At 71.5% G+C, this 56,925-nt stretch carries 53 protein-coding genes, 3 tRNA genes and 1 pseudogene (2 of these 57 only partly in view); 30 read left to right on the forward strand and 27 right to left on the reverse strand.

Features of this window, described 5'->3' with window-relative positions; genetic code table 11:
* From AB0J33_RS01655 to AB0J33_RS01685, 7 genes are all read right to left on the reverse strand, one after another.
* A protein-coding gene (locus AB0J33_RS01655) for a DedA family protein (RefSeq protein WP_363608765.1) crosses the window boundary here: on the reverse strand, positions 1-145 show its start. 476 nt of this gene lie to the left of the window's left edge; 145 of the gene's 621 nt are visible here — the first part of the coding sequence; it begins with the start codon at positions 143-145; the stop codon falls past the left edge of the window.
* A gap of 73 nt (positions 146-218) precedes the next feature.
* The gene (locus AB0J33_RS01660; protein ID WP_363608767.1) at positions 219-1,481 is read right to left on the reverse strand and encodes an adenylosuccinate synthetase; all 1,263 of its coding nucleotides are present in this window, start codon (positions 1,479-1,481) and stop codon (positions 219-221) included.
* Complete coding sequence (locus AB0J33_RS01665; RefSeq protein ID WP_363608769.1) at positions 1,478-2,437, reverse strand: hypothetical protein; 960 nt, start codon at positions 2,435-2,437, stop codon at positions 1,478-1,480. Before AB0J33_RS01665 ends, AB0J33_RS01660 begins: the two co-directional genes overlap by 4 nt.
* Positions 2,438-2,446: 9 nt before the next feature.
* Positions 2,447-3,418, reverse strand: a complete 972-nt coding sequence (locus AB0J33_RS01670) for a serine/threonine protein kinase (protein WP_363608771.1) — start codon at positions 3,416-3,418, stop codon at positions 2,447-2,449.
* Positions 3,415-4,167: an NUDIX domain-containing protein gene (locus AB0J33_RS01675; protein ID WP_363608773.1), complete on the reverse strand. Its 753-nt coding sequence runs from the start codon at positions 4,165-4,167 to the stop codon at positions 3,415-3,417. The genes AB0J33_RS01670 and AB0J33_RS01675 overlap by 4 nt, the downstream gene beginning before the upstream one ends.
* An 81-nt stretch (positions 4,168-4,248) precedes the next feature.
* Positions 4,249-5,064: a MaoC/PaaZ C-terminal domain-containing protein gene (locus AB0J33_RS01680; RefSeq protein WP_363610162.1), complete on the reverse strand. Its 816-nt coding sequence runs from the start codon at positions 5,062-5,064 to the stop codon at positions 4,249-4,251.
* 140 nt (positions 5,065-5,204) lie between these two features.
* Entirely contained in the window at positions 5,205-6,596 is a 1,392-nt protein-coding gene (locus tag AB0J33_RS01685) for a 3-oxoacyl-ACP reductase (RefSeq protein WP_363608775.1), read from the reverse strand.
* Positions 6,597-6,651: 55 nt separating this feature from the next.
* On the opposite strand from AB0J33_RS01685, the gene AB0J33_RS01690 reads away from it, so the two are divergent.
* From AB0J33_RS01690 to purB, 3 genes and pseudogenes are all read left to right on the forward strand, one after another.
* Positions 6,652-7,944, forward strand: a complete 1,293-nt coding sequence (locus tag AB0J33_RS01690) for an acetyl-CoA C-acetyltransferase (protein WP_363608777.1) — start codon at positions 6,652-6,654, stop codon at positions 7,942-7,944.
* Between the two features lie 392 nt (positions 7,945-8,336).
* A pseudogene (locus AB0J33_RS01695) lies at positions 8,337-8,471 on the forward strand (GntR family transcriptional regulator); the annotation flags it as partial.
* Between the two features lie 74 nt (positions 8,472-8,545).
* A complete protein-coding gene (purB, locus tag AB0J33_RS01700; protein ID WP_363608779.1) occupies positions 8,546-9,970 on the forward strand; it encodes an adenylosuccinate lyase in 1,425 nt (474 codons plus the stop codon).
* A 127-nt stretch (positions 9,971-10,097) separates the two neighbouring features.
* Here the strand turns inward: purB and AB0J33_RS01705 are convergent, their stop codons facing one another.
* Together AB0J33_RS01705 and AB0J33_RS01710 are read right to left on the reverse strand one after the other, a co-directional pair.
* Positions 10,098-10,661 (reverse strand): YbjQ family protein, encoded by a 564-nt coding sequence (locus AB0J33_RS01705; protein WP_363608781.1) that lies wholly within the window; start codon positions 10,659-10,661, stop codon positions 10,098-10,100.
* A 24-nt stretch (positions 10,662-10,685) separates the two neighbouring features.
* Positions 10,686-11,369: a DUF1986 domain-containing protein gene (locus tag AB0J33_RS01710; RefSeq protein ID WP_363608783.1), complete on the reverse strand. Its 684-nt coding sequence runs from the start codon at positions 11,367-11,369 to the stop codon at positions 10,686-10,688.
* Between the two features lie 356 nt (positions 11,370-11,725).
* Here AB0J33_RS01710 and purS point away from each other — a divergent pair, with 356 nt between their 5' ends.
* The 4 genes from purS to AB0J33_RS01730 all read left to right on the forward strand — a co-directional run bounded on the left by purS (position 11,726) and on the right by AB0J33_RS01730 (position 16,160).
* Entirely contained in the window at positions 11,726-11,989 is a 264-nt protein-coding gene (gene purS, locus AB0J33_RS01715; RefSeq protein WP_363608785.1) for a phosphoribosylformylglycinamidine synthase subunit PurS, read from the forward strand.
* Positions 11,986-12,669 carry a phosphoribosylformylglycinamidine synthase subunit PurQ gene (gene purQ, locus AB0J33_RS01720; protein WP_091396055.1) on the forward strand — a complete coding sequence of 228 codons (684 nt, stop codon included), beginning with the start codon at positions 11,986-11,988 and terminating at the stop codon, positions 12,667-12,669. Before purS ends, purQ begins: the two co-directional genes overlap by 4 nt.
* A 67-nt stretch (positions 12,670-12,736) precedes the next feature.
* Positions 12,737-15,400 carry a phosphoribosylformylglycinamidine synthase subunit PurL gene (gene purL / locus AB0J33_RS01725; RefSeq protein ID WP_363608788.1) on the forward strand — a complete coding sequence of 888 codons (2,664 nt, stop codon included), beginning with the start codon at positions 12,737-12,739 and terminating at the stop codon, positions 15,398-15,400.
* 4 nt (positions 15,401-15,404) lie between these two features.
* A complete protein-coding gene (locus AB0J33_RS01730; RefSeq protein WP_363610164.1) occupies positions 15,405-16,160 on the forward strand; it encodes a 2-phosphosulfolactate phosphatase in 756 nt (251 codons plus the stop codon).
* A 210-nt stretch (positions 16,161-16,370) separates the two neighbouring features.
* Here the strand turns inward: AB0J33_RS01730 and AB0J33_RS01735 are convergent, their stop codons facing one another.
* Positions 16,371-18,392: a carboxypeptidase-like regulatory domain-containing protein gene (locus AB0J33_RS01735; protein WP_363608790.1), complete on the reverse strand. Its 2,022-nt coding sequence runs from the start codon at positions 18,390-18,392 to the stop codon at positions 16,371-16,373.
* Between the two features lie 161 nt (positions 18,393-18,553).
* Here AB0J33_RS01735 and AB0J33_RS01740 point away from each other — a divergent pair, with 161 nt between their 5' ends.
* The 5 genes from AB0J33_RS01740 to amcA all read left to right on the forward strand — a co-directional run bounded on the left by AB0J33_RS01740 (position 18,554) and on the right by amcA (position 23,256).
* Positions 18,554-18,907 (forward strand): sterol carrier family protein, encoded by a 354-nt coding sequence (locus AB0J33_RS01740; RefSeq protein WP_363608792.1) that lies wholly within the window; start codon positions 18,554-18,556, stop codon positions 18,905-18,907.
* A gap of 168 nt (positions 18,908-19,075) precedes the next feature.
* Complete coding sequence (gene purF / locus AB0J33_RS01745; RefSeq protein WP_363608794.1) at positions 19,076-20,614, forward strand: amidophosphoribosyltransferase; 1,539 nt, start codon at positions 19,076-19,078, stop codon at positions 20,612-20,614.
* A gap of 57 nt (positions 20,615-20,671) precedes the next feature.
* The gene (gene purM, locus AB0J33_RS01750) at positions 20,672-21,826 is read left to right on the forward strand and encodes a phosphoribosylformylglycinamidine cyclo-ligase (RefSeq protein ID WP_130406149.1); all 1,155 of its coding nucleotides are present in this window, start codon (positions 20,672-20,674) and stop codon (positions 21,824-21,826) included.
* A gap of 130 nt (positions 21,827-21,956) precedes the next feature.
* Positions 21,957-23,060 carry a cyclophane-forming radical SAM peptide maturase AmcB gene (gene amcB / locus AB0J33_RS01755; protein WP_363610166.1) on the forward strand — a complete coding sequence of 368 codons (1,104 nt, stop codon included), beginning with the start codon at positions 21,957-21,959 and terminating at the stop codon, positions 23,058-23,060.
* Positions 23,029-23,256 carry a multiple cyclophane-containing RiPP AmcA gene (gene amcA, locus AB0J33_RS01760; protein ID WP_363608796.1) on the forward strand — a complete coding sequence of 76 codons (228 nt, stop codon included), beginning with the start codon at positions 23,029-23,031 and terminating at the stop codon, positions 23,254-23,256. Before amcB ends, amcA begins: the two co-directional genes overlap by 32 nt.
* Before the next feature lie 136 nt (positions 23,257-23,392).
* Here amcA and AB0J33_RS01765 read toward each other — a convergent pair whose 3' ends face one another.
* On the reverse strand, positions 23,393-23,608 hold the full coding sequence (locus tag AB0J33_RS01765; RefSeq protein WP_030332207.1) for a DUF3073 domain-containing protein: 216 nt from the start codon (positions 23,606-23,608) through the stop codon (positions 23,393-23,395).
* Positions 23,609-23,910: 302 nt separating this feature from the next.
* Entirely contained in the window at positions 23,911-24,993 is a 1,083-nt protein-coding gene (locus AB0J33_RS01770) for a Glu/Leu/Phe/Val dehydrogenase (RefSeq protein WP_363608798.1), read from the reverse strand.
* 192 nt (positions 24,994-25,185) lie between these two features.
* Here AB0J33_RS01770 and AB0J33_RS01775 point away from each other — a divergent pair, with 192 nt between their 5' ends.
* Together AB0J33_RS01775 and AB0J33_RS01780 are read left to right on the forward strand one after the other, a co-directional pair.
* A complete protein-coding gene (locus AB0J33_RS01775) occupies positions 25,186-26,025 on the forward strand; it encodes a hypothetical protein (protein ID WP_357712188.1) in 840 nt (279 codons plus the stop codon).
* 250 nt (positions 26,026-26,275) lie between these two features.
* The gene (locus tag AB0J33_RS01780; protein WP_007073996.1) at positions 26,276-26,485 is read left to right on the forward strand and encodes a BldC family transcriptional regulator; all 210 of its coding nucleotides are present in this window, start codon (positions 26,276-26,278) and stop codon (positions 26,483-26,485) included.
* A gap of 94 nt (positions 26,486-26,579) precedes the next feature.
* Here the strand turns inward: AB0J33_RS01780 and AB0J33_RS01785 are convergent, their stop codons facing one another.
* Entirely contained in the window at positions 26,580-26,969 is a 390-nt protein-coding gene (locus AB0J33_RS01785) for a PPOX class F420-dependent oxidoreductase (protein WP_363608800.1), read from the reverse strand.
* A 54-nt stretch (positions 26,970-27,023) separates the two neighbouring features.
* Here AB0J33_RS01785 and AB0J33_RS01790 point away from each other — a divergent pair, with 54 nt between their 5' ends.
* Complete coding sequence (locus tag AB0J33_RS01790) at positions 27,024-27,803, forward strand: class I SAM-dependent methyltransferase (protein WP_363608802.1); 780 nt, start codon at positions 27,024-27,026, stop codon at positions 27,801-27,803.
* Positions 27,804-27,852: 49 nt separating this feature from the next.
* On the opposite strand, the gene AB0J33_RS01795 is transcribed toward AB0J33_RS01790, so the two are convergent.
* Positions 27,853-28,140, reverse strand: a complete 288-nt coding sequence (locus tag AB0J33_RS01795) for a hypothetical protein (RefSeq protein WP_363608804.1) — start codon at positions 28,138-28,140, stop codon at positions 27,853-27,855.
* A gap of 177 nt (positions 28,141-28,317) precedes the next feature.
* Between AB0J33_RS01795 and AB0J33_RS01800 the strand changes: the two genes are divergently transcribed.
* Complete coding sequence (locus AB0J33_RS01800; RefSeq protein ID WP_363608806.1) at positions 28,318-29,175, forward strand: 3-hydroxyacyl-CoA dehydrogenase family protein; 858 nt, start codon at positions 28,318-28,320, stop codon at positions 29,173-29,175.
* Positions 29,172-29,915 (forward strand): enoyl-CoA hydratase/isomerase family protein, encoded by a 744-nt coding sequence (locus AB0J33_RS01805; protein WP_363608808.1) that lies wholly within the window; start codon positions 29,172-29,174, stop codon positions 29,913-29,915. Before AB0J33_RS01800 ends, AB0J33_RS01805 begins: the two co-directional genes overlap by 4 nt.
* 67 nt (positions 29,916-29,982) lie before the next feature.
* Here the strand turns inward: AB0J33_RS01805 and AB0J33_RS01810 are convergent, their stop codons facing one another.
* On the reverse strand, positions 29,983-31,326 hold the full coding sequence (locus AB0J33_RS01810; protein ID WP_363608810.1) for an ABC transporter substrate-binding protein: 1,344 nt from the start codon (positions 31,324-31,326) through the stop codon (positions 29,983-29,985).
* Between the two features lie 157 nt (positions 31,327-31,483).
* Between AB0J33_RS01810 and AB0J33_RS01815 the strand changes: the two genes are divergently transcribed.
* Complete coding sequence (locus AB0J33_RS01815) at positions 31,484-31,873, forward strand: hypothetical protein (protein ID WP_363608812.1); 390 nt, start codon at positions 31,484-31,486, stop codon at positions 31,871-31,873.
* Between the two features lie 93 nt (positions 31,874-31,966).
* On the opposite strand, the gene AB0J33_RS01820 is transcribed toward AB0J33_RS01815, so the two are convergent.
* Positions 31,967-32,407 (reverse strand): hypothetical protein, encoded by a 441-nt coding sequence (locus tag AB0J33_RS01820; protein ID WP_363608814.1) that lies wholly within the window; start codon positions 32,405-32,407, stop codon positions 31,967-31,969.
* A 131-nt stretch (positions 32,408-32,538) separates the two neighbouring features.
* Here AB0J33_RS01820 and AB0J33_RS01825 point away from each other — a divergent pair, with 131 nt between their 5' ends.
* On the forward strand, positions 32,539-33,243 hold the full coding sequence (locus AB0J33_RS01825; RefSeq protein ID WP_363608816.1) for a DUF2786 domain-containing protein: 705 nt from the start codon (positions 32,539-32,541) through the stop codon (positions 33,241-33,243).
* Between the two features lie 12 nt (positions 33,244-33,255).
* On the opposite strand, the gene AB0J33_RS01830 is transcribed toward AB0J33_RS01825, so the two are convergent.
* Positions 33,256-33,783 (reverse strand): SRPBCC family protein, encoded by a 528-nt coding sequence (locus AB0J33_RS01830; RefSeq protein WP_363608818.1) that lies wholly within the window; start codon positions 33,781-33,783, stop codon positions 33,256-33,258.
* A 166-nt stretch (positions 33,784-33,949) separates the two neighbouring features.
* Here AB0J33_RS01830 and AB0J33_RS01835 point away from each other — a divergent pair, with 166 nt between their 5' ends.
* Positions 33,950-35,053, forward strand: a complete 1,104-nt coding sequence (locus AB0J33_RS01835; RefSeq protein WP_363608820.1) for a hypothetical protein — start codon at positions 33,950-33,952, stop codon at positions 35,051-35,053.
* 172 nt (positions 35,054-35,225) lie between these two features.
* Here the strand turns inward: AB0J33_RS01835 and AB0J33_RS01840 are convergent, their stop codons facing one another.
* The 9 genes from AB0J33_RS01840 to AB0J33_RS01880 all read right to left on the reverse strand — a co-directional run bounded on the left by AB0J33_RS01840 (position 35,226) and on the right by AB0J33_RS01880 (position 41,432).
* Positions 35,226-35,564: a hypothetical protein gene (locus AB0J33_RS01840; protein ID WP_363608822.1), complete on the reverse strand. Its 339-nt coding sequence runs from the start codon at positions 35,562-35,564 to the stop codon at positions 35,226-35,228.
* A 286-nt stretch (positions 35,565-35,850) separates the two neighbouring features.
* Positions 35,851-35,924, reverse strand: a tRNA-Phe gene (locus AB0J33_RS01845).
* A gap of 99 nt (positions 35,925-36,023) precedes the next feature.
* A tRNA-Asp gene (locus AB0J33_RS01850) sits at positions 36,024-36,097 on the reverse strand.
* A gap of 31 nt (positions 36,098-36,128) precedes the next feature.
* Positions 36,129-36,201, reverse strand: a tRNA-Glu gene (locus AB0J33_RS01855).
* Between the two features lie 154 nt (positions 36,202-36,355).
* Positions 36,356-37,144, reverse strand: coding sequence for a polysaccharide deacetylase family protein (locus tag AB0J33_RS01860; protein ID WP_363608824.1), 789 nt, complete (start codon positions 37,142-37,144; stop codon positions 36,356-36,358).
* Between the two features lie 75 nt (positions 37,145-37,219).
* Entirely contained in the window at positions 37,220-38,170 is a 951-nt protein-coding gene (locus AB0J33_RS01865) for a MerR family transcriptional regulator (RefSeq protein ID WP_363610168.1), read from the reverse strand.
* On the reverse strand, positions 38,160-38,783 hold the full coding sequence (idi, locus tag AB0J33_RS01870; protein ID WP_363608826.1) for an isopentenyl-diphosphate Delta-isomerase: 624 nt from the start codon (positions 38,781-38,783) through the stop codon (positions 38,160-38,162). The genes AB0J33_RS01865 and idi overlap by 11 nt, the downstream gene beginning before the upstream one ends.
* Positions 38,780-40,261: a phytoene desaturase family protein gene (crtI, locus tag AB0J33_RS01875; RefSeq protein ID WP_363608828.1), complete on the reverse strand. Its 1,482-nt coding sequence runs from the start codon at positions 40,259-40,261 to the stop codon at positions 38,780-38,782. Before crtI ends, idi begins: the two co-directional genes overlap by 4 nt.
* 28 nt (positions 40,262-40,289) lie before the next feature.
* Positions 40,290-41,432 carry a polyprenyl synthetase family protein gene (locus AB0J33_RS01880; protein WP_363608830.1) on the reverse strand — a complete coding sequence of 381 codons (1,143 nt, stop codon included), beginning with the start codon at positions 41,430-41,432 and terminating at the stop codon, positions 40,290-40,292.
* Positions 41,433-41,497: 65 nt separating this feature from the next.
* Here AB0J33_RS01880 and AB0J33_RS01885 point away from each other — a divergent pair, with 65 nt between their 5' ends.
* Both AB0J33_RS01885 and AB0J33_RS01890 read left to right on the forward strand, forming a co-directional pair.
* The gene (locus tag AB0J33_RS01885) at positions 41,498-42,421 is read left to right on the forward strand and encodes a phytoene/squalene synthase family protein (protein ID WP_363608832.1); all 924 of its coding nucleotides are present in this window, start codon (positions 41,498-41,500) and stop codon (positions 42,419-42,421) included.
* Entirely contained in the window at positions 42,418-43,743 is a 1,326-nt protein-coding gene (locus tag AB0J33_RS01890; protein WP_363608834.1) for a deoxyribodipyrimidine photo-lyase, read from the forward strand. Before AB0J33_RS01885 ends, AB0J33_RS01890 begins: the two co-directional genes overlap by 4 nt.
* Positions 43,744-43,781: 38 nt before the next feature.
* Here AB0J33_RS01890 and AB0J33_RS01895 read toward each other — a convergent pair whose 3' ends face one another.
* Entirely contained in the window at positions 43,782-44,858 is a 1,077-nt protein-coding gene (locus AB0J33_RS01895; RefSeq protein ID WP_363608836.1) for a serine hydrolase domain-containing protein, read from the reverse strand.
* 91 nt (positions 44,859-44,949) lie between these two features.
* Between AB0J33_RS01895 and AB0J33_RS01900 the strand changes: the two genes are divergently transcribed.
* From AB0J33_RS01900 to AB0J33_RS01935, 8 genes are all read left to right on the forward strand, one after another.
* Positions 44,950-46,422 (forward strand): NAD(P)/FAD-dependent oxidoreductase, encoded by a 1,473-nt coding sequence (locus tag AB0J33_RS01900; RefSeq protein ID WP_363608838.1) that lies wholly within the window; start codon positions 44,950-44,952, stop codon positions 46,420-46,422.
* A 93-nt stretch (positions 46,423-46,515) separates the two neighbouring features.
* Positions 46,516-47,520 (forward strand): LacI family DNA-binding transcriptional regulator, encoded by a 1,005-nt coding sequence (locus AB0J33_RS01905; protein WP_363608840.1) that lies wholly within the window; start codon positions 46,516-46,518, stop codon positions 47,518-47,520.
* 332 nt (positions 47,521-47,852) lie between these two features.
* The gene (locus tag AB0J33_RS01910) at positions 47,853-49,232 is read left to right on the forward strand and encodes an extracellular solute-binding protein (RefSeq protein WP_363608842.1); all 1,380 of its coding nucleotides are present in this window, start codon (positions 47,853-47,855) and stop codon (positions 49,230-49,232) included.
* Between the two features lie 87 nt (positions 49,233-49,319).
* Positions 49,320-50,276, forward strand: coding sequence for a sugar ABC transporter permease (locus AB0J33_RS01915; RefSeq protein WP_363608844.1), 957 nt, complete (start codon positions 49,320-49,322; stop codon positions 50,274-50,276).
* Positions 50,277-50,287: 11 nt separating this feature from the next.
* Positions 50,288-51,175 (forward strand): carbohydrate ABC transporter permease, encoded by an 888-nt coding sequence (locus AB0J33_RS01920; protein ID WP_363608846.1) that lies wholly within the window; start codon positions 50,288-50,290, stop codon positions 51,173-51,175.
* A gap of 138 nt (positions 51,176-51,313) precedes the next feature.
* Complete coding sequence (locus AB0J33_RS01925; protein WP_363608848.1) at positions 51,314-52,939, forward strand: glycoside hydrolase family 13 protein; 1,626 nt, start codon at positions 51,314-51,316, stop codon at positions 52,937-52,939.
* Positions 52,940-53,084: 145 nt separating this feature from the next.
* Positions 53,085-55,952 carry a discoidin domain-containing protein gene (locus AB0J33_RS01930; protein WP_363608850.1) on the forward strand — a complete coding sequence of 956 codons (2,868 nt, stop codon included), beginning with the start codon at positions 53,085-53,087 and terminating at the stop codon, positions 55,950-55,952.
* 91 nt (positions 55,953-56,043) lie between these two features.
* Positions 56,044-56,925, forward strand: the 5' end (the start) of a protein-coding gene (locus AB0J33_RS01935) for a discoidin domain-containing protein (protein ID WP_363608852.1). Its footprint extends 2,817 nt past the window's final position; the window shows 882 of its 3,699 coding nt (coding positions 1-882); it begins with the start codon at positions 56,044-56,046; its stop codon lies beyond the right edge, outside the window.

Below are 56,925 nucleotides of genomic sequence, written 5' to 3' on the forward strand. Positions count from 1 at the left end.
TCGCCGCGAGCACCCCCGCGGTGATCACCGCCGCCTCGCCCGGCACCACGGGGAAGAACCCGTCGATCGCGGTGAGCCCGAAAATCACCAGGTACACCCACGGCGACGTGACCGTCCCACGGAGGAGGTCGAGGAGGGCTTCCATGCCCCCATGCTTGCCGGGTGCGACCGGCCCGGTGGGCGAGTCGCCGGATCACGGGCCTTCGGCCGTCCAGTCGTCAGCCGGCGTGCACCAGGGCCGGTGGGGCGAGCAGCGGGCCGTGCGGGGTCTTGTCGTCGGCGGTGGGGCCGTGCGAGGTCAGCACCACGGGTGCGTCCAGCTCCGCGCGTACCGCCTCGGCCCAGTCTGGTGGCTGGTCGTCGTACACCGGACGGGAGCGCAGCAGGCGGGCGGTGAGCGCGGCCTGCCGGTCCAGGTCGCCGGGCGGGCCCGGGGTGAGCCGGTCGGTGGTGTCGTAGCGACGGCAGATCCGCAGGGCGGGGTCGGCGAGGTCGAGGTGGGTCAGCGCCAGGCCGTCGACGCCGCCGGCCGCGGCGAGGGCGTACCGGTGGGCGACCGCGTCGAAGTGGCCGAACCGGAACCGGCCCTGCCACGGGTTCGTCGGGTTGCGCGGGTCGGTGAACGGCAACGCCGGGTCCTCGGTCACCAGCGGGCCCGGCCCGTGCCGGGTGGTGACCAGCCGGAGCACCCCGATCCGGGTCACCTCGCCGGATCTACCCGCCTCGGCGAGCAGGCTGTCGACGTTGGCGAAGGTGGTCGTGCTCCAGGTGGTGTACGGGTGGAAGCCGTGCCACTCGTCGAGCAGCACACCCTGCGCGCCCTCGAAGACGCAGGTCCCGGTGCGCAGCGCCGCGGCGAGCCAGTTGCCGTCGACGATGGCAACCCGCTCGGCGAACCCGCTGAACGCGGGTAGGCAGTCCGCAACCGGTGGCGCGTCCAGCGGGCCCAGCTCGGCGGTCAGCCGATCCCGCAGGATGCCCAGCCTCCGGCGCAGCAGCGCCGGGTGGTCGCAGTCGGCGACCCGGGGCGCGTCGTCCGGGTGGGCGAGACCGTACGCGACGGCCTCGCCCACCCCCAGCCCGCAGGAGCCGTGCCGGTCGGCTCCCCGGGCGATCTCCCGGGCCTGGTTGGCGGCCCGGTGGTACGGGGTGGCGAGCAGCGCCTCCCCGTCGACGGTGAGTCGGTCGAGCGCGTCGGGCACCCCGACCGTGGCGAGGTGGTCGGCCTCGGCGGCCAGTGCCAACGGGTCCACCACCACGTGCCGGGACAGGTGCGTGCCGACGCCGGGATGGAACGTGCCGGCACCGAACTGCGCGAACGTGTGGTGCCGCCCGTCGCGCAGCACGACGTTGTGTGCCGCCTGCGCGCCCCCGTTGAAGCGGACCACCGTGTGCACCCGACGGGTGGCGCAGAGCCAGTCCACCACCGTGCCCTTGCCCGCGTCGCCGTAGCCCAGGTCGACCACCGCCAGGTGCCTCACAGCCGGGTCACCCCACCGGTGGTGTCGGTGAAGGCGGGCAGCGTCGACACCTCGGCCCGGCGTCCCCGGCCGAGGCGGGCCAGCGCCTTCGACACGGTGCCGGTGGCGGTGGAACCGGCGTGGTCCAGGTGGCGAAGGCCCTCGTCCAGGTCGATGGCCTGCTCGCCGAGGCCGATGGTGAGCGCGATGGTCTCGCAGACCGCGTCCAGGTCGTCGAGCACGACGGCGTTCTGCCCGAGCAGGTCCCGCCAGAAGTCGAGCACGGTGGCGTTGCCGGCGTAGTGGCTGCCGGCGGGGAGGAGGTAGTAGGTGTCCCAGCGGCGGGTCACCTCGTCGACGACCTGCCGCAGCGGCACGTCCTGCGCCAGGTCGTCGCCGATCAGACCGGCGACCTCCCGGGCCTTCACCCGTGGGTACGCCAGCTCGTCGCCGATGATGAACAGGTATCCGCGCCGACCGCGCTTCTCCCAGTTGTCGGTGGCGGTGTGTCGGGCCATGAAGTACATGGCCAGCTCGTACGACTCGGTCATCTGCCCGCCGCCACCGCCTTCGAGGACGATGCGGCCGAGGTCGTCGTCCATCCGGTTGTCCGACTCGAACTGGCCCACCTGCAACGGCACCCGGTCGCAGGTGGCGTCGCCGATCGCGCCGAACATGATCTGCGGGTCGCTGGCGTAGCCCTGCCGTTGCAGCAGCCCGAGCAGCTGCGGCAGCTTGGTCTGTAGGACGCGCGGCACCGTGCGCATCGAGCCGGTCACGTCGAAGAGCACCGCGACGGGCGTCGACCGGGGGTGTTCGTCGGAGTCGCGGCTCTCGCGGGTCGCGTCCCGGGGGTCGAGCGCGGGGTGCACGGTGCGTGCCCCGCTGTCGCTGTAGGAGAAGGCGCTCTTGCCGGTGGACCGGCGGTAGCGGTCGGCGGCGTCGTACACGTCGGTGGACCAGATTCCACTGCCCATGACAGCTCCTTACGGGGTGAGGGTGAAGGGTCGGAAGGTGCGTGGCCCGTAGAGCCGGTCCAGCACCTGGTCGAGTTCGCGCAGCAGGCGCCAGGCGTCGTCGGGCCGGTCCTTGAGCAGGCGCTGCCGGCAGCCCTGGGCGAAGGTGAGCAACTCGCGCGGCGCGTGGCGGTCCAGCAGCGAGGTCATGCAGCGGGTGGCCATCCAGATGTCGGTGCCCGGCCCGCACTGCCGCTTCTGGAGGATCTCCGGTGGATACCACTCCTGGTGGCCGGGCACCAGCGCCGGGATCGTGCCGCCGACGGGGGCGGAGAAGCACCAGTCGACGAGCACCACCCCGTGTGCGTCCGGCTCGATCAGCACGTGTCGCGGCAGGACCGCGCCGTGCACCAGGCCCGCCCGGTGGGCCAGGCCGAGCACCACCAGCAGCCGCCGCCACATCCAGGCCACGTCCCGGGCGTCCAGCCCGTCGGGGTACGCGCGCCGCACCTCATGCAGGTCGTGCAGGCCGGGTGCGGTGGCGAGCACGTTGATCCGCCGTTCCGCGCCGGTCGCGGTGTCGCAATGCCGGAACTCGTCGACGAGTCGGGGCACGTACGGCAGGTAGCGCGGGTCGCCACGCTCGGCGATGGTGCGTAGGGCGGCTGCCTCGCGGGCCATCAGGTCGTTGTCGGTGGGCCGGCGGGGGAGCTTGAGCAGCCGGTCGTCGCCGACGTCGTAGAGATCGGCCAGGTCGCCCGAGTGGGCCGGCGACCCGAGCCGGTAGTCGCCGAGGACGGTGACCTGCCGGGCCCGCCACCGGGTGGTGACGTGGACGAACGCGTCGAGGGCGTCGGCGCGTACCGCCGGGTCGGTGGGTAGCCGGTCGGGGTGCAGGGCCGCGACCAGCTCGCGGTAGCGGCGGGCCGGCTGGTCGGCGCCGAACAGGTCGGCGTCGGTGCGGGCGGTCGCGACCAGGCGGATGGCTTCGGTGGCCCTCACCGGACCGTCTCCTCGCGGGCGGGGCGCAGCAGCGCCGGATGCAGCAGCCGGGCGTCGCCGGCCCGGTAGAGCCGGGCGCGGGGGCCGCCCCGGGCGCCACCGCGCTCGGTGCTGGCGCCCGTGCTCTCCACGAAGCCCGGCACGGAGAGCACCTTGCGGTGGAAGTTGCCGGCGTGCAGCGGGTGCCCCCAGACCGTCTCGTAGACGGCGCGCAGCTCGCTGATGGTGAACTCGGCGGCGAGGAAGCGGGTGGCCAGCGGGGTGTACTCCAGCTTGGACCGGGCCCGTTCCAGCGCGTCGTCGATGATCCGGCCGTGGTCGAAGGCGAGCTGTCGGCTGGTCAACGCGGTCACCGGCAGCCAGATCGCCTCGTCGGCGTCGGTGCCGGCGGCCGGGTCGGGCAGGTCGGGGGCGAACGCGAGGTGGGCGATCGAGACGACGCGCATGCGCGGGTCGCGGTCGGGGGCGCCGTAGCTGCCCAACTGCTCCAGGTGTACGCGGCGCAGCGCCTCGCCGCCGAGCCCGGTCTCCTCGGCCAACTCCCGCCGGGCGCCGGCGGTCAGGTCCTCGTCGGGGCGGACGAAGCCGCCGGGCAGTGCCCAGTGCCCGGCGAAGGGTGCCTCGCCGCGCCGGATCAGCAGCAGGTGCAGCGCGGCGTCGCGGATGGTCAGCGCCACCACGTCGACGGTCACCGCGACCGACGGATAGGCCCGGGGGTCGTACGCGGCCAGGAACTCCTGCTCGTTCATCACGTCTCTCTCAGTCTGAGAACATCTCGCTCTGAGAACAACCTAGCGCACGCGGACATCCCTGCCAAGGGGTGACTTGACTCAGCGCACGAGACCGGCCAGGTGCGGTCGGCCACCCGAGTCGTGCAGGGCGAACCCGCCGTCCGGCAGAAGCGCGAAGTTCACAGTGCTCGGCAGCGGCACGGGCAGCTTGAAGGCGACCTCGACGGTGTACGCGTCCGGCAGCCGGGCCTCCAGCGCGGCCAGGCAGCGCGCCTTGCTCCACATGCCGTGCGCGATCGGCCGGCGGAAGCCGAACAGCCGTGCGCCCAGTCGGGAGGTGTGGATCGGGTTGTGATCGCCGGAGACGCGCGCATACTCCGTGCCGACGCGCGTTTCCACCCGCCAGCGGGCGGTGGCCACCGGCGGCGCGGGACGTTCGCCTCGATCGCGCCCGCCCGGCTCGCCCTCCCGACCGAGGTACGTCGAGACACCGCGCCAGACCTCCTCCCCGGCCACCGAGCCGACCAGCACCACGTCCACCTGCCGCCCCCGGTCGTGTGGGCGCAGGTTCTCCGCGTACGTGCTGAAGTCGAGGGTCTCGTCGGCGCTGATCGGGCGGTGCGTGGTGATCCGGTTGCCGACGTGCACCAGCCCGATGAGCGGCATCGGGAAGTCCGGCGCGGTCATCAGCCGCAGCGTCAACGGAAAGCCCATGACGTGTGGGAACGTCGCGGGCAGCCGATCGGTGAGCCGGAACCCGCAGACCCGGTCGTAGTCGGCCAGGTGCCCCCGGTCGACTGTCACCCCGCCCACTGTCAACTCGACCGCGGGCAGCTCGGGCCCGCGCCGCCCACCGCCGAGGCCCGGTAGCGCCCCGAGCAGCGCCCGTCGGTGCAGCGCCCCGGCCGCCGGCATCCGGGCCAGGTCGACCCGGTTACGGCTGCCCGACGACGGCCCGAGCGCCGCCGCCACGGTCTCCGCCGTCAACGCCTCGGTCGGCCCGTCGATCAGCTCGTGCAGCGACAGGTCGTCGTCCGGCCCGCTCGTTTCCCGCATCACGCCCCCAGCAGGCTCTGGCCGCAGACCCGGACCACGTTTCCGGTGACCGCGCCGCTGGCCGGCCAGGCCAGCCAGCCGATCGTCTCCGCCACGTCGACCGGCAACCCGCCCTGGGCCAGGCTGTTCATCCGTCGGCCCGCCTCGCGGACCACCAGCGGGATGCGCGCGGTCAGCCGGGTCTCGATGAAACCGGGGGCCACCGCGTTGACGCTGATCCCCCGCTCCCGCAGGGTCGGCGCGAGCGATTCGACCAACCCGATCACCCCGGCCTTGCTGGTGGCGTAGTTGGTCTGCCCCCGGTTGCCGGCGATCCCGGCGATCGAGGAGACCGCGATGATCCGCCCGCCGGTCGGGATCAGCTCCCGCTCCAGCAGCACGTCGTTGATCCGTTCCTGGCTGGAGAGGTTGACGTCGATGACCTGGTCCCACCGGTCGGCGTCCATCCGGCCGAGCGTCTTGTCCCGGGTGATGCCGGCGTTGTGCACCACCACGTCGACCCGGCCGTGCCGGGTGGCCAGGTGCTCGGCGAGCCGGCTGGGCGCGTCCGGTGCGGTCAGGTCGAGCTGGAGGGCGGTGCCGCCGACCTCGTTGGCCACCGCGGCGAGCGCGTCGCCGGCGGCCGGGATGTCCAGGGCCACCACCCTGGCGCCGTCGCGGGCGAGCACCTTCGCCAGTGCCGCGCCGATGCCGCGCGCCGCGCCGGTGACCAGCACGACCTGCCCGTCCAGCGGGCGGTTCCAGTCGGCCGGGATACTCGCCGTGCCGCCGGCGACCCGGATGACCTGCCCCGAGACGTACGCGGAGCGGCCCGACAGCAGGAACCGGAGGGTCGATTCGAGGCCGATGCTGGGGTCGCCCTGGGCATGGGCCACCTGGACGAGTTGCGCGGTGATGCCCCGGCCGAACTCCTTGCCGATGCTGCGGACCAGCCCTTCCAGGGCGCGCTGTGCGGTCGCCTCGCGGGGGGTCGCGCACTCCCGCGCCGACTTGCCCAGCACGATCACCCGGCCGCTGGGCAGCACGGACCGGGCCTGCGGGTGGAAGAAGTCGTAGAGCTGGCGCAGGTCGGTCGAGTCGGTGATCCCGGTGGCGTCGAACAGCAAAGCGCCGTACCGCCGCGGGTTGTCGCCGTGCGGAGCAGCCGGCGCCTCAGCGCCCCCGGTCCATTCGGCGGCCGGGTCGGCCAGCTCGACCCCGGCGGCGGTCAGTCTCGCGGCCACCGGAGCGGCGTACCGGCTGCCGGTGGCCGCGCCGAGCAGGGCCGGCCCGGGCAGCAGCGGGTCGCCGGGGGTGTGCCGGCGCAGTGTCGGCGGGTTGGGCAGCCCGAGGCGCTTGACCAGCGCGCGGCCGGCGGCCGATTGGACGAAGCTCGCGTACCTGTCGGTCATGGGCGTAGCCTACTGGCGAGTAGGGTTCGAGCAACACATATCGAGGAGGCGGATCGTGCAGAGCATCCGGCGGGTCGCGGTCATCGGGGGCAACCGCATCCCCTTCGCCCGTTCCAACTCCCGCTACGCGGACGCGTCCAACGCCGACCTGCTCGGCGCGGCGCTCGACGGCCTGATCGCCCGCTACGGGCTGGCCGGGCAGCGCATCGGCGAGGTGGTCACCGGCGCGGTGCTCAAGCACTCCCGCGACTTCAACCTCACCCGCGAGGTGGTGCTCGGCTCCCGCCTCGACCCGCACACCCCGGCGTACGACATCCAGCAGGCGTGCGGCACCGGCCTGGAGGCGGCGATCCTGGTCGCCAACAAGATCGCCCTCGGGCAGCTCGACGTGGGCATCGCCGGCGGTGTGGACACCACCTCCGACGCCCCGCTGGCGGTCAACGAGGAGATGCGCCGCACCCTGCTCAAGCTCAACTCGGCCCGTACGCTCGGCGAACGCCTCAAGATAGCGGCGAAGCTGCGCCCACTCCAGCCGTTCAAGCCGGAGATCCCACGCAACGCCGAACCACGTACCGGCCTGTCCATGGGCGAGCACGCCGCCCAGACCGCGCTGCGCTGGCAGATCGACAGGCGATCCCAGGACGAGCTGGCCCTGCGCTCACACCAGCGGCTCGCCGCCGCGTACGACCGGGGCTTCTTCGACGACCTGATGACGCCGTACCTGGGGCTCACCCGCGACCAGAACCTCCGCCCGGACAGCACTCTGGACAAGCTCGGTTCGCTGAAGCCGCTCTTCGGCACCCGGGGCCCGGACGCCGAGCACGCCACCATGACCGCCGCCAACTCGTCGCCGCTCACCGACGGAGCGTCCACCGTGCTGCTCGCCAGCGAGGAGTGGGCGGCGGCGCACCACCTGCCCGTGCTGGCCTGGTTCAGCTGGTCGGAGACGGCAGCGGTGGACTTCGTGCACGGCGACGAGGGGTTGCTGATGGCACCCGCGTACGCGGTGCCCCGGATGCTGGCCCGCGCCGGGCTGACCTTGCAGGACTTCGACTACTACGAGATCCACGAGGCGTTCGCGTCGCAGGTGCTGGCCACCCTCGCCGCCTGGGAGTCGCCGGAGTTCTGCAAGGACCGGCTCGGCCTGGACGCGCCGCTGGGCGCGATCGACACCGACCGGCTCAACGTCAACGGCTCCTCACTGGCCGCCGGGCATCCGTTCGCCGCCACCGGCGGACGGATCGTGGCGACCCTGGCCAAGATGCTGGCCGAGCGGGGCAGCGGGCGAGGGCTGATCTCCATCTGCGCGGCCGGTGGTCAGGGCGTGACCGCCATCCTGGAGCGCTGAGCCTGCCCCGCTGCCAATGTCCCAATGTCTCTTTCACGGAGACATTGGGACATCACATCCCGATCAAGCGATCACGCACGGCGGGGTGGGATCCAGCCGAGGAACCGGGTGTGCAGCCTGTCGGCGGCGAGGTTCGGCAGATCAGCCGCCGCGTCCGCCAAATGAAGACCCAGGTGGAACGTCAGCGACAGTCGGTCGTGCGCGTACTCGATGAGAAGTCGCCGCCGACGATCCGAGCACGGCCACTCCTGTCCGCAGGCTGCACAGGCTAGGTCGGCCGCACGGGCACGTGCGGCGTCGGGATCTCGCGTCCCACCGGTCGTGCGGCGGGTAGCACCCGCAGGGCAGCCAGGCGGACAAGTACCTGGCGCCTACGCGGGCCGTCCGGCCCCACCGAGGAGTTGGAGATTCTCGCCCTGCCACCCCAGGTGCCGGTGATCCGCCAGTTCCGGGTCGTTCGCTCGGTGCAGGGGCAACCGGTCGAGGTGTCCGTCCTGATCAAGGGTCAGCAGCAAATCCGGCCCTAGCCGAGCTGCCCGGACGACCTCGACAGTCCGGCCCGGTCCGGGGGTGGGCCGACGCGTGCGGGACAATGAGGTACGTGACGACGATCCCCAACGTGCTGGCCAACCGGTACGCCTCGCCCGAACTGGTCGCCCTCTGGTCTCCGGAGGAGAAGGTCCGGATGGAGCGGCGGCTCTGGCTCGCCGTGCTCCGTGCCCAGCGCGACCTGGGCGTGTCGGTGCCGGACGGCGTGGTCGAGGCGTACGAGCGGGTGCTCGACCAGGTCGACCTCGCCTCGATCGCCGAGCGGGAGCGGGTCACCCGGCACGACGTGAAGGCCCGGATCGAGGAGTTCAGCGCGCTCGCCGGGCACGAGCACGTGCACAAGGGGATGACCTCGCGGGACCTCACCGAGAACGTCGAACAGCTCCAGGTGCGTGCCTCGCTGGAGCTGATCCGTGACCGGGTGGTGGCCACCCTGGCCCGGCTCGCCTTCCTGGCGTACGAGCACTCCGAGCTGGTCATGACCGGTCGTTCGCACAACGTGGCGGCGCAGGCCACCACGCTGGGCAAGCGCTTCGCGTCGGCGGCGGAGGAGTTGCTGATCGCGTACGAGCGGCTGGAGGAGCTGATCGCCCGCTACCCGCTGCGGGGGATCAAGGGGCCGGTCGGCACGGCCGCCGACCAGCTCGACCTCTTCGACGGCGACGCCGACAAGGTGGCCGAGTTGGAGCGCCGCGTCGCCGAGCACCTGGGCTTCTCCCGGGTGCTGGACAGCGTCGGGCAGGTCTACCCGCGCTCGCTCGACTTCGACGTGCTGGCCGCGCTGGCCCAGACCGCCGCCGCGCCGTCGTCGCTGGCCACCACGATCCGGTTGATGGTCGGTCAGGAGTTGGCGACCGAGGGCTTCAAGCCCGGCCAGGTCGGCTCCAGCGCGATGCCGCACAAGATGAACACCCGCTCGTCGGAGCGGGTGAACGGCTTCGCTGTGATCATTCGGGGTTACCTGTCGATGGTCGGCGAGTTGGCCGGTGACCAGTGGAACGAGGGGGACGTGTCCTGCTCGGTGGTCCGCCGGGTGGCCCTGCCGGACGCGTTCTTCGCCGCCGACGGGCTGTTCCAGACGTTCCTCACCGTGCTCGACGAGTTCGGCGCGTACCCCGCGGTGATCAACCGGGAGCTGGAACGCTTCCTGCCGTTCCTGGCCACCACGAAGATCCTGGTCGCGGCGGTCCGCCGGGGTGTCGGCCGGGAGGTCGCCCACGAGGTGATCAAGGAACACGCGGTCGCGGTGGCCCTGGCCATGCGCGAGAAGGGCTCGCCGGAGAACGACCTCTTCGACCGGCTGGCGGCGGACGGTCGACTCAACCTGTCCCGGGCCGACATCGACACCCTGGTCGCCGACCGGAGCGCCTTCGTGGGCGCGGCCCAAGCCCAGGTGGCAGCGGTAACGAAGCGGATCGCCGCAGTGGTGACAGCCCACCCGGAGGCGGCCACCTACAGCCCGCCCCCGATCCTCTAACCCACCCACCCCCAACCCCACCCACCCCAGGGCCGGGCCACAGCCTGCGTTGATCATGAGGTTGTTGCCCTGCGCATCGGCGTGTCGCGGCAATAACTTCATGATCACCGGGAGTGGTGGCGGGTGGTTACTCGCCGGTTGGGATTTCTGCGGCTGATCTGAGGTTGGGGGCGCTCGCCGGTTCGGCGATGCCGCCGAGGGACTCGGCGAAGGCCGGGTCGGTGGCGGTCGCCGCGGCGACCGCCGGCTGGTCGGCGGGCATGACCTCGGGCATCTTGGGTACGGCGATCACGGCCGTCCCGTACGCGCAGATCTCCATCCACATCTCGCCGCAGTCCCGGCTGTCGAACCGCATGCCGATCACCGCGTTCGCGCCGAGCCGCAGGGCCTCCTCGCCGAGGCGGGTCACCGAGTCGGTGCGCCACCGGGTCAGGTTGTCCGGGGCCATCGGGTCGTACGCGCCACCGCGCAGGTTCTTGACACCCTCGCGGTACGGGTTGCGCGTCCTGGCCATCGATGACACCACCTCACCGAGAATCTGGCGGATCTCGTAGCCGGGCAGTTGCTCCGTCGTCACGACCAGCACGTTTCCGATGCTGTCAGTCGTGGCGCGACCCGATCGGGTGCATTGTTCACCTGATCGGATGCTGCAAAACGGCGCGGCGCGGACGGTCGGCACGTGGCCGACCATCCGCGCCGCGGCGGGCGCTAACCGTCAGACACCGGCCACCGAGGTGATCCAGGCCCGGTTGTACGCAACGCTGCCGTAGTTCTGGATGCTCGACCCGTCGGCGGTGGAGGCGACGCCGACCTGCTGCCCGTTGTAGAACTGCGGGCCACCGGAGTCACCGCGCCAGGCGTTGCCGTTGATCCGGGTGCTGCGGATCGCCTGCCCGCCGTACGCGTCGGTGGCGCTGTTGCTGGTCACCCGGACGGTGGCGGTCTTGAGCTGGCTGGACGCGTCGCACCCGCTGTAGCAGGTCATGCCCCACCCGTAGATCGAGTTCGTCGAGTTGATCGGGGGGTTGCTGCTCGCCAGGCTCACCGCGGAGGTGCTGACGGTGCTGGAGAGCCGCATCAGGGCGAGGTCGTTGCGGGTGTAGGTGGCGCTGACCGTACGGGTGACCCCGCCCGAGGAGCGGTAGACGCTGCCGACCCGGACGGACATGGTGCCGCTGATGCAGTGTCGGGCGGTGAGCACCCACTGGGCGGCGATCACGCTGCCGGAGCAGGTGAACGAGCCGTTGCTGAACACCGCGGCGGCCCAGGGCGCGGACGAGACGGTGCCGCCACCGATGATGGGTTGCGGGCCGGCCGGGGCGGCGGACGCGGCGGACGTGACGCCGAGGGCGCCGACCAGCGCGGTGCTGAGTACGGCGAGCAGGGGGCGGATGCGCATCGGGTGGACTCCTTGGACGGGGCGGGCCCGGGGTCGCCGGGTGCGGATGGGGCGACAGCGGGGGTTCCCGCGAGCGCCTGGATCGACTTACGTCGATGAACAGTAGGGCCCGGCGCGATCATTATCAAGCATCTGATCGAGGTTAGCCAATGTAACGATTCAGCCACCCGCTGCGCCGTGTATGTCCTGCTGAACCCGCCTGTCGCGCCTGGCGGGCCACCCCGGGCGCCGGTGATGTCGATCACTGCCTGAACTGCACCCGGCCGGTGCGTCCGCAGCGATATCTGCCAGGTAGGCTGGCTGCGCTCGCCCGTTGTGGGTCGGCACCCAACTGCGTACACAGTCAGGAGTGCCCAGTGCCTCGCGTCGTCGTCGACGTCATGCTCAAGCCCGAGATCCTCGATCCGCAGGGCCAGGCCGTCGCAAACGCGCTGCCCCGGCTCGGCGTCGGTGACGTCGCCTCGGTTCGGATCGGCAGGCGGATCGAGATCGAGTTCACCGGTGAACCGGACCTGGACCGCGCTCGGGAGATTGCCGACAAACTGCTCGCCAACCCGGTCATCGAGGACTTCACCGTCCGCCTGATCGAGGCCGACGAGACCGCGGACGCCCGCTCGTGACCGCCCGGGTCGGTGTGGTCACCTTCCCCGGCTCGCTCGACGACGGGGACGCGGCCCGAGCCGTCCGGATCGCCGGCGCCGAGCCGGTCCGGCTCTGGCACGGCGACCCGGAGCTGCACGGCGTCGACGCGGTCGTTCTGCCCGGCGGCTTCTCCTACGGTGACTACCTGCGGTGCGGTGCCATCGCCCGGTTCGCCCCGGTGATGGAGACGATCGTGGACGCCGCCAGGGGTGGTCTGCCGGTGCTCGGCATCTGCAACGGCTTCCAGATCCTGTGCGAGGCGCACCTGCTGCCCGGGGCGCTCACCCGCAACCAGCACCTGCACTTCCGCAACCGGGACCAGGTCCTGCGCATCGAGTCGGCCGGGACCGCGTGGACCAACGCGTTCCAGCCCGGCCAGGAGGTGCTCATCCCGGTCAAGAACGGTGAGGGCTGCTACGTCGCGGACACCGCGACGCTGGACCAGCTCGAAGCCGAGGGCCGGGTGGTCGCCCGCTACGTCGGCGGCAACCCCAACGGATCCCAGCGCGACATCGCCGCGATCACCAACGCCGCCGGCAACGTGGTCGGCATCATGCCGCACCCCGAGCACGCGGTGGAGGCGCTCACCGGCCCTTCGCTGGACGGCCTCGGCTTCTTCACGTCGGTCCTCAAGCACCTGGTGGGGGCGCCGGCATGACCGGCGGCACGATCATCGGTCAGCTCAACCGCGTCTCTGGCGGGCACGAGCGCAGCGAGGAGAGGTCATGACCACCCATCCGGACCCGGTACGGGACACACCGGAGGCGTACTCCGCCCCGGCGCAGCCGGCCGAGCCGAGCCCGGTCGCCCCGGCGACCGCTCCCGTCCAGCCGGCCGCTGCCGTCTGGACCGAGGGCGTCGACACCGTGCCGCGCGCCGGTGGCACCCCGGGCGAGCTTCAGCCGTACACCGAACTGGGCCTGCGCGACGACGAGTACGACCGGATCCGGCAGATCCTCGGCCGCCGCCCCACCCAGTCCGAGCTCGCCATGTACTCGATCATGTGGAGCGAGCACTGCTCGTACAAGTCGAGCAAGGTGCACCTGCGCCAGTTCGGCGAGAAGGCCCCGCAGAGCGACCGGTTGCTCGCCGGCATCGGTGAGAACGCCGGTGTCGTGCAGGTCTCCGACGAGCTGGCGGTGACCTTCAAGGTCGAGTCGCACAACCACCCGAGCTTCGTCGAGCCGTACCAGGGTGCGGCGACCGGCGTCGGCGGCATCGTCCGGGACATCCTCGCCATGGGTGCCCGCCCGGTCGCGGTGATGGACCCGCTGCGTTTCGGTGCCGCGGACCACCCGGACACCGCCCGGGTGCTCACCGGCGTGGTCGCCGGCGTCGGCGGCTACGGCAACTGCCTGGGTCTGCCCAACATCGGTGGTGAGCTGGTCTTCGACCCTTCCTACCAGGGCAACCCGCTGCTCAACGCGCTCTGCCTGGGTGTGCTGCCGGTCGACCGGTTGCAGAACAAGGCCGCCGCCGGCCCGGGCAACGTTGTCGTCCTGATGGGCGCCAAGACCGGCCGCGACGGCATCGGCGGCGTCTCGGTGCTGGCCAGCGCCACCTTCGACGAGGGCAGCGAGGCCCGCCGACCCGCCGTGCAGGTCGGCGACCCGTTCACCGAGAAGCTGCTGATCGAGGCGTGCCTGGAGCTGTACGACGGTCAGCTGGTCGTCGGCATCCAGGACCTCGGCGGCGCCGGCCTGACCTGCGCGCTCACCGAGACCGCCGCCGCCGCCGGCACCGGCATGCGGGTCTGGCTGGAGCGGGTGCCGCTGCGCGAGCCCTCGATGGACCCGCACGAGATCCTGGCCAGCGAGTCGCAGGAGCGGATGCTGCTCGTCGTCGAGCCGGACAAGCTCGACGCGGTGCTCAAGACCTGCGAGAAGTGGGGCGTCCTCGCCACCGCGATCGGTGAGGTCACCGCACCGGAGCCGGACGGCCGCCCGGGTCGACTGCTGATCACCTGGCAGGACCACCTGGTCGTCGACGTGCCGCCGGGTTCGTTGGTCGACGACGGCCCGGTCTACGCCCGGCCGATGCGTGAGCCGGCCGACCTGATCCTGCTCCAGGCCGACCGGGCCGAGACGCTGCCCCGCCCGGCCGACCCGGACGCGCTCCGGGAGACCGTGCTGCGCATGATCGCGTCGCCCAACCTGGCCGACAAGACCTGGGTCACCGAGCAGTACGACCGCTACGTGCTGGGCAACACCGTGCTCGCCCAGCCGGAGGACGGCGGCGTGATCCGGATCGACGAGCGGTCCGGCCTCGGCGTGGCGCTGTCGGTGGACGGCAACGGCCGGTACGCCAGACTGGACCCGTACAACGGCACCAAGCTGGCCCTCGCGGAGGCGTACCGGAACGTGGCGGTGACCGGCGCGAAGCCGATCGCCGTGACCAACTGCCTCAACTTCGGCTCCCCGGAGGACCCGGGCGTGATGTGGCAGTTCGCCGAGGCCGTACGCGGCCTGGCGGACGGCTGCCTGGAGCTGGGCATCCCGGTGACCGGCGGCAACGTCAGCTTCTACAACCAGACCGGCGCGGCGGCCATCCACCCGACCCCGGTGGTCGGCGTGCTGGGCGTGTTGGACAACGTCGCCGACCGGGTCCCGATGGGCTTCGTGCCGCGTGCCGGTGGCGACCACGACCAGCTCTACCTGCTCGGCGAGACGAACGTGGAGCTGTCCGGCTCGGAGTGGGCCTGGGTGACGCACGAGCACCTCGGCGGCATCCCGCCGCAGGTGGACCTCGCGCGGGAGAAGGCGCTCGCCGACCTGCTGGCCGAGGCGGCCCGCGTCGGTCACCTCAGCTCGGCACACGACCTCTCCGACGGTGGTCTCGCGCAGAGCCTGGTCGAGTCCTGCCTGCGTCGCGGCGTCGGTGCCCGGGTCGCGGTGCCGGAGCAGTTCGCCGAGGGCTCGATGCCGTTCGTCTACCTGTTCAGCGAGTCCGCCACGCGGGCGCTGGTCTCGGTGCCGCGCGGCCACGACAAGGCGTTCGCGGCGCTCTGCGCCGAGCGGGGCGTGCCGTTCGAGCTGATCGGCGTCACCGACCCGTCCGGCGGGGCGCTCGAGGTGCACGGTCAGTTCCGGATCGGCCTGGACGAGCTGCGCGCCGCGCACACCGAGACGCTGCCACGCCTCTTCGGAGGCTCGGCGGCCGTCGAGGTGCCCGCGCCGGCCGCCGGTGTGGCGGGTGCGGTCGAGGCCGTACCGCTGCCGGCCGCCGCCGCGACCGAGCCGGTCGACCCGGCCGAGGTGGTCTCCGAGCCGATCGCCTCTTCGGGTCCGTCCCCGGAGACCGGCGCGGTCGAGCCGATCGGGTCGGACCAGCCCGGTGGGGCGTCCGAGTCTGACTCCGGTGTCACCGAGCCGTCGCCTGACGAGCGCTGAGGCGTTGGCGGCGGCCGTCTACGGCCAACCCGGTTCCGGTGCCCGGTTCGACTGGGGGCTGACCGGGGCGGCCGAGCTCGGTCGGGTCTGTGCGGCGCTGGTGGTGGTGGACGTTCTCTCGTTCACCACCGCCGTCGAGGTGGCGGTCGCCCGTGGCATGCGGGTGCACCCGTTCCCCTGGGGCGAACAGGCCGCCGAGTACGCCGTCCGGCTCGGCGCGACCGCCGCGGTCGGGCGGCGGCAGACGACCGCGGACCATCCGTGGTCGCTCTCGCCCGCCGCCCTGAGCAGCGCGCCCGTGGTGGCGGACCTGGTGCTGCCCTCGCCGAACGGCTCGGCCATCAGTGCCGCCGCCAGCGCCACCGGCCTGCCGGTGGTCGCGGCGTGCCTGCGTAACGCACGCGCCGTCGGGCGTTGGCTGCGCCGCCAGGGGTACGGCACGGTGGACGCCCCGATCGGCGTGATCGCCTCGGGGGAGCGATGGCCGGACGGCTCACTGCGCCCCTCGGTGGAGGACCAGCTCGGCGCCGCTGCCGTGCTCGACGCCCTCTCCGGCGTGCCGGGTGGGCTCTCGGTGGAGGCGGCCATGGCGCTCGCCGCGCTGGCGAGCACCCCGGACGTGCCCGCCGCCGTACGCGGCAGCGTCTCCGGACGGGAGCTGGTCGAGAGCGGCTTCGCCGAGGACGTGGCTGTCGCCGTACGGATCGGCGTGTCGGACGTCGTGCCGGTGCTCCACCACGGCGTCTTCTCCGCCGCCTGACCGCGCCTGACCGCGCCTGACCGCGCCTGACCGCGCCTGACCGCGCCTGACCGCGCGCGTCCGGCCCGCGCTCCGTGATCAACTCGACTTTCAGGAAGTCGGGGTGTCCGGGGCTGCGGGATGGTCCGGCTTCCTGAAAGCCGAGTGGGTCATGCAGCGAAACGGCCACCCGGGAACTCCGGGTGGCCGTTTTCCGTGCGCTGCGTTGGGTCAGTCGTCCAGCCAGTCGAGGCGGCGACCGCCGCGCTCGGTCGGTGGCGGCGGCGGGGTTTCCGGCCGGTTCCGCCCGGCGGGCTGGCCGTAGCCGCCCTGGTCGTAGCCCCGGTCGTCGTAGCCGCCGCGCTGCTGCGGGGGCTCCTGGCCGTAGCTGCCGCCCTGGTCGTATCCACCGGCGGGCTGGCCGTAGCCGCCCTGGTCGTAGCCCCGGTCGTCGTAGCCGCCGCGCTGCTGCGGAGGCTCCTGGCCGTAGCCGCCGCCCTGGTCGTAACCGCCGGCCGGTTGGCCGTAGCCGCCCTGGTCGTACCCGCCAGCCTCCGGAGCGCCGTATCCCTTGGTCGGCTCGGCGGCGCGACCGCCGTACGGGGCGGGATCGGGCTGGCCGTACCCCTGCCCCTGCTCGGGCTGGTAGACGCCGGTGGCGTACGGGTCGGCCGGGGCCGGGTACTGGGTGCTGTCGCCGGTGTACCGGCCGGTCGGCTCGTCGAACCGCTCGCCGTAGGCCGCACCGCCAGCCGGAGCCGGCGGGTAGGCGGCGGTTCCGCCCGGAGCGTCGTAGTCACGGCTGCCGTAGCCGCCACCGGAGGCCGGGGCATTGCCGTAGCCGCCGCCAGATGCTGGCGCGTTGCCGTAGCCGGCACCGGGCGCGGCACCGTAGGCGTCACCGGCCGCACCGGCACCGTAGCCGCCCTCCGGGCCGGCCGGAGCGCCGTAACCGCCACCCGACGCGGGCGCGTTGCCGTAACCGCCGGCTCCGTAGCCACCGGACGCCGGCTCGTCGCCGTAGCCGCCGCCCCAGCCCTGCTGTCCCGCGCCGCCGTATGCCGGGGCAGGGGCGCCGTACGGGTCCGGTGGGACGTCGTCGACCACCGGGCGGTGCATCATCGTGGGCGCCTCGCTCAGCGCCGCGCCGCCGACCATGGTCGGGTCGGCGCCGCCGCCGGGACGACCGCCGACCACCCGGGTCTGGTCGTCGGGGCCGCGGAACCCGCCCCGCGAGGGCGGCACCACACCGCCGCCACCGGCGGCCGCCGGAGCGTCGTCGTCGTCGCCGCTCTCCTTGCGCTTCATCCAGAGCAGCACGATCGTGCCGACACCGGCGGCGACCAGCAGACCACCGAGCAAAATGATCAGGTACGAGCCGATGCCGCCGCTGTCCTCGCTGTTTGCGGCATTCGCCGGAGCGCCCGGGCTGGCCTCCTCGGAAGGCTCCTCTTCGGTGCCCTCCTCGGTCGCCTCGTCGGTGGGAGTGGCCTCGGGGGTGGCGGAGGGGGTGGCGCTGGGCGTCACCTCGACCTTGAGCGCGAGGCTGATCCGTTGGCCGGTGACGGCCTGGCCGGCGGCGGCGTTGATGGTCTTGGTGGCCACCACGTTGTCGAACGTGGCGCCCAGGTCGATCCGGCCGGGTGCGATCGGCTTGTCGGTGGTCCCGTTGAAGCGGAAGTCACCGCTGCCGTTGCTTGTGGTGTCGAATCGCCGGCCGGTGCTGTCCTGGAGCATGACCACGGCGTTCGCGACCGACTTGCTGTCCGCCTGCGAGATCACCTTGCCGGAGATCGACCGCACGGTCTGGTTCTGCGGCGGTGGCGGCGCGGCCTTGCCCTTCACGGTCAGCGAGACGTTGGCGGTGTCCGGGCCCGAAGGGGCCTCGACCGCCACCGTGATGTTCGCGGTCGCGTCGCCAGCGCTGTCGTTGGCGGCGATCCGGACCAGCACCGAGCCTTTCGGGCTGCCTCCCAGGCCGCCGCCGGAGAGTTTGACGTCGCCGCAGCCACCGGCGCAGCTGACGCCGGACGGCAGGCCGGAGAGGCTGACCTTCGCCGATTCGTCGCCATCCTCCCCGGTGACGCGCACGGTGATCGTGGCGTCACTGCCCGCGTTTACGGTGACCGAGCCGGGAGAGACGTCGACGTCCGCGGCCAGGGCTGGTGTGGCGGGGACGGTGAGCAGAGCGCCGGCAACCAGCGCTACGACCACACCGGCCCGCTGCTTCCAGGCACGTCGGTGTGTTGACACGTCCACCGCCTTCCGGGCTGACTTCCCTCTGACCGGCGGGGCGCCGGGCCGGGGATCATCACGGTACGAATACGCCGTCGGCAACTATGCCTTGTCCGACTGCAAGAGCGCGACCCAGGGCCAGCGTCGCGTGTCTGGCCTGGGGGTCGTATCGTCCCGTCGTGTCCTCTCCGCACAGTAAGTCCGCTGCCGTTGCGGCCGCCCTGTCGGCGCTCGACGAGGGGCGTACGCCCGAACGGACGGTGTTCCGTGAGGCGGTCCGGTCGTTGTTGGCCGTCCTCGCGGAGCGCGCCCCCGGCCGATCGGTGGAGGTGCGTGTCCCACCATACGGGGCGATCCAGTGCGTTCCGGGGCCTCGACACACCAGAGGAAACCCGCCAAATGTGGTCGAGATGGCAGCGGATACCTGGTTGCAGGTGGCGACCGGCAGGGTTGGCTGGGCGGAGGCGATCACCGAGGGTCGCATTCAGGTGAGTGGCAACCGGGCCGATCTCTCGGCGTATCTGCCCCTCTAACTGATTCGATGTCCCACTCAGCGTGACGCTGCGCAGGGAGATCGTGACTTTCTGTATTGACTGCGATTCGCGTACACTGTCAGGCGACGACAGTGGTCCCGGCAGAGGAGTGTGGATCCGCCCGTGATCCCCGCCCGGCCGGTCCAGACCAGCATGAGGGAGCGGTAGGTGCCCCGAGGCGACGGCCGGCTGAGCCACGACCTTGACCCCCAACGACCTGGCCCCCAGGATGCCTGCGGCGTCTTCGGCGTCTGGGCCCCCGGCGAAGAGGTTGCCAATCTGACCTACTTCGGCCTCTACGCCCTACAGCACCGCGGCCAGGAGGCGGCGGGCATCGCGGTGAGCGATGGTTCCGGCGTGGTGGTCTACAAGGACCTCGGCCTGGTGGCGCAGGTCTTCGACGAGCCGACCCTGGCGAGCCTGCGCGGTCACCTGGCGATCGGGCACGCCCGATACTCCACGACCGGCGCATCGAACTGGGAGAACGCCCAGCCGACGATCCGGTCGACGACCTCCGGCACGACCATCGCGCTGGCCCACAACGGCAACCTGGTCAACACGGCCGAGCTGGAGAAGGAGGTCGCCGACCGCGGCCTCGTCGCGGACGGGTCGACCAACGACACCTCCCTGGTGACGATGCTGCTCGCCGGCCGACCGGATCTGTCGGTCGAGGCGGCCGCACTGGAGGTGCTGCCGCAGCTGCGCGGCGCGTTCAGCTTCGTCTTCATGGACGAGTCGACCCTCTACGCGGCCCGCGATCCGCACGGCGTCCGCCCACTGGTGCTCGGCCGCCTGGAGCGCGGCTGGGTGGTCGCCAGTGAGACGGCCGCACTGGACATCGTCGGCGCCAGCGTGGTGCGCGAGGTCGAGCCGGGCGAGCTGATCGCGATCGACGAGAACGGGCTGCGCTCCACCCGGTTCGCCGCGCCGGAGCCGAAGGGCTGCCTCTTCGAGTACGTCTACATCGCCCGCCCGGACGCCACGATCGCCGGGCGCAACGTCCACGCGGCGCGGGTGCAGATCGGCCGGCAGTTGGCCAAGGAGCACCCGGTCGAGGCCGACCTGGTCATCCCGGTGCCCGAGTCGGGCACGCCGGCCGCGATCGGCTACGCGGAGGCGTCCGGCATCACCTACGGCGCCGGCCTGATGAAGAACCCGTACGTCGGGCGCACCTTCATCCAGCCGTCGCAGACCCTGCGGCAGCTCGGCATCCGGCTCAAGCTCAACCCGCTGCGGGAGAACGTCCGGGGCAAGCGGTTGGTGGTCGTGGACGACTCGATCGTGCGCGGCAACACCCAGCGTGCCATCGTCCGGATGTTGCGCGAGGCGGGGGCGCTGGAGGTGCACGTCCGGATCTCCTCGCCGCCGGTCAGCTGGCCGTGCTTCTACGGCATCGACTTCGCCACCCGGGCGGAGCTGCTGGCCAACGGGTTGGACAACGACGGCATCCGGCGCTCCATCGGCGCCGACACGCTGGGCTACGTTTCGCTTCCTGGCCTGATCGCCGCGACCGAGCAGCCGAAGACCCGGTTGTGTCGGGCGTGTTTCGATGGGGAGTACCCGATCGAGTTGCCGGCCGGCAACCTGATCGGCAAGCACGTGCTCGAAGGGGTGGGTCGACGCGTCGCCAACTCGGCGCTGGAAGCCACGCACACCAACGGCTCGTCCGTCGCCACTCCGGGTGGCGTTACCGCAAACCGCCCGTAGCACCAACCGGCGCGGCCCGGCCACCGCCGGCGGCACCGAGAACCAAAGGGGAGAACCGTGACGCACGTGTCCGAGCGCAGCGGCGCAGGAAGCAGCCCGACCGGCGCCGGCGGCGACCGCCAGCCCTGGACGGGCGGTGCTGGCCGCCAGGCGCGCAAACGCTCGGTCTCGTACGCCGACGCCGGCGTCTCGATCGACGCGGGCGACCGCGCGGTGGAGTTGCTGAAGTCGAAGGTGCGGCAGACCCGCCGTCCCGAGGTACTCGGTGACCTCGGTGGGTTCGCCGGCCTGTTCCGGTTGGACACGAAGAAGTACAAGAGCCCGATCCTGGCGTCCTCGACCGACGGGGTGGGCACCAAGCTGGTGATCGCCCAGCAGATGGACATCCACGACACGGTCGGCATCGACCTGGTCGCGATGGTCGTGGACGACCTGGTGGCCTGCGGCGCCGAGCCGCTGTTCCTGCTCGACTACATCGCCACCGGCGAGGTCGTCCCGGACAAGGTCGCCGAGATCGGCGCGGGCATCGCCGACGGCTGCCGGTACGCGGGCTGCGCGCTGCTGGGCGGGGAGACCGCCGAGCACCCGGGCGTCCTGCGCCCGGACGAGTACGACATCTCCGCGACCGGCGTCGGCGTTGTCGAGGAGGCCGACATCCTCAGCCCGGAGCGGGTCGAGGTGGGCGACGTGGTGATCGCCATGCGCTCGTCCGGCCTGCACTCCAACGGCTACTCGCTGGTCCGGCACGTGCTGCTCGGCGCGGCCCGGATGCGACTGGACATCGTGATCGACGACTTCGGTCGGCAGCGGACCCTCGGTGAGGAGCTGCTCACCCCGACCAAGATCTACGCCAAGGACTGCCTCAAGCTGATTGCCGAGGCGGAGGTGCGGGCGCTGTCCCACATCACCGGCGGTGGCATCCCCGGCAACCTGGTCCGGGTGCTGCCGGAGCACGTCGACGCGGTGGTCAACCGGTCCACCTGGAAGCCGCAGCCGATCTTCGACCTGATCCAGTCGAAGGGTCGGATCGACGACCAGGACATGGAGTCGACCTTCAACATGGGCGTCGGCATGTTCGCGATCGTGTCGGCCGAGGACGCCGACCGGGCGCTGGCCACCCTGACCGGCCGTGGCGTCGAGGCGTGGCAGGCCGGCGAAATCATCGAGGGCACCGGCAACGTGCAGATGGTCGGCCAGCACACCCGCGGATGATCACTTTGCGGTGATCGTACGGGCACCTGATCAGGGCTTCACCCGAGTGGCCAATGCCGCCTAGCCTGAAGGGCACCCTCAGGCTAGGCGGAGGAGGGCGATGGCTGCTCGGGGACAGTCGTTCAGCGGGATGCGCGGTCTGGCCGCCGTCCCGTCGTACGTCGTCATGCAGCCCACCACCCTCTGCAATCTCGACTGCGCGTACTGCTACCTGCCGTTCCGGGCCGCCGACCGTCGGATGCCGGTGGCGGTGGCCGAGGCGGTCGCCGAGGCGGTCAATCCCTGGGCGGCGGCGGGCCGGTTCTCCGTGGTGTGGCACGGCGGCGAGCCGTTGGCGGCCGGCCGGGAACACCTGGCCGACCTGATGGCACCGTTCGGGCCTGAGGTCGAGCACCACGTGCAGACCAACGCCACTCTCATCGACGACGACTGGTGCGACTTCTTCGTCCGGCACGAGATGCGGGTGAGCGTGAGCGTCGACGGGCCTCGGGCGCGCAACGGCGACCGGGTCAATCGGGGTGGTCAGCCGGCGTACGACCGGATCCTGCGCGGCATCGCGGCGCTGCGCCGTCGCGGTCTGCCCTTCTCCGCGCTGGCCGTGGTGTCCCGACCGGAGCCGGGGCTCGCCACCGAGCTGTACGACTACTTCCTCGAACTGGGCTGCGACGTGTTGGGCATCAACATCGAGGAGACCGAGGGGGTCAACACCCGCGACAACCGCCACGACCCGTCGGTGGTGTCCGCGTTCTGGGCGGAGTTGGTCGGGGCCTGGCGTCGTGAGCCCCGCATTCACCTCCGCGAGATCGAGTGGTCGTTGCGCTACGCCGCGGCGGTGCTCGACAACTCGGCGGACGGGGTGCTGCCCCGCCACCTGGACCCGATCCCCACGATCGGTCACGACGGCTCGGTGGTCGTGCTCTCCCCGGAGTTGGCCGGCTTCACCGACCCCCGCTACGGCGATTTCAGCAGCGGCAACGTGCTGACGAGCCCGTTGGCGCAGATCCTCAGCGGTGCGGCGGAGACGCCGTGGGTGGGGGAGTTTCTGGCCGGGGTGGAGGCGTGTCGGGTGTCCTGCCCGTACTTCGGCTTCTGTGGCGGCGGCCATGCCGCCAACCGTTACTTCGAGCTGGGGCGTTTTGACGGTACGGAGACCGAGCACTGCCGCAACAGCAAGATCCGCCTATTGGAGGGAGTGTTGAAGCATGCCCGAGACCACCAGTCACCGGCGGCCTGAGCGCGAAGCGGACGACGGAGTCACCGAACGGGTGCGGGAGGCAGCTCCTGCGCTCGTCGCGCTGCTTCAGGAGGCCGAGGATGCCCGCCGGCTGCGCTCGGAGGTGTCGGGCGGCGACGGCTCCAGCGCGGTCTGCGCCTGGAACCACTTCGAGAACATCCCGACGTTCTACAACTGGAACAATCGCCCGCGCTGAGGGGGCCGTTGTCAGGGGCCTGTCGAACGGCCGGAGTGGCTCCGGTCGGGCCAGGCCCCTGATCGCCGGCGACTGCGCCTGCACGGGACGTGCGTGAGCACGCGGGGGTTACCGCGTGCTCAGCTGCGTCGAGAGGTCAGCGGGTCGGACGGACCCAGGGATCCGGATCGTCGTCCGCGTGATCCTCATCATCGTCGTCGACGAACTCTTTAGAGTCGTCGTCGAAGTGGTGCTCAGACTTACCAGCACCCGCCAGTTCGCGCTGCAAGGCGGTGAGGTCGGTGTTCGGGGAGTGGTACTTCAACTCCCGCGCCACCTTCGTCTGCTTGGCCTTAGCACGGCCGCGCCCCATGGCTCGACCCCCTCGCACAGAATGCGGGGCAGCCCGAAGGCGGGCCCCGATGACGTCAGGCATCTCTCGTGGCTCTTACGGTACATGGGGATGCCACCGTTCGGCACCTCGGGTTACCGTCAGCCGGCTCTGCGCGTCGCGTCGATCCGGCCGTCACCCAGTGTACCGGGTAAGGAGCGGAACGGTTAGCACCCGTGACACCGGACAAACCGCATCAAATTTGACCCGTTCTCAGCTTACCGAGCCGTGCCGTCGCAGGAGGCCCGGAGGCGGATCCCGTCGACCCGCCCCCGGGAACGCGCTCAGCGCAGGCGGATCGCCCGAAGCCGGCCGACGTCCGCCATCCGCCGCTCCGCCAGTCGGTCGGCGGCCACGGCCGGCGGCACGCCCTCGACGTCGGCCAGGTGCAGGATCTCGCGGGTGGTGTCGAAGATCCGGGTCGCCCGCAGCTTCGCCCGCTCGAAGTTGAAGCCCTCGATCTCGTCGGCCACCTGGATGACGCCACCGGCGTTGACCACGTAGTCCGGGGTGTAGAGGATGCCCCGGTCGGCGAGCAGCTTCTCGATCCCCGGGTGGGCGAGCTGGTTGTTCGCCGCCCCGGTCACCACCTTGGCGCGCAGTGCCGGCACGGTGTCGTCGTTCAGGGCGCCGCCCAGCGCGCACGGCGCGTACACGTCGAGGTCCGCGGCGACCAGCGCGCTGGCGTCGTCGACCAGGGTGACCTGCGGGTGGTTGGTGCGCACCCAGGCCAGCGCCTTCGGGTTGACGTCGGTGGCGACGACCTCGGCGCCGTCCTCCAGCAGGTGCCCGGTGAGGTACTTGCCGACCTTGCCCAGGCCGGCCACGCCGACCCGTCGGCCCCGCAGGCTCGGGGTGCCCCACACGTGCTCGGCCGCGGCCCGCATCCCCTGGAAGACGCCCCAGGCGGTGAGGATCGAGGAGTCACCGGCGCCGCCGTGCTCCACGCTGCGCCCGGTCACGTAGCGGGTCTCCCGGGCCACCACGTCCATGTCCGCCACGTAGGTGCCGACGTCGCAGGCGGTGTAGTAGCGGCCGCCCAGCGACTCCACGAAGCGACCGAACGCGCGCAGCAACGCCTCGCTCTTGATCTGCTCCGGGTCGCCCCAGATGACGGCCTTGCCCCCGCCCAGGTCCAGCCCGGCGAGGGCGTTCTTGTAGGCCATCCCGCGGGACAGGTCCAACACGTCGGCGAGGGCGTCGTCCTCGCTGTCGTACGGGTAGAAGCGGGTGCCGCCGAGCGCCGGGCCCAGCGCGGTGTTGTAGATCCCGATGATCGCCTTCAGGCCGCTCTGCTTGTCCTGGCAGAACACGACCTGTTCGTGACCTGTCGAGACCGGGTCGTCTGTGCTCGCGAATACGCCCATGATCTGCTCCTACGTGGTGTGCGTCCTTGTGGGACGTGGACCTGGTGGACCCCGGCGGGGATGCTGCCGGTGTGATCGAGCCTAGTATCGGCCGCCGCCCGGGCGCTCGACGCGCCGCCGCCGTCCCACGTTGCGGCGCGTGTGCTCCGGCCGCTGACCGCGTACGGGCGTGGTTCGTGGGAGGATCGCGCGGTGCCGTCGCTCTTCGCTTCTTACCTGCGCGTGTACGAACCGTTGGCCGCCTTCGACCGAGACCGGCAGAGCTACTGGCGCCGTTACGTCTCGGAGGGGCGCGCGGTCGCTCCGGTCGAGGGGCCCGGTCGGCAGCGGACGGCGGTGATCGAGGCGCTGGGCGCCGGCTGGACCCGGCTGCCGGACCTGCCGGAGGAGGCGTACGTCCTGGAGACGGACGACAGCCTGCTGGTCTGCCCATGGAACCTGCGCATCCGGGTCGCTGAGGCGGCGCTCAGCGCCCGGGACGGGGTGCCCTCGGTGCTCGCCGACGCCTTCGTGCCGCCGGTGCTCGCCGGGCAGGCCAGGGCGGTGGTGGACGACTGGCGCAGCGGCGCCCGGGTGCTGGAGCACGGGGTGCCCCGGGTGCACGAGCAGATCGCCACGTGGGGCGTACCGCTGCGGTGGTTCGTGCTCTTCGATCCCGCCGAGCGGGACCTGGTCACCCAGCCGGGCCGGCGGGCGCTGCGCTACCGCACGGAAATCTCCAAGGCTCGACGCCGCTCGTCGCGGGCGCTGTCGGTGCTGCGCAAGTCGGTGGGCGAGGCGCCGATCACCGAGGCGGTGGAGGAGGCGGCCCGCTGGCTGGAGGAATTCCATCCACGCTCGGTGGTCGAGCTGGACTACGGCGGCCTTGTCGACCTGCTCTCCGACGAGACTCTCGCCGCGGACGACTCGCCGGAGCTGGTTGCCGGCGGCCTCGCGGGGCTCTCGCGCGGCGAGGCCGAGGAGGCGTCCGCCGCGTACGACAAGTTGGTGGCACGGTGGCGCGCGGTGCAGCTTTTGGAGCGGTGCAACTAGGGCATATCGCCCTCGGAGCGCTCCCAAGGTGAGTTCCGCTCGTAGTTGACGCATCACGAACCGTGATCATGAGTCCGAATAAGGTAGTTTCTGCCGTGTAAAAGTCGTAAAAATCGGGCATGGTTCATCCGTCCGTCTAGGGACCTTCATCCGTTCGGCCCATGTCGGACATCGGGGACTAGCCGGACCATGGGAGACGCCTCGGCCGGCGGGACCCCGGCCGATGTCTATACATGTGGAGGAGTGACCGATGGCATCGCGAACGCACGAACCAGAGCCGCTACTCACGCCGGCCGAGGTGGCGTCGATGTTCCGTGTCGACCCGAAGACGGTGACCCGGTGGGCCAAGGCTGGCAAGCTCAGTGCCATCCGCACCCTGGGTGGCCACCGTCGGTACCGCGAGTCGGAGGTCAGGGCGCTGTTGCAGGGCCAGATCCCGCAGCAGCGGCAGGGCGACTGAGCCGGCACGGTTTTTCGTCAGGGGCGGTGGATTTCGATCCGCCGCCCCTTTCCGTGCCCCGCCGGGCCTGCCCCCGCCGGCCTGCCCACGCCGGTCAGCGCCGCGGCTCGACCAACGTCACCCGGATGCCGACCGTGCCGCCCTCGCCGCGACGCAACCGACTGCTCAGCAGGCTCAACCGGCCGATCACGCGGTACTTGTGCTTGAGCAGGTCGCGGATCCGGGCGGTGTCCCCGCCCCCGTAGAGCGTCGCGTGCGCCGGCACCTCCGCCCCGTGCGGCCGACCCCGCACGTCGCACGGCGCCACGGTCACCTCGCCGTTGTGACGGATCCGCTTCACCTTGCCCGAGTCCGCCCGCGTCCACACCGCCAACGCCTCGCCGTCGCGCACCGCCCAGACCGGCGTCGGCACCGCCCGACCGTCCTTGCGGAAGGTCGTGAGCAGGATGTACTTCTCGGCCGACAGCCGGTCCAGCGTGGTCACGCCGCCAGGATACGGCCGGTACGGGCCACTGAGTGGCCGGATAGCGTGAACGTCGTGACGGTTGAGCCTCTAATCGGTGACGTGGTCGGCGAACTGCTGCGGGACACGCTCGCCGTGGCCACCGGGGTGGGTCCCCGACCCCTGGTCGGCGGTCGGCTACCGCGACCGGTCATCGAGATCATCGAACGGGACGACGGTCTGATCAACGGCGCCCCGGCCGCGCACTACCTGGACGGGCCGGCGGACTGGCAGCCGTACGACCACCGCGCGGTCGACCGGGCCCAGGGCGAGACGCTGGACATCGGCACCGGAGCCGGCCGGATCGCGCTGCTGCTCCAGGAGCGCGGCGTACCGGTCACCGGCCTGGACACCTCGGCGGGCGCGCTGGAGGTGAGCCGGCGACGCGGGGTCCGGCGACTGGTACACGGCACCGTCGACACGCACGTCGCCGACGGCCAGCGGTACGACACGTTCCTGCTGCTCGGCAACAATCTCGGATTGTTCGAGGGACGGGAGCGGGCCCCCGGGTTCCTCGCCGCGCTCGCCGCGCTGGCCCGGCCGGGGGCGCAGATCATCGCGCACGGCACCGACCCGTACGGCACCCGCGACCCGCTGCACACCGGCTACCACGAGCGCAACCGTCGGCGCGGCCGGCTCGGCGGCCAGTTGCGGCTGCGGCTGCGTTACCGCGAGTTGAGCACCGAGTGGTTCGACTACCTGGTCTGTTCGGCGGACGAGTTCGCCAGCCTGGTGCACGGCACGGGCTGGCGGTTGACCGATGTGGACGACCGCGACGCCCCCTACTACCTGGCCACCCTGCGCCTCGTCGACTGAACGACGGCCCCCGCGCTCCGCCGGACGGAGGCGGGGGCCGTCGTACGTCTCAGACCTGGACGGTCGGGGGAAGTTGCTCGGGCGGGAGGCCGCCGTCGCCGTCGACCACCTCGTCCGGCTGACCGTCCTCGTCGATGTCGACCATGGTGATGTCCACCTTGCCGTCACCGTCGGTGTCGAACTGGAACAGGTCGGCCTTGCCGTCGCCGTCGGTGTCCACCACCCACACGTCGGTCTTGCCGTCGTTGTTGGTGTCGGCGCGCAGCAGCTCGACCCGCTCCTCGCCCCGGGTCTCCACGATCTCCCCGTCGGTGACGCTCTCCGGTGCCTGGCTCATGTCGATGCGGTCCTTCCCTCGGTTGACGGGCCGTCAATACCCGATCCGGCGCTCCCCCACGCATGGGCCGGGTCGCCCGGCTGTCTAGGGTCGCACCATGAGCGAGCGCAGCGGGCGGGACACCCGGGTCGGCGCGGCGGAGACCCCGCGCGTCGGCGGACGGGACAGGGAGGCGTGATGAGCGATCGTTTCGTGGTCGTCGGTGCCGGCACGATGGGGCTTGGCATCGCGTACGTGGCGGCCGGGGCCGGGCACGCCGTCGAGGTGGTCGAGGTGGACCCCGACCGAGGCGCCACCGCGCTGAACCGGCTCGCCGACCTGTGGGAACGTGCGGTTCAGCGCGGAAAGCTCAGTGCCGACGAGGCCGCCGCGAACCGGCAGCGGGTGACGCTGCGCCGCAGCCTCGCCGAGGTCGCCCCCGCCCCCGAGGTGATCGTGGAGGCGGTGCCCGAGCGTCTCGACCTGAAGCGCGCGGTGCTGCGGGACGCCGCCGCGCTGCGCCCGGCGCTGCTGGGCAGCAACACCTCCAGCATCGCCATCACCGAGCTGGCCGCCGAGTTGGAGGCGCCCGAACGCTTCCTCGGCCTGCACTTCTTCAACCCGGTCTGGGCGATGGCGCTGCTGGAGATCGTGGTCGGCCCGGCCACCGCCGAGGAGACCACGACCGCGGCCGTCGCGCTCGCCGGCCGGCTGGGCAAGGACCCCGTCGTGGTACGCGACATGCCCGGCTTCGCCACCTCCCGCCTCGGGGTCACCCTCGGGCTGGAAGCGATCCGGATGGTCGCCGACGGGGTGGCCAGCCCGGCGGACATCGACAAGGCGATGGTGCTGGGCTACCGGCATCCGATCGGGCCGTTGGAGCTCACCGATTTGGTCGGCCTGGACGTGCGGCTGGACATCGCCCGCACCCTCCAGGCCGCGTACGGGGACCGCTTCGCGCCGCCGCCCCTGCTGGAGGAGTTGGTGGCCGCGGGTCGGCTGGGCAAGAAGTCCGGGCAGGGCTTCTACCGCTGGACCGACGGCGGCAAACAGTGAGCGGGCTGCGGATCGAGGAGCGGTCGGACCGGCTGGTGGTCACCCTGGACCGGCCGGAGAAGCGCAACGCCATCGACGCCGACCTAATCGCCGAGTTGCACCAGGTCTGCGCGGAGTTGGAGGCACGCCCCCGCCTGCTGCTGCTCACCGGTGGCACCTCGGGCATCTTCGCCGGCGGCGCCGACATCGGCCAGCTGCGCGAACGGGGTCGCACGGACGCCCTCGCCGCGATCAACTCCGCCGCCTTCGCGCGCATCCGGGCGCTGCCGATGCCGACCGTGGCCGCTGTCGACGGTCCGGCGTTGGGCGGTGGCGCGGAGCTGGCGTACGCCTGCGATCTGCGGGTGTGCACGGAGCGGGCGGTGTTCGGCCAGCCGGAGGTGCGGTTGGGCATCCTGGCCGGCGCCGGCGCGACCCACCGGCTGCCCGCGTTGATCGGTGAGGGCCGGGCCAAGGAGCTGCTCTTCACCGGCCGGCGGGTGGACGCCGCGGAGGCGCTGCGGATCGGCCTGGTGAACCGGGTGGTGGAGGAGCCCGACGAGCTGCTCACGGTGGCGCACGCGTTGCTGGACGAGATCGCCCTGGGCTCGCCCCTGGCGGTGCGGCTGACCAAGCTGGCGGTGGACGCGCCGGCCGCCGCGCACCCGCATCTCGACCTGGTCAGCCAGGCGGTGCTCTTCGAGGACGAGGAGAAGCACCGCCGGATGACCGAGTTCCTGGAGCGCCGCCGGTCGCGCTGATCCGCGTACACCGAAACGGCCGCACCGGCGGAAGGCCGGTGCGGCCGTCGTGGGCCTGCGGTGATGCTTACTGCCGGATCTGCACCCCGGCGTCGGCCAGGCCACGGATCACCTGGGCGGACTCGCCGAAACCGATGATCAGTACGGCGTCCGCGCCGAATTCCTTGATCTCCTTCGCGCCGCCGCTGAAGTCGACCGGCGGCGCCTTCGCGTCGGCCGGCGGCTCGTACGTCAACAGCTTGAGCCGGTCGTCGGCGATGCCCGCCTTCTCCAGCTCGTCGCGGACGGTGGCCTGGAGGCCCTCGCCGTAGGAGTCCTTGCGGGCGACGATGACGATCTTCTGCGACCCGTCGCGGAGGATCACGTCGGCCAGCGCCCGGCCCTGGAGGCTGTCCGGCGGGGCGGTGCGGAAGTAGAGGCCCTTGTCCTCGACGTCGGTCAGGCCGCTGTCGGTGTTGGACGGAGAGAAGAGGATCTTCCCGGCCTGCACCACGTCCGGCAGCACCTCCCGCGAGATACCCGAACCACCCGCGCCGATGATCACGCTGACGCCGTCGGCCACGTGCTTGGCCACCGTCGCCTTGGCCACCGCCGGGCTGGTGCCGTCGTCGCCGTCCATCCACGTCACCGGCTTGCCGAGTGCGCCACCCGCGGCGTTGATCTCCCTGAGCGCCAGCGCGGCACCGGCGGCCATCGGCGGATAGGCGATCGCGAGGTCACCGGTCTTCGGCAGCAGACCACCCAGGATCAGCGGCTCCTGGTCGGAGTTGCCACCGGGGCGCTGCTTCTTCGGCTTCGGCGGCGTCTTGGTGCTCGCCGACGACTCGGTGCCGGCTCCGACGAACTCGGTCTTGCCCTCGTTGATCTGCTGTCCGTCGAAGGTCAGCGTGGCGTAGCTCGCGGTGGCCGGCTCACCCTTGTCGGTGAAGCCCGCCCGGGTCAGCGACACGCTGCGGTACTCGATGTCCTGCCCGTTGCGGGCCAACGCGAGACAGCTGGCCGGGTCCTCACAGCGCTGCCCGTCGTTTGTCACACCGACGATCTGCTTCGCGATGTCCGCCGGGTTGGTGCTGCCGGCCAACTGGGCGGCCAGCACGGCGATCACCACCGCGTCGTACGTCTCGGCGGAATACAGGTAGTCCGTCAGCGCCGGATTGACGGCCCGTAACCGGCTCTTGAAGTCGTCTGGCAGTGGGGTGAGCGGCGTGGTCCCCTTCATCCCGTCGACGAGACTCGCGCGTTCCTTCAACTCCGCGGGATAGGAGTTGAGCATGTTGCCGTCCGTGCCGTAGAGACGCACCTGTTGGGCGCTTGCCTCCTCGGGCTTGTCATCCCCGCAAGCGCTTGTGGCGAGCAGGATCGTCGCGCAGGCAGCCAGTGTGGCTACCCGCGAGCGGCGTGATACGAACATGGTCGTCCTTCCTCCGGCGAAGGTCCGCTGCGCACATTAGCGTGCCGAGGCCGGCGGCGGGACCGTGGAGGTGGCCTAATGCGCAGGTAGCCCGCCTTGAACACGGACAGTGACGGGTCGTCGGGAGCGCTTGACCACCCGTCCTACTGTGCGCTGCGTGACCGACCTACCACAGCAGACGTTCGATGACGCGGCGGCCGTGCTCCACTCGGCGCTGACCGGCGATGGAGACGCGGTGGTGGGTGCGTTCGACGCGGTCGTCGACCGCGCCGGCCTGAGTGGCGCGTACGGGGTGGCCTGGTGCTTGGCCGCGACGATGCTCGGTGACGCGCCAGCGGCCAGCGGAGCGGCGCTCGACTTTCCGGGCATCGATCAAGCCGGATACGACACCCGCTGGGTGGCCCGCTTCGTCAGCGCGTACGCCAATCAGGACGAACCGACCGGCGAGGCACTCTTCGGCGCCGCGGCGGCCGACGGGCAACTCCCCGACTGCCTGCTCACGCTCGCCGGTTCGACGATCGCCACGCTGCGCAGCCGTGCCGGATGAGCGCCCGTTCCGTTGAACTGCCCCACCGGGTCGCGGGGGCGTCGGCGGGGCGCGGCGTCCGTGGGGGCGGACGCCGCGACCGCGCGGGGCCGGTCAGAACGCGTGGTACGCGATCAGCGGCTCGTACTCGTACCGCAGGTTCTCGAAGCGGACCCGGAAGTTGACGCCGTCCTTGACGTTGGTCGCCACCGTGATCCAGCCCGAGTTGGCCGGCAGATAGGTCCAGTAGTTGCAGGCACCGGTCTTGTCGACGAAGATCACGCACGCCTCGGTGGCGTACACGCTCGCGTTGCGGACGTTGATGTCACGGCACCGCGTCGTGGTGCGGTACTGGCCGGCCGACCCGCCGTAGCGGCCGGTCTCGAAGTACGACCGGACCGCACCGCCGTAGCAGGTGGCGAGCGGGGCGAACACGTTCGGCCCGGAATCGACCGGCGTGGTCGGTGTGGTCGGTTCCGCCCGCGCGGGCGTACCGGTGGAGAGCAGTGCGACGGCCGTGGCGACGGCGAGCAGGCGAGCGGTCGGGGATGGCATTCGTTCGTTCCTCCGGAAAACAGTTAACTGACCGTCCGTATTGAAATGATCATCGGCCGTGACGATGATACGTATCGATCGATTGCAGCGTGGCCCCGCTGATGTCCGGCCCGTGTGGTAGCTCTGTAGGCATGTCCGAGGCCATGCTCAGCAAGGTGCGCAAGCTGCTGGCCCAGGCCGAGGACCCGGCCTGCACGCCGGCCGAGTCGGCCGCCTTCACCGCCAAGGCGACCGACCTGATCGCCCGCTACGGCGTGGACCGGGCGCTGCTCGCCGCCCGGGACCCGACCACCGACCCGGTCGGCGATCGGGTGCTCGACGTCGTCGCCCCGTACGCCCGCGACAAGGTCGGCCTGCTCGCCGCGGTCGCCGAGCCCCTGCGCTGCCGCTGCGTACGCCGCCGGCAGGGCAACGGCTTCGCCCTGCACCTGTTCGGCTTCGCCAGCGACCTGGAACGGGTCGACCTGCTCTTCACCTCACTGCTCGTGCAGGCGGCACACGGCCTGGCCGCCACCGAGGTGCCCCCGGACGACCATCCCGCCGCCTTCCGCCGCTCCTGGCTGGCCGGTTTCGCGGAGGTGATCGGCGGCCGGCTCTGGGCTGCCGAAAGGGCGGCGGTCAGCGAGTCGGGCACGTCGTCCATGGCGCTGGTGCTGGCCGACCGGTCCGACCGGGTGCAGCGACGGCTCACCGAGGAGTACCCGCGGCTGCGCACCGCACCGCCGCGCCGCCTGGGCGGCACCGGCTTCGGCTCGGGGGCGGAAGCCGGCCAGCGCGCGAACCTGGGCGGTCGAGACCTCGGCGGCCCCGCCGCCGCTCGGCTGCTCGGTCGGTGATCCGCCGGGTCGTCAGGCGGTAGTGGTCGGGCGGTGGCGCGACACCGTGGCGAGGTAGCGGGTCAGCAACTCGTGCCAGCCAGCGGTGAGCGCCTTGCGGTAACCCTCGGCGGCCTCACCGTGCCGGTCGAAGTGCCGGTGCTCCAACTCGACCCGGGTGCGCTCCGGCCCGTCGGGGTGGAACAGCACCTCGACCTCGCTCGCGCGGGCCGGGTCCGGCACCGGCGCCCGGTCGGGGCCGATCTGCCAGACGAAGACGAGCCGGCGCGGCGGATCCCAGGTGAGCACCCGGCCCCAGTCGGCGCGGAAACCGTACGGGCCCAATTCGTACAGCATCCCGCCGGCCCGCGGCTCCATGCCCAACTCGGCCAGAGCGTCCGGGCCGGACCAGGTGTATTCGGTGACCCACCAGTCGGTCAGCTCGTCGGTGAAGACCGCGAACGCCTGCTCGGCGGAGCCCGGGACGAGGAGGCCGCAGCGTAGAGAGAACCGGTCGACGTCCTGCCGGATGTCGGCCGGATCAGTCAATTCCTGTCCCATAGGCCCGGACCATACCGGCTGATGCCCGGCTGTGCAGCTTCGCGAGGTGCCCGGTTCCAGACAGAGGGTCGCCGAGCCGTCACGGACGGGATGCCCCGCGGGAAAGCGGGTAACCGCGCCGAACGGCCCGGACGACCGGGCCGGTGTGCAGGCGGGGCGGGAGACCATGAGCGAGAGCGGGCAGCAGCGCGAGCCGGACCGGAACGTCGACAGCGGGAACCCGGACGTCCTGCTCGACATACCGAAGGTCTCCGTCGACTCCATCCGGCTGGCGGTCGACGGCCTGGAAGCCGACCTCTCGCTGCGGGCCCGGGTGGCCAACCTGCTCCAGGTCGACGCCGGCGTTCGGGTGCACCTCAACAGCGCTGAGTTGGACATCAACGGGGTGCACGCCGAGGCGCAACTGCGGGTGCGCCTGGAACAGTTGACCCGGATCCTCGGCCGGGCGCTCGACACGCTCGACAACAACCCGCACATCATCGAGGCGCTCGCGCACACGGCCGACACCGCCGTCGGCGACGTGAACCGCAGCGCCCAGCAGTTGCCCACGGGGGCCGCCGAGGTGCGGGCGTCGGCGCGGCACTCCGACGGCGTACCCGGCGAAGTGGGCCGGCAGGCCGGCGTCTCCGCCGACCGTGACCGGCCGCGGCTCGATCAGCCAGGTCTCGACCGGCCGGGTGCTGGTCAGCCGGGTGCTGGTCAGCCGGGGCAGGCTCGGCCGCCTCACGGCGGTGGGGAGCCGCACGCCGGGGGGCCCGGGCCGCTGGCGGGCGGTTCTGGGTCAGCTGGCCAGGGGCGTCCGGCGGACCGGCGTTCGGAGGGTCCGCGTTCGGAGGGCCCGCGGAGGGATGGGGCGGGGGGTCGTCGGCTGGAGGCCGGGCGTCCGGAGGGTCGCCGCCCGGAAGGCGGGCGACACGAGGAGCCGCGTCACCCTGAGGAAAGGCAGGCCGGGGATTCGGGTGAGGAGCAACGGCGGGTAGGGACGGGCCACGGCCCTGCGGGGTCGGCGGGGCCGGCCGGGTCGGCGGGGTCAGCGGGTTCGGCGGCTGGGCAGGCTCGTGACCAGCAGGGTCAACGGGGTGAAGTTGGTGCCGGTGCGTCCGGAGGTGGCGACGGTGGTCTGCCGGGCGCGGCGCAGGCCGCCGCGCAGAGCGCGGCGCAGCTCGCCGAGCAGGCGGGGGAGACGCTGCGAGAGGCCGGACGCAGCGTGTGGGAGGCGATCCAGGGCAGCGTGTCGCAGCATCGCTCGCAGGGTCGCCGCGATCACTGACGCCGTGCCGCCGCGTCCGCAGGGGCACCGCGATCACTCACGCCGTGCCAGGCATCCGCGGGAGCTGTGCCGTGGCAGCCGCGCCGCCGCAGCGTGATCGACTCGGTTTTCTTGATATCGCGGTGTCGCGAGCGCTGGGATACCCCGAGATCAGGGAAGTCGAGTCGATCGGTCACGTCACGCTGGAGGCGCGGCGAAGAAGCGAGCGACCGCCGAGCAGCAGCACCGTGCCTCCTCCGAGAAAGGTGCCACCGATGATCAACCCGTCTGTATCGCTGCTCTCCTTGCGCTCTGCCATTCCCTCGTAGCTGACCAGCTCGCCCCGCCCGTCCCGGACGATGTTGCACCAGTCGCTGGGGCTCATGACCTTTCCATCGCACGTCACCGGTCCGTCGTCGGAGCTGAGCAGGCCACCCAGCAACGCGGCGAGCCCAGCGATCACGGCACCGAACCCGAAGGGCAGCATCAGCGCGCCCACGATCCCCCCTATCGCGGTCCTGCGGGCTGCCATTGCGACTCCCTCCGCGCGTGGGCGGTGCTTCCACCGTCGGAAGCCAACCGTAGGACATCCGATGACCGACGGCACAGGGCGACCGCCGAGCTGCCGTCCGCGCCGCACCGTCTCGATGGACGCCGGCCGCCCCATCCCGCGTAGCCGTGCGGCCGACGTGCAACCAGTCACGGGGGTCGACAGCGGTCTGTCCGAGTCGAGCTGGCTCTGTGTCGGCTGGCCGAAAGCAGAACGCCGACCTGCGTTTCCGCTGGTCGGCGTTCCTGTAGCCCGGCGAAAGGCTATGTGGCCAGGGGCGGGGTCGAACCGCCGACCTTCCGATTTTCAGTCGGACGCTCGTACCAACTGAGCTACCTGGCCGTGTCGCTCGGCTCATGTTACCCGCCAACCGGACGAACCGGCGGCAAGGTGACCTGCTCCGATACGCAGAACGCCGCGCGGGGCGCGGCGTCGGCGCTGCGGTCCTGACGGGACTTGAACCCGCGACCTCCGCCTTGACAGGGCGGCGAGCACTCCAACTGCTCCACAGGACCTAGCTTGTGTTGCTCCGGCTTGCGCCGGTCGTGCCCCCAACGGGATTCGAACCCGTGCTACCGCCTTGAAAGGGCGGCGTCCTGGGCCGCTAGACGATGAGGGCGGCCCCGCCATCATTGCACATTCGCAACTTCAAGCGGACTTGCTCCCATCCGGCCCCGCCGGAGGCTTGGAAAGCATACGTGATGCCCGGTCGGTGGACAAAATCGGTGTCGGCAGGGGCTCGGATCGGGGTAAAAGCGCAGGTCAGAGCATGTCTAGCGGAGTCGGGTGATGCCGAAGCGCTGCTTCAGGTCGGCGATCAACTTGGGGCATGCGGCGAGCGTCGCGGCCCGATTTCCGCCTCCGTCGTGCAGCAGAACGATCGCGCCGGGGCGGCTGGCGGTGTGCACCCGCTTGCCGATGGTGGCCGCGTTCGGCTTGTCCCAGTCCTGTGGGTCGACCGACCAGTGCAGCGGGCGCATGCCGAGGGCCTTGGCCACCCCGAGCACCTCCGACGTCCACCGGCCGCCCGGCTGCCGGTAGAACGGCACCTTCGCGCCGGGAACGGCTTTCTGGATGGCCTTGTTGGTGCGGTCCAGGTCGGCCCGGATCTCGGCGACGGGTCGCCGGGCGAGATCCAGGTCGTGCCGCCAGCTGTGGTTGCAGAGTTGGTGTCCCTCTCGGACGATCCGCCGGACCAGTTCGGGGTGACGCTGCACCTCGCGACCTACGACGCAGAAGGTCGCGGTCACCTTGGCGGCCTTCAGCTGGTCGAGCACCTTGGGTGTCCAGGCCGGGCTGGGCCCGTCGTCGAACGTCAGGGCCACCGGGCGTACGCCGGTGTTGCGACCCAGACCGGCGGGGAGCTTGGCCGGCAGCGGCCGCAGTGGCGGCTTGGCCGGCTTGGTGACGCCGGGGTGAGGTGACGGGGTGGGAGTGGGCGGTGTGGTCGATTCCACCGGCCGTGGAGCGCCGGCGGGTGCGATGGTGCGGTCCGGTTGGGCACAGCCGGACAAGACCAGCGCCATGGCGAGGACGGACGCCAGGACAGCGCGGGCTTGCATCTGCTCGCTCCCGGGGGGTCGGGGTAGGCGGACCCGCCCGACGGTAGTTCACGCCGCCAGTCGACGACAGTGCGATCAGTCACGCCTCGACTGGTCCAGAGAGTCGCGGACGGCGGCGGAGAGCGAGACCGCCTCGGCCAGGTCGACCGGCCGCACCACGCCGGCGGGCAGTGTGTCGGCCCGCCAGCCGGGGCCGGCGGCGAGCACCAGCAAGGGGCGGCGGGGCGCGGCCAGCAGTGCGGTGAGCTGGGCCGGGTCGGCGGTGACCCGGGTGTGCGACCAGAGCACCACGGCGGCCGGGCCGGTTCGGTTGACCGCCTCGACGAGGGCGGCCACCGGCACCCGGGCGCCGAGCATCCGGTAGCTGACACCGGCTTCCGCGAGAGCCGCCGCCAACGCCTCCAGCGGCAGGGTGTGCTGTTCCTCGTCGGCGCAGGAGAGCAGGATCCGGGCCGGCCCGGTGGGGACCTTGGCCCGACTGGCCGCCGCGAGAGCCTCTGAGACGCAGCGAGACACCAGGTGTTCCACCTCGATCAGGCCGGCGGTGGCGGCGTGGCGTTCGCCGACGCCGGCGAGCACCGGCCGCAGCAGGCCCTCCCAGGTGGCGACGACTCCGTTGGCGGCCAGGGTGTGCGCGATCGTCTCGCTGATCGCCGCCGCGTCCAACCGCATCGCGGCACGGGCCAACCCGCGGGCTGCCGGGCCGGCACGGCCGACCGGGATGGTGCCGCCGCCGTCCCGACCGGGTGGGTGGATCCGGGTGGGGGCGACGGTGCCGGCGCCGTTGGGCATCGGATCGGGTGCCTGGCGGGCCCAGCGGGCCGCCTCGGCGGGGCTCACCCCCTCGGCGGTGAGTCGTCGCATGATCTCGAGGCGGGCCAGGTCGGCGGGGGTGTACCGGCGGTGGTGGCCGGGGATGTGCTCGCTGGGCCCGAGCCCGTAGCGCTGGTGCCAGGTGCGCAGGGTCGTCACCGCGACCCCCAGCCGGCGTGCGACCGCGCCCGCGCTCAGCGCCTCATCGACCACCCGACCGCTCCGCCGTGTCATCCGCCGACGATCCGGGCGGGGTCGTGGCCGGGCCGGATGCGCCCGACCCGGACGACCCCGTGGGGCGCAGCAGCCGGTTCACCACCCCGCCCAGCCAGGGCGCGTACGACCGGGGGTCGCGGTCCAACTCGGCCTCCAGCGCGGCGGGGTCGGCCCAGCGCAGCTCGGCCACCTCGTCCGGATCGGGCAGGAGTGGGGCGCTGGGCAGGAATTCCCCCCGCAGCACGTGGTCGTACTCGAATTCGACCCGACCGGTCGCCGGGTCCTCGGCGTAGTAGACGTAGACGCCGACCTCGGTCAGCTCGACCGGGCCCGCCCCCAACTCCTCGCGCAGTCGTTGGTTGGCCGCCTCGGCGAGCGACTCCCCCGGTCGGGGGTGACCGCAGCAGGAGTTGGCCCAGCGCAGCGGGAACCGGGTCTTGACGGCGGCCCGCCGCTGGAGCAGCACCTGACCGTCCGGGTCCACCAGCAGCACGGAGAAGGCCCGGTGCAGCTGCCCCGGGGGTCGGTGGGCGGCCGCCACGGTCGTCTCGCCGTGGGCCTCGCCGGTCTCGTCGACCAGTTCGACGAGGTGCTCCTCACGGCTGCTCATCGGCCTTCCCCAGTGATCCGGCCGGCGGCGAGCTTGCCGGAGATGAGCACCATCGGTACGCCGACCCCGGGTTGGGTCCCGGAGCCGACGAACACCACGTTCGACAGGTCCCGGTGCAGGTTCGACGGGCGGAACGGGCCGGTCTGGAAGAGGGTGTGCGCGGCGGCGAACGGCGTACCGGCGGCCATCCCCTGTTCCTCCCACTCGGCGGGGGTGATCGCCCGGAGCACCTCGACCCCGTCGCCGAAGCCGACGTAGCCGCGGTCCTCCAGGGTGCCGATCAGCTGGTCGGTGTAGCGCTGGGTCAGGTCGCCACGCCACTCGAACGGCGCCCGGTGCAGGTTGGGCACCGGGGCGAGCACGTAGTAGGTGTGCCGGTCCGGCGGGGCCACCGCGGGGTCGGTCCGGCTGGGGTTGGTCACCAGCAGCGACGGATCGGTCATCAGCTCACCCCGCCTGATGACCTCATCGAAGGTGCCCTTCCACGCGCGTCCGAAGTGGATGTTGTGATGGGCGATCTTCGCATAGGGCTGTCGGGAGCCGACGTGCAGAACGACGCAGGACGGCGAGTAGGTGAGTCGGCGCCGCGACGGGGCGGGGAGCAGGTCGCGGTAGGCGACCGGCAGGTCGGGGTTGAGCACCACCACGTCCGCCGGCACCAGTTCGTCGTCGGCGGTGAGTACGCCGGTGGCGCGGCCGTTCGCGGTCTCCACGCGGGTCGCCGTGGTGCCGTACCGGATCTGCACGCCGTGCTTCTCGGCCGCGCCGGCCATCGCCCTGGAGACCGCGTGGATGCCGCCGCGCGGGAAGTAGACCCCGGCCACCGAGTCGAGGTACGCGATGACCGCGTAGATGGCCAGCGCGTCGTGCGGCGCGAGGCCGGCGTACATCGCCTGGAAGGAGAAGATCCGTTGGGTACGCGGGTCCCGGAAGAACTGGTTGATCTTCGTCTGGAGGCGGCGGAAGGCCCCACCGCCGAGCAGCTTGAGCAGGTTGCCGGTGATCAGATCGGTCGGCGCGTCCAGGTTGCGCTCGATGAAGTCGGTCCGTTCCAGCCGCCACAGCTCCCGCGCGTACTCGACGAAACGCAGGTAGCCGTCGGCCTCCCGAGGGCCGCACACCCGGGAGATCTCGGCCGCCATCCGGGCGGTGTCGGTGAGCACGTCGAGGGTCGAACCGTCCGGGTAGTACGCCCGGTAGGCGGGGTCGAGCGGGGTCAGGTCCAGCCAGTCGGACAACTCCTCGCCGACGGCGCCGAGCGCCTCGGCGATCAGGTCCGGCATGGTGAGCACGGTCGGGCCGGTGTCGAACTCGTAGCCGTCCACACCGAGCCGTCCGGCCCGCCCGCCGGGCACCGGCTCGCGTTCCAGCACGGTCACCTGCCGGCCGCTGCCCGCCAGGTGCAGCGCGCAGGCCAGCCCGCCCAGGCCGGCCCCGACGACCACCACCCGGTCCGTCCGTCCTGTCACCGTCCGCACGTGACCACCTCCTCGCTCAAGTCGCTCATCAGGCCCGCCGGTTGGCAGCGGCGGTGGCCAGCCCGGTCAGCGCGGTACGCGCCGTCTCGTCCACGGGCGCGGCGTCGAGCGCGGCCAGCGCGTCGTCCACCCGCTCGGCGATCATCTGCTCCAACCGGCTGACCGCGCCGGTCTCGGCGACCAGCCCGGCGAGTGCGTCGACCGGCCCGTCGGCGGCCCGCTCCAACGCGGTGAGCTGGGCCGGCGTGGCCAGCTCGCGGGCCAGCATGAGCAGCGTGGTCGGCTTGCCGGTGCGGAGGTCGTCGCCGGCCGGCTTGCCGGTGGCCGCCGGGTCGCCGTAGACGCCGAGCAGGTCGTCGCGAAGCTGGAACGCCTCGCCGACGGCCAGCCCGTAACGGGTGTACGCGGACGCCAGTGGATCACCGTCGGGCACCCCGGCCAGGCAGGCCCCGAAAAGCAGTGGCCGCTGGACGGTGTAGCTGGCGGTCTTGTAGCGGGCCACCCGCAGCGCCCGGTCGACCGACCAGTTGGCCGGGTCGTTCTCACCGAGCACGTCGAGATACTGCCCGGCGACCGTCTCCACCCGCATCTGGTCGTAGCAGCGGCGAACCTCGAACAGCCGAGCAGGTGGCACCGTGGCGTGGGCCAGCAACTGGTCGGCCCAGACCATGCAGAGGTCGCCGATGAGCACGGCGACCGCCTCGCCGAACCGGTCGGGATCACCTCGGTGACCGGCGGCGATGTGCTGTGCGGCGAGCGCGACGTGTGCGGTGGGCCGGCCCCGGCGGGTGGTGGACGCGTCCATCACGTCGTCGTGCACCAGCGCGAAGGTGTGCAGCAACTCCAGTGCGGCCAGCGCGGGCAGCACGGGCGGCAGTGCCGCGGTGGCGCCGACCGCGCCGCGCCAACCCCAGTAGGCGAACGTGGACCGGATTCGCTTGCCGCCGGTGAGGACCGCGTCGCGTGCCGTGGCGGCGAAGCTGCCCATCGAGGTGTCGACGTCGTTGAGGGAGTCGACCTCGGCGGTGAGGAAGGTGGTCAGGGTCTCGTCGACCGCCGTGACCAGTTCGTGGGTGTACGCGGCCAGAACGGCGCGGACCGGATCGTCCCCGTCCCCCGGCCCTGCCGGCGCTACGCGGGTCGCGTTGCCCGCAACTGCGTCGTTGGCCATGCGACTGAGCGTACCCTAGGCTACGAGTTGCGTCGATTGGTGCGTCGATAAATGGAGGAGGGCCGGTGGACACTGATCTCACCGCTGCCTATGACCGGTGCCGTGAACTGCACAAACGTCACGGCCGCACCTACTATCTCGCCACCCGGCTGCTCCCCGCTTGGAAACGACGACATGTGCACGCCCTCTACGGGTTCACCCGGTACGCGGACGAGATCGTCGACCGCACCGAGGACCTGCCGCCGGCCGAGCGGGCCGCCCGGCTGGACCACTGGGCCCGCCAGTTCGTTGCCGGTCTGCACGGCGCGCCGGTCGACGACCCACTCCTGCCGGCCGTGCTGCACACGATCGCCGTCTTCGATCTGGACCGGGACGACTTTGCGTCGTTTCTGAAGAGCATGGCGATGGACCTGACCGTCACCGCGTACCCGACCTACGACCACCTGCTCGACTACATGGAGGGCTCGGCGGCGGTCATCGGCACCATGATGCTGCCGATCCTGGGCAGCTCCGACCCGGTGGCGGCCCGCGAGCCGGCCCGGCAACTCGGCTTCGCCTTCCAGCTCACCAACTTCATCCGGGACGTCGCCGAGGACCTCGACCGGGGCCGCACCTACCTGCCGGACGAGGACCTGGCGAAGTTCGGGGTCACCCGCGACGAGTTGGCCGAGGCCCGCGCCCGAGGCCGCGTCACCCCTCGGATCCGCGAGTTGATCGAGTACGAGGTGACCCGCGCCCAGGCGCACTACGCCGCCGCCGCACCGGGCATCACCATGCTGGCTCCCGCCTCGCAGGCCTGTATGCGCACCGCGTACGCGCTCTACGGCGGCATCCTCGACGAGGTGGCCGCGCAGGACTACGACGTCTTCGTCCGACGGGCCCTGGTGCCGCAGCGACGACGGATGGCGGTGGCCGCGCGTGCCCTGCTCAGCTCGACGGGTACGCCGGTCGTCGTCCCCGGGCCGACGATCCACCCGGAGAACCGGTGACCGCGAGCACGGCGATCGTGCTCCTCACCCGCGACCTGCGGATGCACGACCACCCGGCGCTGGCCACCTCCTGCGTGGCCTTCGACCGGGTGGTGCCGCTGTACGTGCTCGACCCGGCGCTGGCCGACCTGTCCGCCAACCGCACCCGGTTCCTGCACCAGGCCCTCGCCGACCTGCGCGCCGAGCTTCGCGACCGTGGCGGCGACCTGGTGGTGCGGCACGGCGACCCGGTGGCCGAGACGATCCGGCTGGCGAACGAGGTCGGTGCCACCGCCGTCGCGGTCTCCGCCGACGTCAGCCGCTACGCCGGCCGCCGGGAGCGGCGACTGCGCGCCGAGTGCGAGCGGCACCGACTGCACCTGCGGCTGTTTCCCGGGCTGACCGTGGCCGAGCCGGGTGCGTTGCGGCCCGGTGGCGGCGGTGACCACTACCGGGTGTTCAGCCCGTACCACCGGGCCTGGGCGGCCCATCAGTGGCGCGAGGAGTTGGCCGCGCCGCGCCGGGTCGTGCTGCCCGACCGGGTACCCGCGGGCCGACTGCCGGCGTCGCCGACCGGAGACTCGCCGGACGCGGCCGTCGGCGGCGAGCGGACCGCCCGGCAGCGGCTCTCCGACTGGCTGCCCGACCTGCCCCGGTACGGCGATCAGCACGACGACATGGCCGGCGACGACACCTCCCGGCTCAGTCCGTACCTACGCTTCGGCTGCGTGTCGCCGCTGGCGTTGGCCAACCGCGTCGGGGACCGGTCCGACCCGTTCGTTCGGCAGCTCTGCTGGCGGGACTTCTACTACCAGGTCACCGCGGCCTTCCCGGACATCTCGACCGTGGCGTACCGGCGGGGCGCCACCGAGCAGTGGCGCTACGACGACGACGCGTTGACGGCCTGGGCCGAGGGTCGGACCGGGATGCCGATCGTCGACGCCGGGATGCGGCAGCTGCGGGCACAGGGCTGGATGCACAACCGGGCGCGGCTGATCACCGCCGGCTACCTGACCAAGCACCTCGGGCAGGACTGGCGGTCCGGGGTGGCGGTCTTCTTCCGTTGGCTGCTGGACGGGGACGTGGCGAACAACTCCGGCAACTGGCAGTGGGTCGCCGGCACCGGCAACGACACCAAGCCCTACCGAGGGTTCAACCCGGTCCGGCAGGCCGAGCGGTACGACCCGGACGGCGAGTACGTGCGCCGGTGGGTGCCGGAGCTGGCCGGGGTGCCGGGCAAGGCCGTGCACCAGCCGTGGCGACTGCCGGACCAGCTCCGGGGCACCCTGGACTACCCGCCGCCGCTCTCGGTGCCCGGCACCGACCCGGTCTGGCTGCGCTGACCGCCGACCCGGTCTGCTGTGCTGACCGCCGACCCGGGTCAGAGCACCGCGTGCAACGCCTCGACCAGCTCGTCCACCCGGTCGTGCTCGGCGAGGTGCGCCGTGGCGTACGCGAGTGTGTAACCGCGCCCGGGGTCGGCCCACGCGCTGCTGCCGCCGATGCCGCCCATGCCCCAGCTGCCGTCCGGCTCGCGCTGCATGCCCAGCGTCCACTGGACCGGGCGGTCCAGCACCAGGTCCGGCCCGTCGTACTGGACCCGGGTCGCCTCCGCCACCACCTCGGGGCTGAACAGGCGGACACCGTCCAGGACACCGCCGGCCAGCAGTCCGGCGTAGAGCCGGGCCAGGCTGGAGGCGGTGGCGTGCAGGTTGACGGCGGGCATCTGGGCACCACGCCACAGCGGGCTGTTCAGCACGGCCAGGTCCAGTCCGCCGGCCGGGTTGCCCAGTGCCCGCGCCCGCAGTGATCCCGGTTCGCCGAGCTTCCGGGCTGGCCACCGCGGGTCGCCGTACCGCAGGTCGGCGCAGCGCCGCTGGTCCGCGTCGGCCAGCGCGAAGCCGAGGTCGAGCTGCCACCGGTCGGCGATCTCCTCGGCCAGGAACCGGCCCACCGACCGTCCGTCGACGCGGCGAACCAGCTCGCCCACCAGGTGCCCGTACGTCCAGGCGTGCTCCCCGGCGACCGAGCCCGGCGACCACTCCGGGTCGGCGGCGGCCAGATCGCCGGTGAGCAGCGCCCAGTCGGCGATGGCGGTGGCCGGTCGGGGCACCGGAAAGGCCGGCAGCCCGGCGGTGTGCGACAACACCTGTCGCACGGTGGCGGGCGCGCGGAACTCCGGCCAGTACCGGTCCACGGGCGCGTCGAGGTCGACCTTCGCCCGGTCGACGAGCACCAGCAGGCAGAGCGCCGCCACCGGCTTCCCGACCGAGTAGACGTTGACCAGCGTGTCCGGCAGCCACGGCTCGCCCCCCGGCCCGTGGCCGCTGCGAGAGCCGCCGACCAGGTCCACCACCGGCTGCCCGTCGTACCAGATGGTCAGGCCGGCGCCGGTCTCCCGACCGGAGGTGAGCAGGTCGTGGAAGCAGTCCCGGACCGGTGCGAAGCGTGCGTGCATCCGGCCACCGTAGGCGTCCGAGCCGGTGAGCGTGCCGACTTTTCCACCGACCCCGGTGGTCGGGGCGGTGTCGCTGGGGGATGCTGTTGCAGTGGCGGAGCCGGAGCTGGTGGATGTGGTCGTGGTCGGGCTCGGAGTCGGCGGCGAGGAGGTGGCCGGACGGCTCGCCGAGGCCGGCCTGAGCGTCGTCGGCGTCGAACGGGATCTCGTCGGCGGGGAGTGCCCCTACTGGGGCTGCATCCCGAGCAAGATGATGATCAGGGCGGCCAACGCGCTCGCCGAGGCGCGCCGGGTCGACGGGCTCGCCGGTACGGCGCAGGTCCAGCCGGACTGGGCGCCGGTGGCGAAGCGGATCCGCGAGGAGGCCACCGACACCTGGGACGACACGGTCGCGGCGGAGCGGTTCATCGGTAAGGGTGGCCGGCTCGTGCGGGGCGCCGGCCGGCTCGACGGTCCGCGCCGGGTCCGTGTCGGTGACCAGGTTTTCGAGGCCCGACACGGGGTCGTGCTGGGCACCGGCACCCGTCCGTCGGTGCCGCCGATCGACGGCCTGGCCGACACCCCGTACTGGACCAACCACCAGGCGATCGAGGCCGAGGAGTTGCCCGGGTCGCTGCTGGTCCTCGGTGGCGGCGCGATCGGTCTGGAGCTGGCGCAGGTCTTCGCCCGCTTCGGGGTCCGGGTCACCGTGGTCGAGGCGCTCGACCGGGTGCTGGCCGTCGAGGAGCCCGAGGCGTCCGAGGTCGCCGCCGCGGCGCTGCGCGCCGACGGCGTCCAGATCCACACCGGGGTACGCGCCGAACGGGTCGAGCACGACGGGACCAGGTTCACCCTGCGCGGCGGCGGCGCGGAGTTCACCGCCGATCGCCTGCTGGTGGTGACCGGGCGCAAGGCCCACCTGGCGGAGCTGGGCCTGGACACGATCGGCCTGGACGCCAGCCAGCGTTACCTCCCGGTCGACGACCGGCTGCACGTCACCGACCACGTCTGGGCGGTCGGTGACCTGACCGGCGAGGGCGCCTTCACCCACATCGCCATGTACCAGGCGGGGATCGTGATCGCCGACATCCTGGCCCGAGCCCGGCAGGCGAAGGCGGGCGCGGACGCCAGCGGCACCTCCAGCGTGGTCGGCGGGGCGATGGGCGCGTCCAGTGCGTTGGCCGCCAGCGGATCGAGCGGGTCGGCCGGCACCGTTCCGCGAGCCGACTACCGGGCGCTGCCCCGGGTGACGTTCACCGACCCCGAGGTCGGCGCGGTCGGGCTCACCGAGCAGCAGGCCCGTGATCGCGGCATCAACGTGCAGGTCGGGTTCACCAAACTCGGCAGCTCCACCCGGGGCTGGATCCACCAGGTCGGCGACGACGGTTTCATCAAGCTCGTCGCGGACGCCGACCAGGGCGTGCTGATCGGCGCGACGTCGGTCGGCCCGGCCGGCGGCGAGGTGCTCTCCGCGCTGGTGGTGGCGGTGCACGCGGCGGTGCCGCTGAGTCAGCTGCGGCACATGATCTACGCGTACCCGACCTTCCACCGGGCCATCGAGGACGCCCTCCGCGACCTGTCCTGACACCGGCACCGGGCGGCGATCACGCCGTTCACCAGCAAACGCTGGACAAATCGCTGTTCATTTCTTTCATCCAGGTGACGTACGATTGCGACCGTGACCAAGCGGTTGACGGAAGTTGCCAAGAAGGCGGGCGTCAGCGAGGCCACCGTCAGCCGGGTGCTCAACGGCCGCGACGGAGTCTCCGAGGCGACGCGGACGGCCGTGCTGACGGCGCTGGACGTGCTCGGTTACGAGCGACCGACCAAGCTGCGCGGCGAACGGGCCCGGCTGGTCGGGCTGGTGCTGCCCGAGTTGCAGAACCCGATCTTCCCGGCGTTGGCCGAGGTCGTCACCGGCACGCTCGCCCAGCGCGGCTACACCCCGGCGCTCTGTGCCCGGACCATCGGCGGGGTCTCCGAAATGGACTACGTGGAGATGCTCCTCGACCACCAGGTCTCCGGGGTGATCTTCGCCGGCGGCTCGTACGCGCTCGCCGACGCCCGACACGACCACTACCGTCGGTTGACCGACCGTGGGCTTCCGGTCGTGCTGGTGAACGCGGGTGTCGACGAGTTGGGCTTTCCCCGCGTCTCCACCGATGACGCGGTGGCGGTGGAGCAGGCGTACGGGCACCTGCGGTCGCTCGGGCACGAGCGGATCGGGATGGTGCTCGGCCCGGAGGGTCACGTGCCGTCCCGGCGCAAGCTCGACGCGATGGTCCAGGCGGCGGGTTGGGGCGCGGACGACGCGGAGTGCGTCGAGCGTTCCAGCTTCTCCATGGAGGGCGCGCGGGTCGCCGCGACGAAACTGGTCGAGCGGGGGGTGACCGGCATCATCTGCGCCAGCGACGTGCTTGCGCTGGGCACCATTCGCGCGGCCCGGCGGCTGGGTCGTTCGGTGCCGACCGACGTGTCGGTGGTGGGCTTCGACGACTCGGCGTTCATGACCTGCACCGACCCGCCGTTGACCACGGTGCGGCAGCCGATCGAGACGATGGGCCAGGCCGCCGTGGATCTGTTGGTAACCCAGATCGAGGGTGCCGGCGTGCTTCAGGACGAGTTGCTGTTCGAGCCGGAGCTGGTGGTGCGCGGCTCCACCGCGCCCGCTCCCGGCCGCTAGGTCCACTCCGTACGACGCTTCGGCCGTCGACCGCTGCTTGCGGTCGACGGCCGTTTTCGTCGCTGCCCGGATCGATCGGTGTCGACCGGTTCAGCTGGACGGCCATAAGGGATCAATAGCCGGCAAAACGGGCTGCTTTCAGGGCCTTGCCAACATCTGTCGTAATCACGTCGTGTCCTTTCGGAACAGGGTCGATACCTTGCCGAAATGAGTCGGCCTCGCTACAGTGACTCCACTCACACCTGGCTCCGACGCAGCTACTGGGCGTCAGGTCGTATCACCGCAGATCAGCGACTGTCATTGGAGACACCCGTTCCCGAAGGGATGGACAGATGTCCGTACCGCAATACCGAAAGGCTGCGGCGGTTGCGCTCGTGGCCGGCCTGGGGCTCAGCCTCACGGCGTGTTCCACGAAGAGCGACGACAAGGGCTCGAACGCGGGCGGCAAGGTCACCATCACGGTCGACTGCCAGCCGGTCGGTGCCCAGAAAGAGCTGTTGAAGAACTGGAACGACGACGTCGCCGAGTTCCAGCGGCTCAACCCGGACATCGTCATCAAGAGCGTCAGCGTCGGCGAGCAGTGCAACAACCCGCCGGACTTCACCGCCCGTCTCGCCGGCGGCACCGTGACCGACGTGTTCTACGGGTACATGACCGATCTCCAGCAGGTGCTCGACTCCGGTCAGGCGATGGACATCACCCAGTACGCCAACAAGGACACCATCCCGACCTGGGACAGCGTCGACCCGGCACTGAAGGAGGTCTTCACCGACGGCGGCAAGCTCTACGCCGTACCGGTGAAGAACTACTCGATGGGTCTGGTCTACAACAAGCCGCTGTTCCAGCAGGCCGGGCTCGACGTGAACAACCCGCCGAAGACCTGGGCCGACGTCCGGGCCGCCGCGAAGAAGATCTCCGCGCTCGGCAACGGCGTCGCCGGCTACTCGGAGTACAGCGCCGGCAACACCGGCGGCTGGCACTTCACCTCCCTGCTCTACTCGCAGGGCGGCCAGGTGCTCACGCCCGACGGCAAGAAGGCCGACTTCAACAACGCCATGGGCAAGCAGGTCCTGCAGAACCTCAAGGACATGCGGTACGGCGACAACAGCATGGGCGCCCGCCAGCTGCTCCAGTGGGGTGACCTGCTGACGAACGCCGGCGCGGGCAAGGTCGGCATGTTCATCGGTGCGCCGGACTCCACCCAGGCGATCGTCAGCCAGTTCCAGGGCAAGTTCCAGGACTGGGCGATGAGCCCGCTGCCCGGCCAGGACGGCGCGGCGAAGGGCACGCTCGGTGGTGGCGAGGGCTACTTCTTCAAGAAGGACCTCACTCCCGAGCAGGTCAAGGCCGGCATGAAGTGGATCGCGTACCAGAAGCTCACCCCCGGCAAGGGCCAGTTCGACTACGTCCGGGCCAAGCCGCAGAACTACCCGGTGGGTCTGCCCCAGCCGCTGCTCTTCGCCAACGGCAGTGAGGCGCAGAAGCAGGAGCTGGAGCTGCGCAAGGCGAACGCGAACGTCGACACCGCGAACTTCGCGCTCTTCGAGGCGACCCCGGTCACGATCAAGGGTGAGCCGCGCAACGCACAGGCCATCTACGCGGTCCTCGACGCCGCGATGTCCGGTGTGCTGACCAACCCGAACTCGAACATCGACGCACTGCTCAAGACCGCCGAGGAGAAGGTCAACCAACTCCTCGCCGCCGAGAGCTGACCGATCGTGTGGGGGCCGGGACGCCGACCCGGCCCCCACGCTGTTCGCACCGCATCGCCGACGTCACCGACTCACCCAGGAGTTGCCTTGGCGCTCACCACCGTCCCGGAGACCTCCAGGAAACCGGGCCGCCCGCCGTCGCCGTACTCGGCGAGGCCGCAGCGTACGAGCCTCGGCCGCAAGGTACGGGACAACCTCACCGGTCACGCGTTCCTGATCGGGGCGGTGCTCTGCTTCGTCGTCTTCTCCTGGTACCCGATGATCCGCGGGATCGTCATGAGCTTCCAGCGCACCCGGCGCGGCGAGACCACCTGGGTGGGTTGGGACAACTACTCGCGGATCATCGCCGACCCCAGCTTCTGGACGGCCTGGCAGAACACGTTCTACTTCACCGTCCTGGCGTTGGCCCTCGGGTACGTGGTGCCGTTCTTCGTGGCGATCCTGCTCAACGAGTTCCGCCATGCCAAGGGGTACCTGCGCATCCTGGTCTACCTGCCGGTGATGCTGCCGCCGGCCTCGGCGCTGTTCCTCTTCAAGTTCTACGCGTACGACCCGAGCGAGGCGGGGCTGTTCAACGCCGTCCTCAAGGCACTGCACCTGCCCACCTCGCAGTGGATGCAGTCGCCGGAAATGACGATGCCGGCGATGGTGGTGGCGTCGACCTGGATGAACATGGGCGGCGCGGTGCTGATCTACCTGGCGTCGTTGCAGAACATCCCCGGCGAGCTGTACGAGGCGGCCGAACTCGACGGCGCAGGGATCTGGCGCCGGATCGTCCACGTGACGATCCCGCAGACCCGGTTGATCCTCGCGCTCCTGGCGATGTTGCAGATCGTCGCCACCATGCAGCTCTTCATCGAGCCCCTGATCCTCGCCAACGGCGCGGGCGCGGAGGACTCGGCGACCTCGGTGGCATACCTCATCTACCAGCACGGGTTCTTCCAGAACGACCTCAACGGCGCCGCCGCGCTGGGCGTGATCATGCTCGTGGTGCTTGCCGGCTTCTCCGCCGTGTACGTGCGACTGACTGCGAAACAGGACTAGGACGGCGAGGAATGGCACAGGATTCCGGGACCCGGACCCTCATCTCCCAATCCCAGCTCAGCCGGGGGCGCGGCCGGGTCATCTACTGGACGCTGCTGGTCGTCGTGGTGGCGGGGTTCACACTCGTCTTCCTCGGACCGCTCTACTGGATGGTCACCGGCGCGCTCAAGTCCGGTCAGGAGATCGCGCAGACCCCACCCTCGCTGTTCCCCAAGGATCCGCAGCCGCAGAACTACATCGACGCGTGGCACAACCTGGCCCTCGCCAAGCTGCTGTTCAACACCTTCTACTACGCGATCGGCGCGGTGCTGTTCCAACTCGTCTTCGACAGCGCCGCCGCGTACTCGTTGTCCAAGCTCCGGCCGATCTTCGGCAACGCGATCCTCGGGCTGATGCTCGCCACGCTGATGATCCCGGCCATGGTCCTCATCGTCCCGCAGTACGTGACGGTCCTGGACCTGCCGATCCTGCACATCAACCTGTTGGACTCGCCGTTCGCGATCTGGCTGCCGATGGTGGCGAACGCGTTCAACATCTTCCTGTTGAAGCGGTTCTTCGACTCGATCCCCGAGGAGCTGATGGCGGCCGCCCTGATGGACGGGGCGTCGTCGCTGCGCACGCTCTGGTCGATCATCCTGCCGCTGTCGCGTCCGATCCTCGGCGTCGTCTCGATCTTCGCGGTGACGGCGGTCTGGAAGGACTTCCTCTGGCCGAAGCTGGTCATGCCGTCACCCGAGACCCGGACGGTCAGCGTCGGCATCTACACCTTCGCGGGCGGCACACCCATGAACGTGGTGATCGCCGCGTCGGTCATCGCCGCGATCCCGACTGTCATCATCTTCCTGATCTTCCAGCGGAACATCATGTCCGGTCTGACCACGGGCAGCATCAAGGGATAGCCACCACCGCATCCTCCCGCGGCGAACGACGACCGTTCGCCCGACAGATAACCAGGTCCGGCGAACCCGCCGACGTACTGACGCAGAAAGCAGGTGCTCGTGTCCACAGCTGACAGAAGTCCGTGGTGGCGGGGAGCGGTGATCTACCAGGTGTATCCCCGGAGCTTCGCCGACGGCAACGGCGACGGCATCGGCGACATCGCCGGCATCCGGTCCCGGCTGAACCACCTGTCCGCGCTCGGCGTCGACGCGATCTGGTTCAGCCCCTGGTACCCGTCCCCGATGGCGGACGCCGGCTACGACGTCTCCGACTACCGCGACATCGACCCGGTCTTCGGCACCCTGGCCGAGGCGGAGGCGCTGATCGCGGAGGCGCACGCGCTGGGCATCCGGACCATCGTCGACGTGGTGCCCAACCACTGCTCCGACGCCCACCCCTGGTTCCGGGCCGCGCTCGCCGGCGGGCCGGAGGCGCCCGAACGCGACCTGTTCTGGTTCCGACCCGGCCGAGGCCCCAACGGCGACGAGCGACCCACCGACTGGGTCGGCGAGTTCGGCGGGCCGACCTGGACCCGCACCACCAACCCGGACGGGACCCCTGGCGACTGGTACCTGCACCTGTTCGCCCCCCAGCAGCCGGACTTCAACTGGGACCACCCCCGGGTGCGGGAAGAGTTCGAGGACATCCTGCGGTTCTGGTTCGACCGGGGCGTGGACGGCATCCGGATCGACTCGGCCGGGCTCCTGGTCAAGGACGGCACGCTGCCCGAGGTTCAGCCGGACCAGCCGCACCCGTTCCACGACCTGGACGGCGTGCACGACATCTACCGGGGCTGGCGTCGGGTCGCCGACGAGTACGCCGACCGGGCGCTGATCGGTGAGGTGTGGCTGCCGGACCGGCAGCGGTTCGCCAACTACCTGCGCCCGGACGAGCTGCACGCCGCGTTCAACTTCGACTTCCTCGGCTGCGCGTGGGACGCCTCGGCGCTGCGGGAGAGCATCGACGGGACGCTGAGCGCGCACGCGCCGGTCAACGCGCCGGCCACCTGGGTGCTGTCGAACCACGACGTCACCCGCCACGTCACCCGCTACGGTCGGGCGGACACCCGGTTCAGCTTCGCCGCCAAGCGCGAGGGGACCCCGACCGACCTGGAGCTGGGCACCCGTCGGGCCCGCGCCGCCGCGCTGCTCTCGCTGTCGCTGCCCGGTGCCGCCTACGTCTACCAGGGCGAGGAACTGGGCCTCTACGAGGTCGAGGACATTCCGTACGCGATGCGTCAGGACCCGATGTGGGAGCGGTCCGGCCGGATCGACCCCGGTCGGGACGGCTGCCGCGTACCGCTGCCGTGGGCCGGGGACGAGCCACCGTTCGAGTTCAGTCCCGAGGGCGCCGCGGCGCCGTGGCTGCCGCAGCCGGCCGACTGGAAGGACCGGACGGCCCGCGCGCAGACCGGCGACTCGGCGTCGATGTTGGAGCTGTACCGGGCGGCGATCCACGCCCGGCGCGCCGACCCGGCGCTCGGCGACGGGGAGCTGACCTGGCTGCCCGCCCCGGACGGGGTGCTCGCGTTCCGCCGTGGCGCCGACTTCGCCTGCCTGGTCAACCTGTCCGCCGCACCGGTACCGATGCCAGCTCAGGGGGAGTTGCTGCTGGCCAGCGGGCCGCTCGACGACGGGTTGCTGCCGTCCGACACCGCGGTCTGGCTGCGTACCGCCGAATCGGCGGACGGGCCGCGCCCGGCGGACGGGCCCGGCCTGGCCTGACCCTGTTCGCCGTGGTGCCGGCGGCCCGTCCCGGCCGCCGGCACCACGCCACCCACGACGAGGAAGGAGGACCGAGGGGGGAACGCGCCACACCGCACCGACACGGGGGGATCTGGCCTGCCTGACGAAAGGGAGAGCGCAGCTCATGGCCAACCACACCACCGGCACCCCGCACCACCTTCGACACCCGACCCGGGCAGGGTTGGCCGCCATCGCCGCCACCCTGCTCGCCGCCACAACGGTGACCGCCCTCGCGGTCACCGGCACCGCGACCCCGGCCTCGGCGGCGGGGTTGTCCCCCTTCGACATCCCCAACCGGGGCGCCACCGTCCCGTTCATCGAGCAGGAGGCGGAGCAGGCCGCCCACAACGGCACGAAGATCGGCCCGGACCGGCGCTACGGCACGCTGCCGTCCGAGGCGTCCGGCCGGGAGGCGGTCACCCTCGACGCCGTCGGCGAGTACGTCGAGTTCACCCTCACCGCCCCGGCCAACGCGGTCACGTTCCGGTACAGCCTGCCGGACAGCTCGGCCGGCACCGGCCGGGACGCCGCCATCGACCTGCGGGCCAACGGCAACCTGCTGAAGTCGGTCCCGGTGACGTCGAGGTACGGCTGGTACTACGGCGGCTACCCGTTCAACAACAACCCGGGCGACACCAACCCGCACCACTTCTACGACGAGACCCGGGCGATGTTCGGCAGCACCCAGCCGGCCGGCAAGAAGATCCGGTTCCAGGTCTCCTCGACCGCCCAGTCGCCCTCGTTCACCATCGACCTGGCCGACTTCGAGCTGGTCGCCCCGGCCATCACGAAGCCCTCCGGTGTGCTCGACGTGGTCACCGACTTCGGCGCCGACCCGAGCGGCGCGACCGATTCGACGGCGAAGTTCCAGGCGGCGGTCGACGCCGGAAAGGCCCAGGGCCGGGCGGTCTGGATCCCGACCGGCACCTTCACCCTCTGGGACCACGTGGTGGTCGACGGGGTGACCCTGCGCGGCGCGGGCCCCTGGTATTCGGTGCTCGGCGGCCGGCACCCCACCGACCGGAACAGGTCCGTCGGCATCTACGGCAAGTACGTCCCCGGTGGCGGCTACACCGGGCCGGTGCGCGCGCACGAGGCGAACGGGCCGAGCCGCAACGTCACACTGCGGGACTTCGCCATCATCGGCGACATCCGCGAGCGGGTCGACGACGACCAGGTCAACGCCCTGGGCGGGGCGATGACCAACTCGGTGGTCGACAACCTCTGGCTGGAGAACACCAAGGTCGGGGCGTGGATGGACGGCCCGATGGACAACTTCACCATCCGCAACAGCCGGATTCTGGACCAGACCGCGGACGGGGTGAACTTCCACACCGGCGTGACCAACTCGACGGTGACGAACACCTTCGTCCGCAACACCGGCGACGACGCGTTGGCGATGTGGGCGCAGAGCGTGCCGAACGTCAACAACTCCTTCACGCACAACACCATCGGCGTGACCCTGTTGGCGAACCACCTGGTCAGCTACGGCGGCCGGGACATCAAGATCACCGACAACGTGACGGCCGACTCACTGACCAACGGTGGCGGTATCCACGTCGCGAACCGTTACCCCGGCGTGCAGGGCGCCACCGGAGTCCAGGGCACCTGGACGATCGCCCGGAACACACTGATCCGGAACGGCAACTCGGACTACAACTGGAACTTCGGCGTCGGCGCGATCTGGTTCTCCGCGCTCAACGAGGCGTTCCAGAACCCCACCATCAACATCACCGACACCGACATCCTGGACAGCTCGTACGCGGCGCTGCACTGGATCGAGGGTCAGACCAACGGCATCAACCTCAACAACGTACGGATCGACGGCGCCGGCACGTACGCCCTCCAGGTGCAGGCGAACAGCCAGGTGTCGTTCACCAACGTGCGGGCCACCAACATCGCGCAGAGCAACCCGATCCACAACTGCGTCGGCGCCGGTTTCCAGATCACCCAGGGCTCGGGCAACTCCGGCTGGTACACCCCGACGCCGTACTGCGGCCCGTGGCCGACCCCGCAGTGGGGCGGCGGAACCACCTCGCCGCCGCCGACCACCCCACCACCGACCACGCCACCCCCGACCACCCCGCCGCCCACCGGCGGGAACCTGGCGCTCGGTCGATCGGTGACCGCGACCAGCACCAACCAGAGCTACACGGGCGCCAACGTGGTGGACGGCAACGCGGCCAGCTACTGGGAGAGCGCCAACAACGCCTTCCCCCAGTCGGTCACCGTCGACCTGGGCGCGGCCCGGTCGGTCGACCGGGTGGTGCTGAAGCTGCCCAGCGGTTGGGAGCAACGCACCCAGACCCTGTCGGTGCTCGGCTCCACCGACGGCTCGTCGTACAGCACGCTGGCGTCGTCCGCCGGTCGGGTCTTCACGCCCGGCAGCGGCAACGCCGTGTCGATCGGGCTGCCCAGCGGTGACCGCCGCTACGTCCGGGTCACCGTCACCGGCAACTCCGGCTGGCCGGCCGCGCAACTCTCCGAGGTCGAGGTGTACGGCGGCACGCAGACCACCCCGCCGCCGACCACGCCACCCCCGACCACGCCACCGCCGACCACGCCGCCGCCCAGCGGCAACCTGGCGGCCGGACGGCCGATCACCGAGACCAGCCACTCCGACGTGTACGCCGCCGCCAACGCGGTGGACGGCAACGCGAACACCTACTGGGAGAGCGCCAACAACGCGTTCCCGCAGTCGTTGACGGTGGACCTGGGGGCCGACCGGTCGGTGTCCCGGGTCGTGTTGAAGCTCCCACCGTCATCGGCGTGGCAGACACGTACGCAGACGCTGGCGGTGCTCGGCTCCACCAACGGCTCGACGTTCAGCACCCTGAAGGCGTCCGCCGGCTACACCTTCAACCCGGCCAGCGGCAACACGGTCACCGTGACCTTCACGGCGACCAGCCAGCGGTACCTGCGGCTGACCGTCACCGGCAACAGCGGCTGGCCAGCCGGTCAGCTCAGCGAGTTCGAGGTCTACTCCAGCTAGCCCCCACCTGTCACGGAACGACGGGTGTACCCCTGCACCCGTCGCCGGGCAACGCACCCACACCCACCCCCGAAAGAGGTGTAGCGACCCCATGTCCAGGACCGGCACCAGACGAGGCACGCCGCCAACCGGCGCGCCCAGCACCGTCCCCCGCACCGCCCGCCCGCGCCGCCGGATGCTCGCCGGCGCGCTCGCCGGGATGCTCCTCGCCACCGCCCCGGTCGTCACCCCCGTGGCGAACGCGGCACCGGCGGTCGACCCGGTCGCGGCCGCCGCCCGGGTGGCCATGCTCGCCGGACTCTCCGCCACCATGACCGCCAGCAGCTACAACCAGAACTACGTGGCGGCCAACGCCAACGACGGCAACGCGTCGACCTACTGGGAGAGCAGCAACAACGCGTTCCCGCAGTGGATCCAGGCCGATCTGGGAGCCACGGTCAACGTGGACCGGGTGGTGCTGAAACTGCCGCCGTCGTCGGACTGGCAGACCCGTACGCAGACACTGTCGGTGCTCGGCTCGACCAACGGCTCGTCCTTCAGCACGCTGAAGGCGTCCGCCGGCTACACCTTCAACCCGAGCAGCGGCAACACCGCGACCGTCAGCTTCACCGCCGCCAGCACCCGCTACGTACGGGTGCAGGTCACCGGCAACACCGGCTGGCCGGCGGCGCAGTTCTCCGAGGTCGAGGTGTACGGCGCCACCGGCAGCACCGACACCCAGGCGCCCAGCGTGCCCGGCAACCTGGCCTACACCCAGCCGGCCAGCGGGCAGATCCGGCTCGCCTGGTCGGCGTCCACCGACAACGTCGGGGTGACCGGCTACGACGTGTACGCCAACGGCGCGCTGCGCGGCAGCGTCAACGGCTCGACGCTCACCTACACCGACAGCCAGGCGGACAGCGCCACGGTCTCGTACTACGTCCGGGCCAAGGACGCGGCCGGCAACCAGTCGGCGAACAGCAACACCGTGACC

This window comes from Micromonospora sp. NPDC049645, assembly GCF_040675155.1.
Taxonomy (GTDB): Bacteria; Actinomycetota; Actinomycetes; order Mycobacteriales; family Micromonosporaceae; genus Micromonospora.

Excerpts from the sequence above, each read along its gene's own strand:
- AB0J33_RS01665 (WP_363608769.1), bottom strand. The coding sequence starts at position 2,437 with ATGGGCAGTGGAATCTGGTCCACCGACGTGTACGACGCCGCCGACCGC.
- AB0J33_RS01675 (WP_363608773.1), bottom strand. The coding sequence starts at position 4,167 with ATGAACGAGCAGGAGTTCCTGGCCGCGTACGACCCCCGGGCCTATCCG.
- AB0J33_RS01680 (WP_363610162.1), bottom strand. The coding sequence starts at position 5,064 with ATGCCGGCGGCCGGGGCGCTGCACCGACGGGCGCTGCTCGGGGCGCTA.
- AB0J33_RS01685 (WP_363608775.1), bottom strand. The coding sequence starts at position 6,596 with ATGACCGACAGGTACGCGAGCTTCGTCCAATCGGCCGCCGGCCGCGCG.
- AB0J33_RS01705 (WP_363608781.1), bottom strand. The coding sequence starts at position 10,661 with ATGGTCGGCCACGTGCCGACCGTCCGCGCCGCGCCGTTTTGCAGCATC.
- AB0J33_RS01710 (WP_363608783.1), bottom strand. The coding sequence starts at position 11,369 with ATGCGCATCCGCCCCCTGCTCGCCGTACTCAGCACCGCGCTGGTCGGC.
- purL (WP_363608788.1), top strand. The coding sequence starts at position 12,737 with ATGACCACCCATCCGGACCCGGTACGGGACACACCGGAGGCGTACTCC.
- amcB (WP_363610166.1), top strand. The coding sequence starts at position 21,957 with ATGCGCGGTCTGGCCGCCGTCCCGTCGTACGTCGTCATGCAGCCCACC.
- amcA (WP_363608796.1), top strand. The coding sequence starts at position 23,029 with ATGCCCGAGACCACCAGTCACCGGCGGCCTGAGCGCGAAGCGGACGAC.
- AB0J33_RS01765 (WP_030332207.1), bottom strand. The coding sequence starts at position 23,608 with ATGGGGCGCGGCCGTGCTAAGGCCAAGCAGACGAAGGTGGCGCGGGAG.
- AB0J33_RS01770 (WP_363608798.1), bottom strand. The coding sequence starts at position 24,993 with ATGGGCGTATTCGCGAGCACAGACGACCCGGTCTCGACAGGTCACGAA.
- AB0J33_RS01780 (WP_007073996.1), top strand. The coding sequence starts at position 26,276 with ATGGCATCGCGAACGCACGAACCAGAGCCGCTACTCACGCCGGCCGAG.
- AB0J33_RS01795 (WP_363608804.1), bottom strand. The coding sequence starts at position 28,140 with ATGAGCCAGGCACCGGAGAGCGTCACCGACGGGGAGATCGTGGAGACC.
- AB0J33_RS01800 (WP_363608806.1), top strand. The coding sequence starts at position 28,318 with ATGAGCGATCGTTTCGTGGTCGTCGGTGCCGGCACGATGGGGCTTGGC.
- AB0J33_RS01810 (WP_363608810.1), bottom strand. The coding sequence starts at position 31,326 with ATGTTCGTATCACGCCGCTCGCGGGTAGCCACACTGGCTGCCTGCGCG.
- AB0J33_RS01820 (WP_363608814.1), bottom strand. The coding sequence starts at position 32,407 with ATGCCATCCCCGACCGCTCGCCTGCTCGCCGTCGCCACGGCCGTCGCA.
- AB0J33_RS01825 (WP_363608816.1), top strand. The coding sequence starts at position 32,539 with ATGTCCGAGGCCATGCTCAGCAAGGTGCGCAAGCTGCTGGCCCAGGCC.
- AB0J33_RS01830 (WP_363608818.1), bottom strand. The coding sequence starts at position 33,783 with ATGGGACAGGAATTGACTGATCCGGCCGACATCCGGCAGGACGTCGAC.
- AB0J33_RS01835 (WP_363608820.1), top strand. The coding sequence starts at position 33,950 with ATGAGCGAGAGCGGGCAGCAGCGCGAGCCGGACCGGAACGTCGACAGC.
- AB0J33_RS01840 (WP_363608822.1), bottom strand. The coding sequence starts at position 35,564 with ATGGCAGCCCGCAGGACCGCGATAGGGGGGATCGTGGGCGCGCTGATG.
- AB0J33_RS01860 (WP_363608824.1), bottom strand. The coding sequence starts at position 37,144 with ATGCAAGCCCGCGCTGTCCTGGCGTCCGTCCTCGCCATGGCGCTGGTC.
- idi (WP_363608826.1), bottom strand. The coding sequence starts at position 38,783 with ATGAGCAGCCGTGAGGAGCACCTCGTCGAACTGGTCGACGAGACCGGC.
- AB0J33_RS01880 (WP_363608830.1), bottom strand. The coding sequence starts at position 41,432 with ATGGCCAACGACGCAGTTGCGGGCAACGCGACCCGCGTAGCGCCGGCA.
- AB0J33_RS01895 (WP_363608836.1), bottom strand. The coding sequence starts at position 44,858 with ATGCACGCACGCTTCGCACCGGTCCGGGACTGCTTCCACGACCTGCTC.
- AB0J33_RS01910 (WP_363608842.1), top strand. The coding sequence starts at position 47,853 with ATGTCCGTACCGCAATACCGAAAGGCTGCGGCGGTTGCGCTCGTGGCC.
- AB0J33_RS01920 (WP_363608846.1), top strand. The coding sequence starts at position 50,288 with ATGGCACAGGATTCCGGGACCCGGACCCTCATCTCCCAATCCCAGCTC.
- AB0J33_RS01930 (WP_363608850.1), top strand. The coding sequence starts at position 53,085 with ATGGCCAACCACACCACCGGCACCCCGCACCACCTTCGACACCCGACC.